The organism is Candidatus Nomurabacteria bacterium (assembly GCA_023898625.1).
In the GTDB taxonomy this organism is placed as follows: Bacteria; Patescibacteriota; Saccharimonadia; order Saccharimonadales; family JAGQNJ01; genus HK-STAS-PATE-36.
On the sequence record CP060231.1, the window covers coordinates 576,714 to 634,384 of the forward strand.

45 protein-coding genes and 1 other RNA gene (2 of these 46 cut by a window edge) are annotated in these 57,671 nt (G+C 39.9%); 38 read left to right on the forward strand and 8 right to left on the reverse strand.

From position 1 onward, the window contains the following. The 4 genes in view from H6793_02990 to H6793_03005 are tightly spaced (at most 54 nt apart) and all read left to right on the forward strand, a layout consistent with a single transcriptional unit that may run on beyond the window. Positions 1 to 3,328: the 3' portion of a hypothetical protein gene (locus H6793_02990; GenBank protein ID USN95273.1), read on the forward strand. Its footprint begins 629 nt before the window's first position; 3,328 of the gene's 3,957 nt are visible here — the last part of the coding sequence; its start codon lies beyond the left edge, outside the window; it ends in the stop codon at positions 3,326 to 3,328. Further along, the gene (locus tag H6793_02995) at positions 3,325 to 6,816 is read left to right on the forward strand and encodes an Eco57I restriction-modification methylase domain-containing protein (GenBank protein USN95274.1); all 3,492 of its coding nucleotides are present in this window, start codon (positions 3,325 to 3,327) and stop codon (positions 6,814 to 6,816) included. The genes H6793_02990 and H6793_02995 overlap by 4 nt, the downstream gene beginning before the upstream one ends. Beyond that, entirely contained in the window at positions 6,813 to 7,451 is a 639-nt protein-coding gene (locus H6793_03000) for a hypothetical protein (protein ID USN95275.1), read from the forward strand. Before H6793_02995 ends, H6793_03000 begins: the two co-directional genes overlap by 4 nt. Before the next feature lie 54 nt (positions 7,452 to 7,505). Beyond that, entirely contained in the window at positions 7,506 to 7,706 is a 201-nt protein-coding gene (locus H6793_03005; protein USN95276.1) for a helix-turn-helix transcriptional regulator, read from the forward strand. Here H6793_03005 and H6793_03010 read toward each other — a convergent pair whose 3' ends face one another. Beyond that, positions 7,707 to 7,913 (reverse strand): hypothetical protein, encoded by a 207-nt coding sequence (locus H6793_03010; protein ID USN95277.1) that lies wholly within the window; start codon positions 7,911 to 7,913, stop codon positions 7,707 to 7,709. A gap of 365 nt (positions 7,914 to 8,278) precedes the next feature. On the opposite strand from H6793_03010, the gene H6793_03015 reads away from it, so the two are divergent. From H6793_03015 to H6793_03080, 14 genes are all read left to right on the forward strand, one after another. Next, positions 8,279 to 9,730 carry a hypothetical protein gene (locus H6793_03015; GenBank protein USN95278.1) on the forward strand — a complete coding sequence of 484 codons (1,452 nt, stop codon included), beginning with the start codon at positions 8,279 to 8,281 and terminating at the stop codon, positions 9,728 to 9,730. Between the two features lie 44 nt (positions 9,731 to 9,774). Then, a complete protein-coding gene (locus tag H6793_03020; protein USN95279.1) occupies positions 9,775 to 11,601 on the forward strand; it encodes a hypothetical protein in 1,827 nt (608 codons plus the stop codon). A gap of 11 nt (positions 11,602 to 11,612) precedes the next feature. After that, positions 11,613 to 12,023 (forward strand): hypothetical protein, encoded by a 411-nt coding sequence (locus H6793_03025; protein USN95280.1) that lies wholly within the window; start codon positions 11,613 to 11,615, stop codon positions 12,021 to 12,023. 187 nt (positions 12,024 to 12,210) lie between these two features. Beyond that, positions 12,211 to 13,638: a pyruvate kinase gene (pyk, locus tag H6793_03030; protein ID USN95281.1), complete on the forward strand. Its 1,428-nt coding sequence runs from the start codon at positions 12,211 to 12,213 to the stop codon at positions 13,636 to 13,638. Positions 13,639 to 13,681: 43 nt separating this feature from the next. Further along, a complete protein-coding gene (locus H6793_03035) occupies positions 13,682 to 14,971 on the forward strand; it encodes a phosphoglycerate kinase (protein USN95282.1) in 1,290 nt (429 codons plus the stop codon). Between the two features lie 14 nt (positions 14,972 to 14,985). Then, positions 14,986 to 15,777 (forward strand): triose-phosphate isomerase, encoded by a 792-nt coding sequence (locus H6793_03040; GenBank protein ID USN95283.1) that lies wholly within the window; start codon positions 14,986 to 14,988, stop codon positions 15,775 to 15,777. Further along, entirely contained in the window at positions 15,755 to 16,225 is a 471-nt protein-coding gene (locus H6793_03045) for a hypothetical protein (GenBank protein USN95284.1), read from the forward strand. The genes H6793_03040 and H6793_03045 overlap by 23 nt, the downstream gene beginning before the upstream one ends. A gap of 30 nt (positions 16,226 to 16,255) precedes the next feature. Further along, positions 16,256 to 18,418: a UvrD-helicase domain-containing protein gene (locus tag H6793_03050; protein USN95285.1), complete on the forward strand. Its 2,163-nt coding sequence runs from the start codon at positions 16,256 to 16,258 to the stop codon at positions 18,416 to 18,418. Continuing rightward, positions 18,415 to 18,873: an NUDIX hydrolase gene (locus H6793_03055; protein ID USN95286.1), complete on the forward strand. Its 459-nt coding sequence runs from the start codon at positions 18,415 to 18,417 to the stop codon at positions 18,871 to 18,873. Before H6793_03050 ends, H6793_03055 begins: the two co-directional genes overlap by 4 nt. 156 nt (positions 18,874 to 19,029) lie before the next feature. Beyond that, positions 19,030 to 20,148 (forward strand): DUF348 domain-containing protein, encoded by a 1,119-nt coding sequence (locus tag H6793_03060; protein ID USN95287.1) that lies wholly within the window; start codon positions 19,030 to 19,032, stop codon positions 20,146 to 20,148. A gap of 72 nt (positions 20,149 to 20,220) precedes the next feature. Beyond that, complete coding sequence (gene rsmA, locus H6793_03065) at positions 20,221 to 21,015, forward strand: ribosomal RNA small subunit methyltransferase A (GenBank protein USN95288.1); 795 nt, start codon at positions 20,221 to 20,223, stop codon at positions 21,013 to 21,015. 23 nt (positions 21,016 to 21,038) lie between these two features. Next, complete coding sequence (locus tag H6793_03070) at positions 21,039 to 21,488, forward strand: MarR family transcriptional regulator (protein ID USN95289.1); 450 nt, start codon at positions 21,039 to 21,041, stop codon at positions 21,486 to 21,488. 10 nt (positions 21,489 to 21,498) lie between these two features. After that, a complete protein-coding gene (locus H6793_03075) occupies positions 21,499 to 23,211 on the forward strand; it encodes an MFS transporter (GenBank protein ID USN95290.1) in 1,713 nt (570 codons plus the stop codon). Between the two features lie 55 nt (positions 23,212 to 23,266). Next, positions 23,267 to 23,767 (forward strand): metal-dependent hydrolase, encoded by a 501-nt coding sequence (locus H6793_03080; protein USN95291.1) that lies wholly within the window; start codon positions 23,267 to 23,269, stop codon positions 23,765 to 23,767. On the opposite strand, the gene H6793_03085 is transcribed toward H6793_03080, so the two are convergent. From H6793_03085 to H6793_03100, 4 genes are all read right to left on the reverse strand, one after another. Beyond that, the gene (locus H6793_03085) at positions 23,764 to 24,393 is read right to left on the reverse strand and encodes a hypothetical protein (protein USN95292.1); all 630 of its coding nucleotides are present in this window, start codon (positions 24,391 to 24,393) and stop codon (positions 23,764 to 23,766) included. The genes H6793_03080 and H6793_03085 overlap by 4 nt on opposite strands. 98 nt (positions 24,394 to 24,491) lie before the next feature. Then, positions 24,492 to 25,628, reverse strand: coding sequence for a CAP domain-containing protein (locus H6793_03090; GenBank protein ID USN95293.1), 1,137 nt, complete (start codon positions 25,626 to 25,628; stop codon positions 24,492 to 24,494). 80 nt (positions 25,629 to 25,708) lie between these two features. Continuing rightward, positions 25,709 to 26,263: a transfer-messenger RNA gene (gene ssrA / locus H6793_03095) on the reverse strand. 125 nt (positions 26,264 to 26,388) lie between these two features. Next, positions 26,389 to 28,155, reverse strand: a complete 1,767-nt coding sequence (locus H6793_03100) for a leucine-rich repeat protein (GenBank protein USN95294.1) — start codon at positions 28,153 to 28,155, stop codon at positions 26,389 to 26,391. Positions 28,156 to 28,328: 173 nt separating this feature from the next. Between H6793_03100 and H6793_03105 the strand changes: the two genes are divergently transcribed. The 13 genes from H6793_03105 to H6793_03165 all read left to right on the forward strand — a co-directional run bounded on the left by H6793_03105 (position 28,329) and on the right by H6793_03165 (position 48,271). Continuing rightward, the gene (locus H6793_03105; GenBank protein ID USN95295.1) at positions 28,329 to 29,597 is read left to right on the forward strand and encodes an alpha,alpha-trehalase; all 1,269 of its coding nucleotides are present in this window, start codon (positions 28,329 to 28,331) and stop codon (positions 29,595 to 29,597) included. A gap of 166 nt (positions 29,598 to 29,763) precedes the next feature. Continuing rightward, on the forward strand, positions 29,764 to 30,426 hold the full coding sequence (locus H6793_03110) for a phosphoribosyltransferase (GenBank protein USN95296.1): 663 nt from the start codon (positions 29,764 to 29,766) through the stop codon (positions 30,424 to 30,426). Between the two features lie 157 nt (positions 30,427 to 30,583). After that, positions 30,584 to 32,020, forward strand: coding sequence for a methionine--tRNA ligase (locus tag H6793_03115; protein ID USN95297.1), 1,437 nt, complete (start codon positions 30,584 to 30,586; stop codon positions 32,018 to 32,020). Positions 32,021 to 32,315: 295 nt separating this feature from the next. Beyond that, positions 32,316 to 40,967, forward strand: coding sequence for a BspA family leucine-rich repeat surface protein (locus tag H6793_03120; GenBank protein ID USN95298.1), 8,652 nt, complete (start codon positions 32,316 to 32,318; stop codon positions 40,965 to 40,967). Positions 40,968 to 40,979: 12 nt separating this feature from the next. Next, positions 40,980 to 41,747, forward strand: a complete 768-nt coding sequence (locus H6793_03125) for a TatD family hydrolase (GenBank protein ID USN95299.1) — start codon at positions 40,980 to 40,982, stop codon at positions 41,745 to 41,747. Next, complete coding sequence (locus H6793_03130) at positions 41,744 to 42,079, forward strand: hypothetical protein (GenBank protein ID USN95300.1); 336 nt, start codon at positions 41,744 to 41,746, stop codon at positions 42,077 to 42,079. The genes H6793_03125 and H6793_03130 overlap by 4 nt, the downstream gene beginning before the upstream one ends. Further along, positions 42,069 to 42,452, forward strand: a complete 384-nt coding sequence (locus H6793_03135) for a hypothetical protein (GenBank protein ID USN95301.1) — start codon at positions 42,069 to 42,071, stop codon at positions 42,450 to 42,452. Before H6793_03130 ends, H6793_03135 begins: the two co-directional genes overlap by 11 nt. A gap of 22 nt (positions 42,453 to 42,474) precedes the next feature. Continuing rightward, the gene (locus H6793_03140; protein USN95302.1) at positions 42,475 to 43,617 is read left to right on the forward strand and encodes a cysteine desulfurase; all 1,143 of its coding nucleotides are present in this window, start codon (positions 42,475 to 42,477) and stop codon (positions 43,615 to 43,617) included. Positions 43,618 to 43,663: 46 nt separating this feature from the next. Further along, the gene (locus tag H6793_03145; GenBank protein ID USN95303.1) at positions 43,664 to 44,251 is read left to right on the forward strand and encodes a hypothetical protein; all 588 of its coding nucleotides are present in this window, start codon (positions 43,664 to 43,666) and stop codon (positions 44,249 to 44,251) included. After that, the gene (locus H6793_03150) at positions 44,244 to 44,780 is read left to right on the forward strand and encodes a hypothetical protein (GenBank protein USN95304.1); all 537 of its coding nucleotides are present in this window, start codon (positions 44,244 to 44,246) and stop codon (positions 44,778 to 44,780) included. Before H6793_03145 ends, H6793_03150 begins: the two co-directional genes overlap by 8 nt. Before the next feature lie 29 nt (positions 44,781 to 44,809). Further along, on the forward strand, positions 44,810 to 45,862 hold the full coding sequence (gene mnmA / locus H6793_03155; GenBank protein USN95305.1) for a tRNA 2-thiouridine(34) synthase MnmA: 1,053 nt from the start codon (positions 44,810 to 44,812) through the stop codon (positions 45,860 to 45,862). Positions 45,863 to 45,931: 69 nt separating this feature from the next. Continuing rightward, positions 45,932 to 46,351 (forward strand): hypothetical protein, encoded by a 420-nt coding sequence (locus H6793_03160; protein ID USN95306.1) that lies wholly within the window; start codon positions 45,932 to 45,934, stop codon positions 46,349 to 46,351. A 33-nt stretch (positions 46,352 to 46,384) separates the two neighbouring features. Further along, complete coding sequence (locus H6793_03165; protein USN95307.1) at positions 46,385 to 48,271, forward strand: alanine--tRNA ligase; 1,887 nt, start codon at positions 46,385 to 46,387, stop codon at positions 48,269 to 48,271. A 3-nt stretch (positions 48,272 to 48,274) separates the two neighbouring features. On the opposite strand, the gene H6793_03170 is transcribed toward H6793_03165, so the two are convergent. Next, positions 48,275 to 49,069: a hypothetical protein gene (locus H6793_03170; protein USN95308.1), complete on the reverse strand. Its 795-nt coding sequence runs from the start codon at positions 49,067 to 49,069 to the stop codon at positions 48,275 to 48,277. Between the two features lie 142 nt (positions 49,070 to 49,211). Between H6793_03170 and H6793_03175 the strand changes: the two genes are divergently transcribed. Genes H6793_03175 through mltG form a run of 5 tightly spaced genes read left to right on the forward strand, consistent with a single transcriptional unit; the run spans position 49,212 to position 53,909 of the window. Then, the gene (locus H6793_03175) at positions 49,212 to 49,436 is read left to right on the forward strand and encodes a hypothetical protein (GenBank protein USN95309.1); all 225 of its coding nucleotides are present in this window, start codon (positions 49,212 to 49,214) and stop codon (positions 49,434 to 49,436) included. Between the two features lie 51 nt (positions 49,437 to 49,487). Then, positions 49,488 to 50,786 (forward strand): ethanolamine ammonia-lyase reactivating factor EutA, encoded by a 1,299-nt coding sequence (locus H6793_03180; GenBank protein ID USN95310.1) that lies wholly within the window; start codon positions 49,488 to 49,490, stop codon positions 50,784 to 50,786. A gap of 9 nt (positions 50,787 to 50,795) precedes the next feature. Continuing rightward, positions 50,796 to 52,454, forward strand: coding sequence for a hypothetical protein (locus H6793_03185; GenBank protein ID USN95311.1), 1,659 nt, complete (start codon positions 50,796 to 50,798; stop codon positions 52,452 to 52,454). After that, on the forward strand, positions 52,454 to 52,849 hold the full coding sequence (gene ruvX, locus H6793_03190; GenBank protein USN95312.1) for a Holliday junction resolvase RuvX: 396 nt from the start codon (positions 52,454 to 52,456) through the stop codon (positions 52,847 to 52,849). Before H6793_03185 ends, ruvX begins: the two co-directional genes overlap by 1 nt. Before the next feature lie 4 nt (positions 52,850 to 52,853). After that, positions 52,854 to 53,909, forward strand: a complete 1,056-nt coding sequence (mltG, locus tag H6793_03195) for an endolytic transglycosylase MltG (protein ID USN95313.1) — start codon at positions 52,854 to 52,856, stop codon at positions 53,907 to 53,909. 34 nt (positions 53,910 to 53,943) lie between these two features. On the opposite strand, the gene H6793_03200 is transcribed toward mltG, so the two are convergent. Continuing rightward, positions 53,944 to 54,711, reverse strand: coding sequence for a methyltransferase domain-containing protein (locus tag H6793_03200; protein USN95314.1), 768 nt, complete (start codon positions 54,709 to 54,711; stop codon positions 53,944 to 53,946). A 358-nt stretch (positions 54,712 to 55,069) separates the two neighbouring features. Between H6793_03200 and H6793_03205 the strand changes: the two genes are divergently transcribed. Both H6793_03205 and obgE read left to right on the forward strand, forming a co-directional pair. Further along, entirely contained in the window at positions 55,070 to 56,125 is a 1,056-nt protein-coding gene (locus H6793_03205) for a LysM peptidoglycan-binding domain-containing protein (protein USN95315.1), read from the forward strand. 37 nt (positions 56,126 to 56,162) lie between these two features. Beyond that, positions 56,163 to 57,437, forward strand: a complete 1,275-nt coding sequence (obgE, locus tag H6793_03210; protein USN95316.1) for a GTPase ObgE — start codon at positions 56,163 to 56,165, stop codon at positions 57,435 to 57,437. 3 nt (positions 57,438 to 57,440) lie between these two features. On the opposite strand, the gene H6793_03215 is transcribed toward obgE, so the two are convergent. After that, on the reverse strand, positions 57,441 to 57,671 hold the 3' portion of the coding sequence (locus H6793_03215) for an EamA family transporter (GenBank protein ID USN95317.1). The gene runs 708 nt beyond the window's last position; only the last 231 of its 939 coding nucleotides appear in the window; its start codon lies beyond the right edge, outside the window — the gene reads right to left on this strand; the stop codon is at positions 57,441 to 57,443.

Sequence of the window (57,671 nt, forward strand, 5' to 3'; positions counted from 1 at the left end):
TGCTAAAGCGGTACAGGTTGTCGATAAACAGCCAGTATCTCGTTCATCTGCGCCTACTATAATTACTAACAATCCAGACACTATGGAGCAGGCGCTTCAGAATGATCTTAAGCAAGCTAAAAGTATAGATATTGCAACCGCATATTTTTATTTTTCTGGCTTTCGTAGGCTAGCCAAGGAGTTGAAAGACGTCAAAATTCGTATACTTGTTGGCAAGGCTATAGATCCAAGGCGGATTGATGAAATCGCTGCCTGGCTCAAGCAGGATCCAAATGTGTCGCTAGATACATTTCAGCTACCTCCCGGTAAGTCGAAGACTGGGCGCAAGCAAGACTATGTTGATGGTTTTATTGAGCTTTATAATAAATCAGCTTTGTCAGATCAATTCGATGACACCGAGGCGCAAGAGATGCAGCGCATTTTTGAGGATAAATTAAAAGACGGATCTCTTGAAATACGCATGACAGAGAAACAGAATCCTCAGCACGGTAAAATCTATGTCCTGGATAATGGCGCCACCTACATGGGCTCATCGAATTTTACATATTCAGGACTACTAGGTCAGGGCGAAATCAATGAGCGCCACAATGACTCCGAACACCACACCAAGTACAAGGGCCTGTTCGAAAAATTATGGGATGACGGCGAAAACATAGATATCCAAACATCTACCAGCAACTCTGACTTCTTAAAGCAAATCGAAGATCGTCTGTGGCTACATTCTACACCTGATCCGTATAAAGTGTTTGTGCGTATTCTCCACGAGATGTATGCAGAGAACGAAGAGCTAGAAGAAGTTAAAAGTCCATCGGTTATAACCGAAGGTAGATTCTCTAATCTCAAGTATCAATTGGATGCTATTAAGGGCGGAATAGATAGGATCAGTAAGTACAATGGTGTAATTGTGGCAGATGTGGTTGGTCTAGGTAAGTCAATTATCGCCTCTGCAATTGCCCATAATCTTGGCATGCGTACTATTATAATTACCCCTCCTCACCTAATGAGCCAGTGGCAAGATTATGTAAGTGAGTTTAATATTCCGGGCGCAATTGTCGAGAGTGGCGGAAAAATAGAAAAACTTCACAGCGATCACGCTACATCGGAAACACCATATCTTTACATCATAGATGAGGCGCATCGTTACAGAAATGAGACTACCCAAGATTATGTTTGGCTTCATCAACTTACGAGATCACACGTTGAAAACAAAGTTGTGTTACTAACTGCAACACCGTATAACAATCGACCACAAGATTTATTTGCCATGATTAAATTATTCCAGACCCCAAGCAAGTCTACGTTAAATACCGTAGACAACTTAAGTGTACGATTTAGAGGGCTGATAACTGAATATCAACGGCTAGAACGTATTGGCAAAAAGCATATGACTATAGACATCAAGAATCAGCTAAGTGATTTGGGGTCTGAGTTGCGTCGCATAATCGAACCGGTTGTTATACGTCGTTCCCGTATTGATCTAAGGCAAATCAAGGAATATGCCGACGATCTAAAAGCGCAAAATATCGAGTTCCCTGAAGTAGTCGGTCCGGAACTCATAGAATACGAACTCGGTGACCTAAAGCAGAAGTATATCGATACACTGGTTAGTATAGTTCGTGAAAAAGAAGAACATGGTTTTATAGGCGCTCGTTATATGCCGTCAACCTACATGAAATCTGATATGGAAGACGCCTTTAAAGAAAAATACGGACATTTCTTCGATGTTAGTGATCTAGCAACTCCTCAACGTAACTTGGCTTCATTTATGAAAAGTCTGCTTGTGCAACGATTTGAAAGTTCTAAATACGCCTTCAAATCTACACTCACAAAGATACATCACTCAAACGAAATGATCGTTAAGTGGTGGGAAGCCAAGGGTATGGTGCCTATTCTTAAAAAAGGTGAATTAGTCGATCCTGAGGACGAAAGTATTGAAGAAATTATGGCACAGATTGACGCTGGCATTGACGATTTATCTGAAGAAGCTATAAATCGCATTAAAAAGATCGCCGTGCCGATTCCAAAGAGTTACTTTCAGCCAAGTTTTATTGAAGACGTGAAACAAGATATAAAACTGTTGGAACAAATTTATGGTGACTGGTTTATCGATGATGACATTGGCCATGATCCAAAGTTAGAAGAGGTTCGCGAAAAGATACAGCAGATGCTCGCAGAAAATCCTAACCGAAAAATCGTTATATTCTCTATGTATTCAGACACCGCACAGTATGTATATAAATCTTTAATCAATAGTGGTTTCGAGAGAACACTCTTCTACTATGGTGGATCTAGCGCAAAAGATAAACAAACAGTATCAGCTAACTTTGACGCATCGTACCCAGCGGAACGTCAGGAAAACGATTACGACATAATTGTAGCGACAGATGCATTAAGTGAAGGCTTCAACTTGCACCGGGCCGGAATTGTTATCAACTACGATATCCCGTATAACCCAACGCGAGTGGTTCAGCGTATTGGTCGTATTAATCGCATCAACAAAAAGGTCTTTGATCAAATTTATATCTACAATTGCTTCCCAACTGCTATTGGTGATGAAGTTGTCAATGTTCGTGGTATAGCCACCCTTAAAATGCTTCTTATTAATACTATCGTTGGTAGTGATACAAAAACATTAACCGACGACGAAGATCTAAGAAGTTACTTCAAACGGCAATACAAAGAAGCTGACGATGAGCAAAATGAAGAGTCTTGGGATAATAAATATCGCAACATCTACGATAGCGTCAAACACAATCAAGCCCTTATAGACGAAGTAATGAAAATCCCGGAGCGTACACGGATTGTGCGCAACAACCAAAAAGAAAACAGCGCTGTATCCTTTGCTAAAAGAGGTAATGGCTTATTATTTGCTACGGCTAATGTATACGACATCGAAGCCAGTATTGTGCCTCCTGAAGTTGCCCTACCGATCTTTAGCGCAGATCCAAGCGAAACATCTAGCGAAGGAGACGCAAGTCTAGATAAAAAGTTCAAGTTACTGCATGACCAAATAATGACTACTAAACCCGCTCCAGTTGTCAAAGGGACACGCGCTGAGGCACTCACCAAGGTTCGCTTCTTGCGAGATAACTATATCCCCGAAAAAGACTTTTTGAGTGATCTGCACGACATTATTAAGAACTACGACGACCTATCAGACGGTGAAATGAAGTTTATACGTCAGCTTAACCTAACCGACCAAACTGAAGCGGTGGAAGCTCTAAAAGATAAATTCAGCATTCATTACCTAGATAACATCAGAGACAGAGCAGATGGAATCGATAGGGCCACCGAAATAATTATGTTCACCGAGGATCTACGCAAATGATGAACCAAAAAATCTTTTTAGAAAATGCATACAACCATACAGATTTTATAAACTTTGTTAATGAGTTTCTACCTAGCTTTATATATGATGAGGCATCAATTTCTTTGGCTGAAAACTCACTTTTTGAATCAGCCAGAATCCTGGGCACCTCAATAGATGGCGAGTTGGCAACGATTGAAATTAATTTGAGTCCGGAGAGCCAGGGCAAGCGTATTGCAATTACCAAAGAAGCTTTCAAAATTTTGCGCGACCATGCAATCGCCAATGCGTTAATAGTATTTACTGACGGTACAGATAACTGGAGGCTATCGTTACTGACAACCACGATAAAGTTGGATGAAAAAGGCAAAGTCATTACAGAATCTAGCAATCCACGAAGATATTCGTTTTTCCTAGGCCTCAATGCCAAGACTCGCACGCCTTATGAATCTTTAATCAAAAAAGGTTCAGTAAAAAATCTGAATGAGCTACAAGAACGCTTCTCTGTAGAGGTAGTCAATAAGCAGTTCTACGAACTCATTGCCGATCTATTCACAAAGCTTGTTGGTGGAGAGCGTAGCAAAACCAAAAAATATCCTGGTCTTCTAAAAATCAATGGCATAATAAGCCAAAATGTAGAACACCAAGAATTTGCTGTTCGCCTCATCGGGCGTATCATCTTCAGTTGGTTTTTAAAGGAGAAGAAGAGCGATGCAGGTGTGCCAATCATTCCAAATGAATTGCTATCATCGGATGCTTTGGCCCAAAATGAAGACTACTATCACAGCATATTAGAGCCACTATTCTTTGAGCTTTTAAATAAACGTGTTGAACATCGTCACGAGAGTCTGCGCGAGGAGCCGTTTAGTACCGTACCGTACTTAAACGGTGGTCTATTTAGCCCTCAGTACAGCGATTTTTATAATCAGAAATCATTCAACGGCGCCGGCACACCTGGCCTCACTCACATACCCGACGCTTGGTTCAAGGAACTATTCGAAGTCCTTGAGCAATATAACTTCACAGTAGATGAAAACACCAGTTACGATGTAGACTTGTCTATCGATCCAGAAATGCTCGGGCGTATATTTGAGAACTTACTTGCTGAGATAAATCCAGAAACCGGTGAGTCAGCCCGCAAAAGCACTGGTAGCTTCTACACTCCGCGCGAAATTGTGGATTATATGGTAGATAGTTCTCTGCTTGAATTTCTGAAGAACAAAACGAGCATCGAAGAGGCAAAGCTCAAAGCTCTTATTACTTGGGAACAGGACGATGACTTGTTGCAACCATTAGAGGACACCGAAAGAGAAAGGGTTGTGGATGCGTTAGCGGATCTCACTATTCTTGACCCTGCCTGTGGGTCCGGCGCATTCCCGATAGGAATACTACAGAAGGTAGTATATGTGTTGCAACAGGCAGATCCAGATGCAAAGATTTGGCTCCGGCATCAAATTGGGGTAGATGCAACACCCGAATTCCGACAATTTATTGAAAGCCAAAACTATGACTACATTCGCAAGCTTGGAGTAATACGTAAGTCTATTTTTGGCGTAGATATACAGCCTATTGCTACAGAAATATCGAGATTACGTTGCTTCTTAACTTTAGTCATCGAAGAAAACGTCACTGACGATATTTCCACAAATCGTGGCATAGAACCACTTCCGAATCTTGAGTTTAAATTTGTTGCAGCCAATTCACTTATCGGCCTCAAAGATACCGAGAAAAATTTACTCTTGCAAGAAGATGACAATCTAAAAGAACTAGAGGCAAGATTGTTCGAACTCAGAACCTCGCGATACTTCAGGACGAAGTCTTACCAAGAAAAAAGGAGCTTACAGCAGGAAGACAAGCAACTCTGTGATGAAATAATTCTTGCAACGGCTGGTGTGGAGGGAGTAAACCAAGCAAATCTTGCGAAATGGCAAGCTGAGCTTAATGAAGTAAAGTCTAAATTGAATTCAATGGAATCTATATTCTCCGAACATTCACAGAGTCGGCTTTTTGGAGAAGACGAAGCAACACAACTTAAGATCATAACGCTCGAAGAAACATCTTTGCGTAATCAAGCCAAGATGTTGCGAAGCAAGATCAAAAATGAACTGAACAAATCTACTTCTCCAGATCTCGCTAAAAATCTTCAAACTATCGTCGGGTGGAACCCGTACCAGTCTGGAATTGTAGCCAATTATTTTGATTCAGAGTGGATGTTTGGTATTACAAAATTCGATATTGTAATCGGCAATCCACCTTACATCCAGCTACAGAAAAATGGTGGTGAGCTAGCTAATCTATATAAGGATGAAGATTACAAGACTTTTGCACGCACTGGCGATATCTATAGCCTTTTCTACGAAAGAGGGCTAGAGCTGACAAAAGCTGGTTCTGGCCTTCTATGCTACATCACCAGCAACAAATGGATGCGCGCCGGCTACGGCGACAAAACCCGTGACTACTTCGCTAGCAAAAACCCAATAAGCCTGATAGATTTCGGTGGCTTCAAAGTGTTTGAGAGTGCCACGGTGGATACCAATATCTTACTGATTCAAAACACCATCAACCAGCATCAGCTCACAGCCTCTCACTTCAAAAACGATTACCAAAAGGGTAGTTCTGTTAAAGAGTATTTTGACACCCACAGCACCCTACTGCCTAACCTCACAAGTGACACTTGGTTCATCGGCGATAGCGCTGAGCTGGCTCTCAAGACTAAGATAGAATCCGTCGGCACGCCACTCAAAAACTGGGATATCAAGATATATCGTGGTGTATTAACTGGATGCAACGAAGCCTTCATCATCGACGAACAAACCAAAGCAAGGCTCATCGCCGAAGACCCAAATAGCGCTGACATCATCAAGCCATTACTGCGCGGCCGCGATATCAAACGCTATTCATATGACTTTCAGAATCTATATATACTCGCGACAGGCTACGATACCGACATCCAGTCAAAATACCCTGCGATATACAATTATTTAAAGTCAGTTGGCGACAAAATAGAATCAGGCGAATTAAAGGTAAAAGGCAAAGGTGTATTTACTCGTGATGACCAGGGCAAGAACTGGTGGAATCTACGCGCCTGTGATTATTACGATGAATTCGAAAAAGAGAAAATAGCTTGGTCCGACATATCTACAGAGTCAAGTTTTACATGGGCTAGTCAAAAACTATACGTAAATAATACAGGCTACATACTTACTGGTGCTAACATGGCTTATCTATTAGCAATTCTAAACTCTAAACTTACTAATTGGTATTATCCTAAAATAGCCTCTGATTTAGGTACAGGACTAAGATATATTTATCAATTTATTATCCGAATACCAGTTCCTAAACAAAGCGAGTCCAATCTAGCTATAGTTTCTGAAATAGAAAAAATAGTAGAAGATATCACCACCGCTGGCCACTCCACTCCAGAGCAAGACACCCAGTTAGACCAACTAGTCTACCAACTCTACAACCTCACCCCCGAAGAAATCGCCATAATCAAAGACACAAAATGATAGACCCGGGCCGTCTGGACTTGTCGTATTACCCATCGCAACCAGAGTCTAAGCTAGACAAAAAATGGCGTTTAGCTGATGAGAATGAGGCGCTATATCTTCGGCTTAAATCGAGCATTGTTAAGTCTAATTTGGATGACCTGACTAAGAATATATCGTTATTGCACATAGAAACTCAATGGTTTGAATGGGCACTCAACGATCTTTATGACAGACTGGCTATAACAAGCAGTAAGCAGAATCCAATAGTACGGATGGCTGACATATCAAATACTACAGCCAAAAAATTTAATAAAAACGGTAAAACTCAAGGTTTTGCCGACCTTACCCTAGGCGGTAAACATTATTGGCTTAGTCAATTTAGATACAAGGAAGTCGGTGAGAATAAAAAGTATACAATATATCTAAATTACTTAGATTTGTTTATCAAAAATCGAAACAATATCATACATCATTTCTTCTCACCTAAGACCACTACGACAACAAAGCTTAAGCAAATTTCTGCAGCGTTAGTAATTGTTGAGGCTCTGATTGCAGAAACGGGTCAGCGCGATAGTTTTTTGGCAGAATATCTTTTCAATAATTTGGCCAAATATTGGGACTTGAATACCTCGATCAACAAGCTAAAGACCTGAAGTTTGTTATTTCAAAATGTCCCCCAATGATAATCTGTTCTATAATATAACTCAATGAATAAATCTATTGGTAAAAAACTTCAACAAGCGCGTCAGCGTAAGGGGTTGACTCAGGCTGAAGTTGCCAAGCGTGCCGGCACCAATACAAACTATTACGCCAAGCTGGAGCGTGGTGAGGCAGTTCCGTCGCTCAAAATGCTTGAGAAGATTGTCAAGGCGCTTGGCGTGAAGTCGTCTGACGTTCTACCGTTCTAGTCAGTTATCGGCCTTCAGGGACTGTTCGTAAGCTTCAAATATAGCCTCGATGTCGTCGGGGTTGTCTTGAGCTATTTCGTGGAGTGCTGATTTCGTATATTCCAACAACGCTCGGGCATAATCGCGATTTGCTCGATCTGGATGGTACACCTCAAGGTAGCGCATCATTCCGTCGATATCTGTTTCGGTAATCTGATAGTCACTCATAATTTACTATCATTATAACACCTAGTCATCCTGGCAAATTTTATCAATCCCCAGTTCAACTAGTTGCGCATCAATGTCCTCAAAAGTTTTCCAGGTTTCTCCCCAAGAGTTCACCAATCTAAGCGCCCCAGTATAGCTGGGGTTTTTATATTGGTTATTTCGCATTAGTGAAACGAGCTACTGAGTTCGGCCATAGCTAGTATTTATAAGATGCTTGTTTCAAGTATGCTGTGATATGTTATTTTATTCTGAGATGTCACCAAAGTTCTGTATCTCATTCTAACATGGTTTCTACTTTGTGGTGCTAGTTCTGCAAAAGTGCAGGCATTTAACAAGTAAGTTTACTGATATGTTATTATTCACGAGTGAAGCATAAGAAAAAACACTTTCTAGGTACAATAGATAACGTATCACATTCAACAAAAGTGCGGATCATTTTTTATGTTTGCTCTGTTCTTATAGGGCTTAGTTTCATTGTTTTTGGCCTAGAGTGGCTGACCTTTTTGAGTTTTATTGGGTGGCTATATTATGCAGATAACCTAAAATTGTTTACAAAAAAACAAATCCTCATAGATTTTTACCTCGGTACTTTTATAGTATCTGGGTTTGCTTACTGTTGGTTAATGCAGGCCGAAGCACAGAACTGGAACGTTAGTTTGCACGGTTGGTTTAAAGTGGTTGCCCAAATTATCAGTTGGCTATTAGTTTGCACATTTACATCCATAGGTGGGTTGTTGCTGGGTTGGTTTATGGCAAAATATTCAAAACACAAAAACAGGCTACTCATATTTGTCCTCTTAGTGCCGTTAGCGGAGATAGTGAAGAGTTACTTATTTGCAGTTATTAGTTATGGAAATGGCGGAAGTTTGGCGCCAAACTTTTTTGCAGGTTCCTTGGCTGTCTCGGCAAGTGGTACGCCACTAGTATTTGCGTCACGATTTGTTGGACTTATTGGGTTAAGTTTGTTGAGCTCGTTGTTATGCTTGGCAATTTACTCGGCATTCACCAGGAGATATAAGTATTCGATAGTCTTGATTCTTATTATTGGTGTGAGCGTTTACTTGGGATATAAAATACCAGGGAATAAACCACATTCATCTAAGAAAATGAAGGTAGCCATAGTACACCTGAATGAGGCAGATACCATGGCTAATTGGCAAGATTATTCTAAAATCCCGGAAGATATTGATTTGTTGGTACTACCTGAGTATTCAGAAGCTTTAGAGAGTCACAAAGTCAGCGAATTAACAACGAAACTTAGCAAAAATGGTATTGCTGTTACTACTATTGATGTTGGTCGTTCGCCTGATGCAGTAAATCGCTTGATCGCGTTTGACTCAAACAAACAAATCATCAGCCAACAAGACAAAACTTTTTTAATACCAGCGGGAGAATACTTGCCATATAGCCTAATTGGCGCATTTAAATTACTTGGTCAGAATAAAAATATCGAAAACTTCAAGTATGTTCAACAAATAAAGCCCGGCAAAAAGCAAATCATGCCAATTAACGGAGGCAACATAACAGTCGGAGCATTAGCCTGTAGTGGAGTAATCTCATCAACCGAATATAAGCGATTAGTTCTAGGAGGTGCAGAGATACTAACCAATTCCGCTTCACTATCCTTTCTAAAACAGAATAGTCGTTTTGATGTTTTTGGCAGGAACATGGCACGCTACCAAGCAGTAGCAAATAATAGATATTTTACTCAAGCAAGCCGAAGCGGAGAAAGCTATATAATTTCACCAGAAGGACAATTTATTGCCCACAACAGAGGGGGCGAAACACAAGTGATGTACAAAGATCTCAAATTGTAAAAAAAGTTGACAAACAGTAAGCGCTAATGTTTACTGAGAGTAATATGAAAAATAAAAAAATCAATAAAAGTAAGCCTAAATCACAAAAGAATTTCAAAATACTCAAAAAAACTAACTTGAAATCTCGAAAAATACAGTTTGGAGTAATAGCAGTATTGATTGCTCTAGTAGGGGCAGGATATTTGGTGTTTGCTAAAGCACATACATTAAATTGCCAAAAACAAGATAATGTGGACATTTGTGACGTAAATCAAACTGCCGGTGGTACCGATACAATTTTAAGTGTTGGACCGGAAGCAGAGACGTTAGGCAATAGTGGTTGGGGTTGGTATTTAGGTGCATCATTTAGGGCTCCAAGTTCGGCCTACAACGGTGCTGTTCCAGTGCATAGGGTTGTAAATACTCAATATGGGTGGCACGAGTGGGTTACAGATGCTCAAAAGAGAGACAAAGAAGCAAAGTATGGAGCCTTGCAATATGAAGGAGTAGCCTTTTATGCATGGGAGAATAAAGTATCAGGGACTGTTCCAGTCTATCGTTTAACGGCTGGTGGTTCGGGCACTAAATCATTCTTTACGACCGACAAAGCTCAAGCTGACAAATTTGTAGCAGATGGCGCCAATGATCCAAATGGTTGGAAAATGGATGGAACCATGCCATCGATTGCCTTTTACGCTTATCCTCCTGGATATTCTGTCCCAAATCAAACAAATCCAGGTGATTGTTCAAAGCCAGAAAACTTTACAAAAGATATTTGCAAGAAAGCCGCAGAAAATCTAGAACAAGCCATAAAAGAAGATGTAATACCTGCCACAAAAGACTGCCCGAAAGATATTGAAACATACAGAAAAGCACCATTCCCTGGCCAGTTTTCTGAAGAGTGCCAGAAGAAGTGGAATGATGCATTGAAGGCGCGAGCAAGTTCGTCAACTACAACACCTTCTGTTGGAGGAGGCTCATCAAGTGTCGGTAGTGGTTCTTCGGCTACTACGACACCGGGCGCTCCTGGTGCGGTAGCGCCAATAGTTACAATCGCAGGCCAAGTTGCGCCAACAGTAACAGGAGATAAGCCAATTGACCCTTGCCCAGAAAGCCCGAACATGGATGATGGACTAACTGCATATATCAATGGAGTTAATAAAGAAAAAAAGAACTACAGTATGGATTGTCACAAAAAATACATGACCTTTGCCCAGAATAAGAATATATCTCCTTGCCCAACCGCAGATAGTTTAGACAAAGGACTAATGTTTTACCTTAATGGAGTTAATAACGAGAAGAAAAATTATGATATAAATTGTCATACATGGTATTTAACATATGCACGGAACAAGTCTCGGGCTGAGCAAATTGCCAAGTATAGTGATGCTGATCTTGACAGAGAGTGTGCCAAAAGCAATAAACCTAAAGAACTTCAGGATAGGTGTAACGATCTCTTTTATAGAAAGGTAGTGATGAATAATGCTGTTGCTGAGATGGTGAAGAAACAAGAGCGAGAGCGAGAGGGTGCAAACGCACTTTTGCAAGCGGGTCGTTATACAGATGAAAAGCAATTTGTTGAAATTGGATTTTGCGGAATAATGGCTTATAATGATTTCCAAAATCCGCACGATGGTGGTTATCCATACGTATGGGTGACCCCTGATCACAAAGAGTATTATCTTACTAAGTCAGATTGCATAAAACAAGCTCAAGCCATAAGGGCTGAATTCAAGGAATATCATAAGATGAATAATACTAATAGTATAAAATCAATGTGGGATCCCGAGAAGTATGAAACATTAAAGCGTTATCAAGACAAGAATATCTACGGGGGCGTATTTTCAAAAGAAGATATTCGCGACTACTTTCATAATTTAATAAGAAGATAGGAGAATAATTTATGAAAAAAACAATAATAATATCAATAATAGTCGGAATTCTAGCATTAGCTGGTGGGTTTGCTGGTGGTTGGTACGCAAATAACAAATCAGAGCAAAAAGAACAAAACAAGGTGTCTACGTTAGGTAACGAATTTATGTATAAGTTATTTTCACAAAAGAACGATCAAGCCTATAAAATGACATCAGACAACTACCAGAAAATAAACACACAAGAAGAATTCAATAAACAGGTTGTAATCTTAAACGATAGGAATCTTGAACCCGGCATAACTAGCATTTATAAAAATGGAGCTTCTTATATGATTACTCAAGAGTACATCGATAAGGACGGAAAAACCACCAAAGTCGCAGTTCTTAACATTACAAAATCTGGTAAAGAATTCAAAATCACAAGCGTTAGTGCCAACTAGTTAATGAATAATAATTAAACTTTTTGCTTTAAAATACGATAACAACCAAGTTTTAGTTATTAGTAAAATTAAGAGTTTCTATTTGAAATAATAGGCAAGCATAAGGATTTTCATATATAATATGGTTATTAAGTTTGGCACAACTGCTAATTATTAATTTGTGGTTTTTCTAAACTTTTAATGATCTATGACAACAACAAAAGCACCACTAGTAACATTAGAACAGTTCAAGAGTACGAAGATTATTGCTACCGTAGGGCCAGCATGCAACGACTACCAATCTGTTTACGAAATGGTTGTTGCTGGAGCAAACGGACTGAGATTAAATTTTAGTCACGGTACTCCAGAAGAAAGAATTCAACAGATTGAGTGGATTCGTAAAGCCAGTAAGGCATATGGCAAACCAGTTGCAATCATTCAAGACCTGCAGGGTCCAAAAATACGCCTTGGTGATTTTGAGGGGATTATTAATGTTAGATCTGGGCAAAGCCTGCAGTTTAAGTACAAAGCAGATTATGCCAGGTCAGGAATGATCCCTACGCAGTATGACTTGAGTAAAAAAGTAAAGCGTGGAGAACGACTTTATTTGTATGACGGAAAAGTTCAAGCAAAAGTTGTGAGTATTACTGATGGGGTAGTGCATGCTAGGGTTTTAAATGATGGTATTCTTATTAAGCGGAAGGGCATAAATTTACCAGACACAGACTTTGCTGGAGATATCATTACGGCAAAAGACAAGAAGGATATTGCTTTTGGCTCTACTCAAGATTTTGATTATGTTGCGCTGAGTTTTGTGCAATCTGCCAACGATGTTGCCACTTTGCGAAAAATGCTCAAAAATCTCGGGAGTCGGGCAAAAATTATTGCCAAGATTGAAACCAGGGCATCGATTGAAAATATCGAATCAATTATTGAAGAAGCGGATGCTGTGATGATCGCGAGAGGCGATTTGGCAATTGAAACCTTGCCTGAATCTGTTCCGATTGATCAACGCAATATCATTGGGCTAGGTTTGCGTCACCGCAAGCCTACGATAGTAGCTACTCAAATGCTGGCCAGTATGACAGAAACCCCAGAGCCAACACGTGCTGAAGTATCAGATGTTGCTACAGCGGTTATTGTTGGAGCGGATGCGGTTATGTTGAGTGATGAAACAGCTAGTGGAAAGTACCCGGTTGAAGCTGTTAAAGTAATGAAGAGGGTTATTATATACACACAGCAAAATTCTGTTGTTCGCGCACAATTTCCAGCATACGAAGAACACACAAGACAAAGTGCAATCAGCAACGCAATTATTAAATTAGCAGGTGATGTTGGAGCAAGAGCTATTATTGCTGAAACAAAATCAGGCGAAACAGCAATTCAAATTGCGTCATTGCGCCCGGAGATTCCTATTATTGCCGTAACCTCTGATATTCATACTTCAAGGCAACTCTCAATCGTTTACGGAGTAAAGAGTTATCTGCGTCCAGTTGATCAATTTGCAGCTACCAAAATCACCAGATGGTTACATAAAAATAAGGTATTGAGTAGTGGGGATATTGTTGTTTCGGCATCAGGAAAACATCCTGGAGTTGTAGGCACTACAGATACAATAAAAGTTCGTGTAGTATAAGCATAATTCTGCTACAATAATTACAGTTAAGGTGGGTAATCTTTTGAGTTTTACTAAAAAGACAATAAAAGACATAAAACTATCGGGTAAAACTATATTACTCCGGGCAGATTATAATGTTCCGTTATCTAAGGACGGCAAAATTACTGACGATTATAGGATTCAGCAGTCACTACCTACCATTAAGTATCTTATTGATAAAAAATGTAGGGTTGTAATATGTGCTCATTTGGGTCGTCCAGACGGACGAAGAGATCTTAAATATTCACTACAACCCGTAGCTAAAAGACTAGAAAAATTACTTGGCAAAAAAGTGTACTTTACTCCAATAACAGTTGGAGATGTTGCTAAAAAGGCGGTCAATAAGCTTAAAGATGGACAGGTACTGATACTGGAAAACCTTAGGTTTAATCCTGAAGAAGAAGAAAACGACAAGAAGTTTGCCAAAGAGCTGGCAAGCTTAGCTGATATTTTTGTTGAAGATGGTTTTGGTATAGTGCATCGTGCTCATGCATCAACAGAAGGGGTGACAAAATACTTGCCTAGTGTTGCTGGCTTGTTGCTAGAAAAAGAGGTATCAACAATTAGAGATATTATCGACAATCCACGACATCCATTAATGGCAATTGTGGGTGGCGCGAAGATTTCCGATAAGATAGAAATCCTCAAAAAGTTCATAAAACTTGCCGATGTTTTAGTGATTGGTGGAGCAATGGCTAATACCTTTATGAAGGCTAAAGGGATTGATATTGCCAAAAGCTTATCTGATACTGATGATGTCCCGATGGCCAAAGAGATTATGCGTTTAGCAGAACTCGAAGCCAAAAAGCGAAAATTTATTTTCTATCTTCCTCAAGATAGTGTTGTTGTAAGTAAAGTAGATAAATTTGCTAAAACAAGAATTGTGGATTGGGATGCTCACTTGATTGCAACACTAGAAAATTATCCAAAGCGACCTCCACGTTCAGCTTTTCAACTAAATAAGGAAGATATTATTGTAGATATAGGTCCATTTTCTGGGGCATTTATAGCAGGTTGTATGCAACTGGTAAATACCGTAGTTTGGAATGGTACCATGGGTATCACCGAAACTCCCAGTGTCGATGGGCCGGTTGGGCCTTTTGCACATGGAACGGAGTTGATGATTGAGGCTTTAGTTGGAGAATTTGGGCACCGTCCCTACAGTTTGATTGGGGGTGGTGATACAGCTGGATATATACAAGAGCGTGGAATGGTGAAGTATTTTAATCATGTTTCGACGGGTGGTGGAGCAAGCCTGGATTTGCTTGCCGGGAAAAAGTTGCCAGGCGTCGAGGCTCTGAAAGATAAGTGAGGTACAATAAACCTATGTCGCGTCGTAAATTAATTGTTGGAAACTGGAAGATGCACCTTAATACTGCTCAAGCTAGCTTGTTGGCACATCGGTTACACGAGAGGATAAGAATATATCGCAACCTAGAGGTCGTATTGGCACCGAATGTATTGGTGCTTCAACCGCTTAGCCTACAAATTGATCGACGCAAGTTTAGGCTATGTGCTCAAAATGCCTATTACAAAGACGAGGGAGCGTACACAGGTGAGGTTTCGTTCACAATGTTACGTGATCTTGTTCACTATGCGATTATTGGGCACTCTGAAAGACGACAGTACTTTAACGAATCTGACGCTATTGTGCGTGATAAAGTATCGGCATGTGTTAGGAATGAGATTACGCCGATACTTTGTGTTGGAGAAACAAAAACTCAGCGACGAGCAGGCGAAACACAAAGAGTGCTTCATGACCAGGTCGCAACTGCTGTGAGTGGTTTAACTGCGCATGAGGTAGGTAATATGGTTATTGCATATGAACCAGTTTGGGCGATTAGTACTTTTGGGGGTGAGCTTGCTAAACCAACTCAAGTAAAAGAGGCGATGGACGGCATTCGTAATCAAATAAATAATCTGTACGGAAAACGAGCCTCACAGAATGTCAGGGTGTTGTATGGCGGTAGTGTTGATGATCAAATAGCACGTGGATATTTAGAGATTACTGGGTGTGATGGTGTTCTTGTTGGCGGAGCAAGCATAAATTATCATAAGTTTTCTGGGATTGTTGAGTCAGCCTATAAAATGCAACATGAAAGAGGCGAAGATGTCTGATGATGACCAAAAACATCTAGACGCTACAAAACCTGGGCTGTTGCCAGTGAGCCATACGTCAAAACCTGCACTAGTCAATAATCAACAACTCTCTAAAGATCCAATGATGCGTGATGAAGATAAGAAGGATGATAAGCCAGAATTATCAAAAAAAAGTCTAGTATTAGAACCTACAATAACCAAAGAGTCTTTGAAAAAAGACGAAACTCAACTTAAAGACGAATCTCAACCCAAGGAAGTCAAAGAAGAAGAATTACCTGATGGTGTAATAGAAAATCAGCAACCAGTAGTTGATGAACGGTCTGAAGAGATCGAACGTTTAATAAACGAAAAAAAATACTATTTGCCGATCAAGTCAAAATCTTCAACTCCTATGATTATAGGTGTGATTATTGGTGGTGTTGTATTAGTAGGAATCTTAGCGTTACTTTTTATTATTGTTCTATAAAGTTGCCTTCCAGATGATAAAATAATCTAAGTGACTAAAAATTTACTTGAGGGATTAAATGATGAACAAAAAAGAGCTGTCGAAACAATCGACGGTCCATTATTGATTTTGGCGGGTGCCGGTTCTGGAAAAACTAAGACCTTAACTCATCGAATAGCATATCTAATCGCCAATAATTATGCGACGCCGTATAACATTTTGGCAGTTACATTTACAAACAAAGCATCTCGTGAAATGCGCGAACGAACAGCAACTTTGCTTGGTCAGAATCCAGATGACCGTTCATTTATGCCATATTGTGGTACGTTCCATTCGATTTGTGTCCGCATTTTGCGTGTCAGCGGTGAACACATTGGTGTGCCACATAATTTTGTTATTTTTGACGAAGCAGACAGAATTAATTCTATAAAGAAGATCCTAAAAGAACTGCACATTGATGAAAAATCGAACTCACCAAAAATAATCGCAAGCATCATTAGTAATGCAAAAAATGAACTAGTCACTCCGAGCGATTTCCAGGCTGTGGCCTCTGGTCAGCTACAGCTTGCAAGTGCAAAGGTTTATCCTTTGTATCAAAGAGCACTAAAAGAAGCTAATGGGTTAGATTTCGACGATTTGATTTCACGAACCGTCGAAATGCTTGATAAAAGTGAAGTGGCTAGAAAAAAATGGCAAGAGCAGTTTAATTACATTATGATCGATGAATACCAAGACACAAACTCTGCTCAGTATAAGTTAATAAAATTGCTGACTGGACAACATAATAATGTCGCTGTAGTCGGAGATGACTGGCAGTCAATATACAGCTGGAGAGGTGCAGATTATAAAAATATCCTGAACTTTGAAAGGGATAATCCGAACGCTACCATAATAAAGCTCGAACAGAACTATAGAAGTACCAAAAAAATCTTAGATGGTGCACACGCCGTAATCACCAAAAATAAACATCGTTCAGACAAAAAGCTTTGGACTGCATCAGGCGATGGATCGCCGATCCAGATTATTCAAGTAGCAAATGAGAGGGCTGAAGGAGAAGCAATAGTCCGACGTATAAAAACAGCTTTTGATATTAAGGCTAGATCTTATAAAGACTTTGCCGTTTTATACAGAACGAATGCCCAGAGTAGATCTTTAGAAGAAATTTTTGTGCAGTACGGGGTTCCTTACAAGATTGTTGGAGGAGTGAGATTTTATGACCGAAAAGAGATCAAAGACCTGTTAGCCTATTTGAGGTTAATTTATCAACCCGAGGATATTGCTAGTTTTGAGCGTATTGTTAATATTCCGACAAGAGGAATAGGTGCTAAATCTTTGCAGAGTTTTTTGATGTGGAAACAAGATAACGGATATTTGTTGTTTGAAGCTCTAACAAATGTAGACAATTGCAAATTAATTACCCCAAAAGCGAGAGCGGGTTTTAACGAACTATCCTCAATAATTGTCGACTTTAGATCACAGATTGAAAATAACTCAGTAGCTACGATTATCGATAGTTTTATTCGACGCATAGGATACGTGGATTATCTTGATGATGGCACCGCTCAAGGTGACTCACGAAAGGAAAATGTTAAAGAGCTGTTGTCGGTGGCGGAACAATATCAAGATCTTGGCCTAGATGGATTTTTAGAAGAAGTTGGCTTAGTTAGTGATATTGACCAGTCTGATGTTGGTGGCGATGCGGTCACGTTGATGACATTACATAGCGCTAAGGGGCTAGAGTTCCCAGTTGTTTTTATGGCAGGCATGGAAGAGACGATTTTTCCGCACTCTAGATCGTTATTTGATCAACACGAAATGGAAGAAGAACGAAGATTGTGCTATGTCGGAATGACGAGGGCCCGCGAAGAGCTGTATTTACTTCATGCCAGCGCTAGAATGCTTTATGGAGGGTTTCAACATAATCCAGCTTCACGATTTTTGTCAGAAATTGAAGCTGAGTCAACAATCGAAAATAGCTTTTTGCAAGATATCCAGCAAAAATCAACTTATGATTTTGACGAAGTGCAACATGATGATTTAAAGAATGAAGAGCTTAGATATGTGCCGGAGTTAAACGAGGGTGATGGCATTAAGCATCAAATATTTGGAATCGGAACAGTGGTAGAAATTAACGGTGATGAAGCTGTTATTTATTTCAAGAATAAAGGAACCAAGAAGATAAATATTTCATACGCCAGAATAGAGAAACTATGACAAAAATGTTCATGATTTTTGGAAGAATTTGCTATTGGGTTGGTTGGCCAATATTTAAAGTTATTTTAGGGAAGTCAAAAAGATCGCGTGGAGTGGTTGTTTGCGAAGATAAAATACTGGTCGTAAAATCTTGGTTGGGTAATGGAAAATGGAATCTTCCTGGGGGTGGCATAAAGTCTGGAGAAAATGCAAAATTAGCATTTATTCGTGAGTTGTCAGAAGAAACTGGCATTATAGTCAACCAGTCAATGGTCGGCAAGATTGGTGACTTTGAATACGATAACGACGGGTTAGTTTTCCGCTATTCATTATTTAGAGTAATTTGTGATAAACCTACCAAAATTTTGCGGCAAAAGAACGAGATATATCAGGCAAATTGGATTAATATTAGGAATCTTTCTGCCAAAAATTCAAATAGCGATGTATGTATCGCATTAAGTAAAGTAGATATTTGATACAATAGAATAGTCACGCATTTGTGACTTTGATATTTTATGGTAAAAAAACAATCTGATAAATCGCAACCCAGAAAATTTATAATGCCCAAAGGTCATCCCTTTGTGGTGCCGGTGGTAACTTTTTTGTTACTTTTTATCTTTACAATGATAGGTATGGTCATTTTTGGTGGCGGAACAACGGTTGGTCCTAATGACTCCAGAATAGTAACAGTCTATGCGGATGGCAATAAACAAACATTACCTACACGTGCAAAGACAGTACAGGATTTACTCGATAGGCTGGATATTAAAATACATGAAGGGGATGTTGTGGAGCCAGCTCTGGATTCACCGATTATTAACGATAATTTCGATATTAATATCTATCGATCAAGACCAGTAATGATTGTAGATAAAGGAAAGCAGATAGTTGTTAATTCTGCTGATCAATCACCTGCTGTAGTGGCACGCAATGCGGGTATTGTAGTATATCCAGAGGATAAAATGGTTCCAGATGTGCCAGAGAATTTAATACAAGAAGGGGTTGTTGGTGATAGATATGTTATAGATAGAGCGACTCCAGTAACTTTGATACTTTACGGTAATGTAAGCGGGGTGCGTACTCAAGCAAAGACCGTTGGCGACTTAATGAAGGAAAAGAATATCAAGTTTTCAGAAAGTGATACCGTGGCACCGTCTTCAGATACACAGCTTCACCCCGACATGAAGATAACGATTACCCGTGAAGGTCAGCAAATTGCTACTGTTGAGGAAGAAATACCTGCACCTATTGAGTATGTTGATGACGCAAATATGACGCGAGGCAGTACGGCAGTTAAGGAGCCAGGAGCTCCCGGTAAAAAGGTTGTTACATATGAAATAAAGACTGAAAATGGGATTGAGGTTAGCAGGAATAAATTACAAGAAATCGTTACAATTCAACCCCAGAGGAAGTTAGTTACAAGGGGGACAAAAATTATCATAAGTAATCCATCGGAAAACGTTAGAATTGGTGAAAGTATGGCTGCGAGTCGAGGCTGGACTGGAGAGCAATGGTACTGTTTGTATCAGCTTTGGCAAAAAGAATCACACTGGAGTACCACAGCAGGAAATCCAAGTAGTGGTGCTTACGGTATCCCCCAGGCATTACCAGGTAACAAAATGTCTAGTGCTGGGTCGGATTGGGCATCCAACCCTTCAACGCAAATTGCTTGGGGCTTAGGGTATGTCGCTGGACATTACGGTACGCCATGTGGAGCCTGGTCTACGTCACAAGCTCGGGGATGGTATTAGATGACCCAAATTGAGTGTACGGATTGTTGCATGCATGACAATTTGTATAAATCAGGTCAGTAGTATAGGTATATGAGTAATTTTCCGGAGGCTAAAAAAGCATTAGGTCAACACTGGCTTGAAGATGAAGAAAGTTTAGTAGCTATGGTTCACGCAGGTGAAATTTGCGCATCTGATACAATACTTGAGATTGGCCCAGGCACAGGCACGCTCACAGAAAAACTTACAGAAACAAATGCAAACATTATTGCCCTAGAGTTTGACAGCGCAAGATACAAAGATTTAATTAGGACTTACAAAGAATCTACTAATGTAGTGATTCAAGAAGGGGATATTAGGGTATTTAATCTCAATGACTTGCCACCAGATTACAAAATAATCGCAAATATTCCGTATTATTTGACAGCAAATTTGCTTAGAATTTTGTCGGAGTCTGAAAATATGCCAAAAATAGCCGTACTTCTAGTTCAAAAAGAAGTGGCTCAGAGGGTTGGGGCTAATCCGGGGGAGTTGAGTATGCTTTCAGTCTTTACTCAAATTCACTATGATGTGTCTCTTGGTCGAATTGTTCCAGCTCAGTTATTTTCTCCACCTCCTAAAGTAGATTCACAAATACTTATACTGCACCGTAAGTCAGAAAGTCGGTCTTCTCAAATATTGCCTCAATTAAGCAGGGTAATTAAAGCAGGGTTTAGCCAAAAACGAAAAAAATTAGTTAATAATTTAGCGACCGAGTTAGGACTAGGCAAAGAAGAGATTTCAAAAATTCTTCAAGACTGTAACCTAAGGTCTGATATTAGAGCTCAACAATTAACTTTAGGTCAATGGGAAAAGATCTCTAACGAAATATCACAGTTGACACGTTAATAATTAACTAGTAAAGTTATAAGGTGATTTCAAATATAAAACCAACGGACAATGTCAGCTATCTTATTCAAAAGATCGCCATGCTTCTTAGCCGGCAAAATGACTTTATCTTAACGCAAAATCTTGGTATTGGTTTTTCACAGTTTAAGTTACTGATGATTTTAAGATGGCAACCGAATATTAAGCAAAAACAAATTGCGCAACAGCTCGGACAAACCGAAGCAAGTATTAGTCGTCAGATTAAACTGATGTTTAATGATGGTTTGTTGCAAAGCACATTAAACCCTTCAAATCGACGCGAGCACATTACTACATTAACAACTCGTGGACAACGGATTTGTGATGAATCAATTGAACTTATGAAAACTTCGTATCAACCAATGATTTCGCAACTGTCAAAGCATCAAGAGGTTGATTTATTAAAATCACTAACAGTTCTCAATGAATACTTACAATCAAACGTCAATAAATAAAAGGATAACTATGCATAAAAACAATCAACCAAAATCAAATAAAGCTTTGCCCCCAAACAAAAAGAAGGCAAAACACGGATTACTAAAGTGGCTTCCGATGGCGGTATTGAGCTTGGCCTTGATGATAATTATTATCGATACAACAGTATTAAATGTTTCGCTCAAGACAATTGTTAATGATTTGAATACTGATATTCAAGGAATCCAGTGGGTGATTACTGCATACTCATTAACCTTGGCGGCGTTTACTATTACCGGTGGTCGTTTAGGTGACATTTTTGGGCGCAAAAAGATGTTTATGATCGGGGCAGTAATATTTGCTGTTGGATCGTTCATTACTTCAATTAGTCACAGTGTAGGGGTTATGATTGTGGGCGAATCAATTATTGAAGGAATAGGCGCAGCCTTAATGATGCCAGCTACGGCTTCACTACTCGTTTCAACATACAGGGGTAGAGATAGGGCCATTGCTTTTGGGATATGGGGTGGCGTAGCAGGTGCGGCTTCTGCTCTCGGCCCGATCTTGGGTGGATATTTAACAACAAATTATAGCTGGCGGTGGGCGTTCCGAATAAATATCTTTGTAGTGATATTGCTATTGCTAGGCTCTATGGCTATAGCTGAAGCTCGCGAAAAAAATGTCAGTCGCAAACTTGATATCATGGGTATTTTATTATCCTCAGTTGGACTCTTTGCGTTTGTGTACGGAATTATTGAGTCATCAAATTACGGTTGGTTAAAAGCAACACAAGCCTATAAACTTCTAGGTCACGAAGTTAATGTTGTTGGCTTATCGATAACTCCAATCGCGATTATTATCGGTATTATTTTATTGGCTTTATTTGCGTTGTGGGAAAATTTTGTCGAGAGCCAGGGACGTACTCCTTTGGTTTCCATGGGCATATTCAAGAATAGGCAGTTCATTTCAGGAGCCTCAGTAACCGCTCTTTTATCATTAGGTATGGTTGGCTTAATATTTGCCCTTCCGGTATTTTTACAGTCGGTGCAGGGCCTTGACGCACTACATACCGGTATTGCCTTGTTACCACTTTCATTGATGGTTCTAATTTCTGCCCCACTATCTTCTATTTTAAATAAGAAATTTACAACCAAGCGTATAATTCAAGCAGGATTGAGCTTAGCAATAATTGCTTCATGGGTATTAAGTCGTTCGATTACGCCAACTGCAACTCCATTAACGTTAATGCCTGGATTGTTGTTGTTCGGAATTGGCATGGGCTTTGTAATGGCACAAGCTAGTAACCTAACATTATCGGCTGTATCTGTTGAAGAATCTGGTGAAGCATCTGGAGTTAGCAATACCTTAAGACAGATTGGTTCTTCTCTTGGTTCTGCAATTATCGGCGCCGTGTTATTAACCTCGCTGGCAACAAATTTATCAAACGGAATTTCTGAAAGCAAGGTTATCCCCGATCATGCCAAAAGTTCGATATCAAAAGTTGTGGAATCACAGGCATCAAGTGTTGAATTAGGTGGCCAAAGTGCTCAACAACAGAAGATGGCTAGTATACCTGCAAATATTAAAGAAGAACTGCGCAAAATCGCCGACGAGGCGTCTGCTAAAAGTTCAAGCCAATCTATGCAAATCGCCGGATTATTCATTATTGTTGCTCTTGGAGCCTCATCGTTCTTGCCAAATACTCATGACTTAGAGGCTACTACTAGTAATAGCAGTAAACGAACTCATGCCACCCAGCATTAATAAAACTGACTAAAATTCTAGCCTATGAGTATTATTATGTTGCATAATAGTAGTTATGGCTAATTACAAAGGTCACATATCAGGTGCAGTAATATGTTTGGCGTTGGTATTAGTTGTGCTGACCTTGTTGCCATTTACATGGCTAACAGGTGTGCAAGATATGCTTGCAAACTGGCAGTGGGTGTCGGGATTGTTTGTAACGGCAATCTTATTTGGATTGTGGCCGGATATTGATACAAATTCAAAAGCACAAGATATATTTTTTGGTTTTGCCTTTATTTTGAACGTTATACTTATTATATATGGAAGATTCGAGGTCTCGGCTTATCTTGGGTTAATAGCCATGACGCCAATTCTCGCAAAACACAGAGGTTGGACACACAAGAAGTGGGCTATGATTGTGGTGCCATTGCCAATTTTGATAGTTCCTTATTTGTATCAGCCAAATAAATTATTGATCGGCATAGCTTTTTATCTATCGGCGGTAGTTGGCTATTTTAGTCATTTGTTGCTAGATGGATTAATTACAAAGCGTGTTCGCATAAAAGGTAATTAATAGCAAAATGTTGCCTTTGCCGACTTATAGTCAAGCCTAGCTTCTGTAGTTACGTAATCTAGTAAATTATTAGCAGGATGATCTAATCCTTTTGGTTCAAAAGCTGATCCGGTGGATGCAATAACATCACAATGTTTGCTCATACAGAACATTCCAAGTGGAATAGATAAATCTCTACCAAAAGTCCCACATTGTCGCTGAACAAAATCCCCTGTTTTAAGATGATCTGTAAAGGTTGAAAGATCAAACCAATCTAGTGCAAGATCAGTACCAGAATCATCATTAATTATGAGAGTGCTCAAATTGCCATGCCCAATAGTTACTATATCGCTAAAGTGTTCATCTCGTAGCACGGTACTAAAATCAATATCGTTAGCATTCAGAATAACTTCAGATTGCTTTCCAACTTCATGAAGTCTATCGGCTATCGCAAAGGCTTCTTTGCGAAAGTTAGTGACATCCTTATGTCCGCGCTTGTAGGTACGCTCCCCAATAAGGTCAATAACTGCATAGGAGCAGAATATAGCCACTTTGCCGATATGCTCAGGTACGCTCAATAGATCTTCTTCTTGAAGCAGATCCCACTTTTGTAGGCATTTTTTATACTTTTCTTTATCACTTGCCATAACAACCTGAATGAATAGTTTGGTTATATTAATATATCAGACAGGCTAAAATGTGTATATATCAGTAGTACGAATTAGTTGTAATTAGAGGTCTTGAGCTATTTGTTAGCGCACGAACCCATGCACCGAGCAAATAACTGAGTTGTCCAAACAAATGTATTTGGTTTGGTTGGGTGTTTATATGTGTATGCCCCAACTCCAACTCTTTGGAAGGCTGGATCAAGGATATTGTCTTTGTGGTGTGGACTATTCATGTAGGCATTAAATATTGTCATAGAGTCTCCACCGAATCCAACGTTTTCACCGAGTTTTGCCCACCAATTTGCGCCACATTCTTTTTCGACTGTTTGGGCTAATGGGCTGTGATATAGTCTGTCGACAGTCGCCATATTTAAAGACCAGGTACGTGCAGCTTTTGTTAAACATTCTGATTTGCTTAAAAGAGGTCGAGAGTTTTGCTGTCTGACATAATTTATTCTACTGAGTTGGTCATTTTCTGCATTAGTGTTTAGTGCCGGAGGTGGTGTCGTCAATGGTGCAGGGGTATCTGCAGCATATGTTTTAGGTGTGATTATTGACGAGAACACGTTATTAAACAATGATGATCGTTTTTTTCGTTTTGGTAATGTTGCGGTATCGGGGATAAAAGCCGGTAAATCTTGACTTGGTATAGTTGTATTTGCTTTTTGACAAATTGAGTCAAGTAGTTGCTCTGTCCTGACCATGCTTTTTGAAGGATTTACGGCGTTTGTTTCTACGGGAGCTACAGTTGAGCTACTTGATAGTTGTAATTGTTTAGAATTTCCAATACTAGATTTAATATCATCTTGTTTTGTGGTATCACTTGCTGGCTGTATTGCTTCTATTTGCTTTTCAGTGCTAAGTAGTTGGTCTTGAGTTAGTGTAATCATTTTGACTGGTCCATCATTCTCGGGGGTACAATAAACGGTGCCACTAACTGCCACGTCAATAGATTTACCTCTTGATTCGTATGATATTTTACCATTAGGATTTTTCGAAATAATTAATGGCTTTTCCTTAGTTAAGCTGATGGTTGTTTGCTCTACTGGCGTCTTTAAGGTGTAGTCACTCTTTTTAGAGTTTGCATATGAGCTAGTTACGGCCAGTAGACCAGCAATTGCAACAAAAACGATGACTAATAATTTAGATTGTTTTGATACCTTATTAACTAGAGTACTTTTTTTATTTTGTTTGTTTTTTATTTTTGACATCATTGTATCCTTTTAATATTTGTATATTAGCATAGCCTTCAGATAAATCAAAAAAACCACATTATTTGTGGTTTGGTCTTGATTGGTGGAGCTGGCGGGTACTGCCCCCGCGTCCGTTGGTTTATCTTGATTAGTCATCTACAGGCTTAGTCTGTTTAGTGATTATCTTTGTGGATCTGCCTGTAAACAGACAAAATAACAAATTCACGCAACCCATGAATATCTTAGCCTTTAGCTAGGGTAGAGCCAAAAACCCAGCCAGAAATATGACGTACATTGGTTTTATCTGACGTCAAACGATGTACGGCTGTAGAAATTAAGCTACAGCTGGTGCAAAGCTACGTGCAAACAAGTTTGCAACAGCAACCTTTGCTTCAGATACTTTATTTGCATCTAAAAAAATGTACCTATTAGAGACCGGCCACACAGTAAATTCTTATCTGTGATCCGATTTTTATTGGTTGTAAATTATCCTTAAGTACTCAACGTAGCCTGGGTTACATTTTGTATTTTTCGATAACTTTCGCTTAATAATATCGAATCTTGATACAAGCTTTACTGTGCGACAGGCCTCACGCTGATAAGCGACCTGCTAATCTAACCGATAAAGTCCGACGTCGAGCTTAAAATTCAGCCCCGTAAACTATATTATACTAATAAAGTATCAAATTTACAAGACGCTTGAGCTTTATTTGCTTACTACACCATATTTTCCCACTTTAGGAGGACAGTCCTCCTAAATATAGTTTGTCTTTATCTTATTTTACCTCACCCCCGTATTCGGACTCCCCACAGCTAACGTAGCTAAGCCTACAGGGTCTTTGATGATGCCAGTTGTTTTATCTAAGTCTAAGTCACCATTGTCAGTAATGGTATAGGTTAGTAGTAGAGCATGCTGGTTATTATGAGTAGTTTCAGTAATAGTAGCATTGTCTAATGTAGTATAGCCCTTAGTGCTAGGATCATACTTTTTAGCTATTACCTGATTTGGTTTTAAGTCGGTAACAAATAGTAACGACACTGTGTTGTCTGTAGTAGATGTACTAAAGCTAAAGTCTATTAAGCCTAATGGATAATTATAGCCAGAGTCTTGAACTGCTAGTGATGATTCTTTAACAGCCACAAAGTTAGATAGTGTAGTACTAGTCGGAAGATCTAGAACTACAGTCTTACTATCTTCTGCATTAGGTATAGAGTTACTACCCCCTGTTTTATAGGTATAGATAATCTCATTAGCTCCAGTAGTAGATAAGGCTAGAGTAGTAGGAGGAGTAGATACTAGACTATAGCCAGAGATATTAGGAGCAGAAGGCAAATCTACTGTATCTCCTACCTTGTAGTAAGCATTAATATCTTTAGAAGGATTATCCTTGAGTAGATAGTTAGTTAGTGTAGTACTAGAACCAGTGTCATAACCAGTGATAGTAGATGATGGCAATAAATCATTACCAGACCCATCCTGATACTTAACTACAGCACGGGAGGGGTTGATGAGAGTCATAAGAAGAATATCGCTAGTATCACCATTGCCATTAGAATCTGGCATGCCAAAGTCTGCCTCTGTCATTGCTAGATCAGCCAGTCCTAAAGTTGTAGCCTGGCTAGGGTTGATATAAACGCTACAAGTCTTAGTCCCATCTAACATAGCTTGAAAAACTGATGGGTAATACCCAGAATCCACAAAATCTTTATATGAAGGAGTTCCAGGGATGGTTTGGCCACCGATAGCCAAGATATTAATGGACACAACTGAGTTAGGTATATTGATTTCACTCAGATGATTATCATTAAAAGCGTAAATACCTATGGATGTTACTGAATTAGGGATAGTTATATTCGTAAGCTGATTGGTCATGAACGCATAATCGCCGATAGTAGTAACCGAGCTAGGAATAGTTACGCTAGTTAGTTGGTTCTCAGAAAAAGCAGAGTCGCCGATAGTAGTAACCGAGCTAGGAATAGTTACACTGCTAAGTTGATTGTTCTGGAATACATGGTTGCTAATCACCGATACAGTACTCGGTATAACAACATTAGTGAGCTCATTGTCATAAAAAGCACTTTCGCCAATATTGGTAACACTGCCTAAATCTAGTGTGGATATCTTGTTGTCACGAAACGCTCCATTTCCAATGTTTGTAACACTTCCTGGTATAGTCACATTGGTGAGGTCTTTGTGTTCAAAAGCAGAATCTCCTATCACATTCACCGCTACACCACCAATAGCACTAGGTATATCTACAGCCTTAGGGCAAGCTGGGTCGCCTGGATTGTTGTTTTCGTGCTCGTAGTAACCTGTAATAGTATTAGTGCCGGCATTAAAGTCAAAACAACTATCCGGAGGAGTTATAGCATAGGCTTTATTAGCAGGTATTAAGGCTAATGTAGTAGATAAAGCTAACACTAAACCAATAGCTATTAATGATGCAGAAACAGAAGCAGGCTTTAGATAAGCCATAAACTTATTAATACCCTCAATTGTTTTGTTATCTTTATAACAACCAAACATAAAAACACTAAACTTTTGCATTAACGACTTCAATTCCCATTCCTTCTTAAGTTACTACTATTTACAAGCATAAGAATAACATAAGATGTTAACCTTGTGCAATGGCGACAGAGCTTTTGGTATTGTTAAGCAACAGTCGCAGAAAATCATTTAAACTTGAAACACCGAATAATAGAGAATAAACTTGAACTAGTATGATTCAAAAATCAAAACTGGTTGTAAGGTCTTTATTTGGGTCAACACCCGTTGAGCTTAATGCTGGTGATGTTGATGAAGCCCGGCAGTATATAAAAAACTACTGGAAGAAGTTGGAACGATTTCACCCTAAAGATGATGAAACATTGTTGGGTCTGCCAAGGCCATACTTAGTGCCAGCTTACGAAGAGGGTCATGCTTTTGACTTTAACGAGATGTATTATTGGGATAGCTACTTTATGGTGCAGGGGATGCTAAACTTAGAAAATCAAGCTTTGGTTGAAGGAATACTCGAGAATCTACTAAGCATGCAAAAAAGATTTAAGATAATTCCTAACGCCTCAAGAACTTATCTAATGGGGCGTTCGCAACCACCTTTTTTAACAAGTTATATTTTAGATGTATATAATGCTTATAACCATAATCTCCGTTGGTTGAATGAACGTATGGATTGCGCAAAGCAAGAATACGAAGTGGTTTGGATGGGCACAACCAAACCCAACGAACGTTTAGTTTACGGTGGCTTGAGCAGGTACTACGATATTAATTATCTAAATGATCTAGCTGAAGCTGAAAGTGGCTGGGATATGACTCCTCGTTTTGGGCGCAAGGCGCTACATTATTTGCCGGTAGACCTCAATAGTTTGTTGTATAAGTACGAAACAGACTTTGCAATGGTGGCAAGACTAAATGGTGATAATCATGAGGCAAAAACCTGGGAAAAACGAGCACAGATCAGAAAAAATACTATGGATAGCTTGATGTGGAGTGATCTTAAGGGGCTTTATTTTGACTATGATTTCAAGAAAGAAAAACGAGGTAGTGTGAGTTCGTTGGCTAGTTATTTCCCGTTGTGGGCAGGTATGGTAGACGATAAAAAAGCACTCAAGCTAGTAAGGTCGCTAAAGAAGTTTGAAGAAAAAGGCGGACTTGCAACAACAGATTCTCAAGTCGTACCAATTAACCAAATTATTCCAGGCACAATTCCAACACAATGGGCTCACCCAAATGGTTGGGCTCCATTGCAGTTAATTGTGATTCGTGGGCTTGAAAAATATGGATTTCATGATGAAGCAAAGCGAATTGCACTAAAATGGCTTAAAACTAATCTTGACTGGTTTAATAAGCATGGCGTTTTCCTTGAAAAATACAATGTGGTTGATCCATCAAAGCCTCCAGCTAAAGGCGTCTATCCTAGTCAAACAGGATTTGGCTGGACAAATGCAGTTTTTGAACGATTATGCCAGGATTATATTGATGAAAAGTAAGCTATCTTGTAAAGAAAAAGCAGTTTACATAACCCAATCAGAGGCAAATGCCTCGATTCTTTTAGCTGAGAAGAAGCATGGTGTGAAGCTAAAAAGTTACCAATGTTTGCAATGTAATTTATGGCATCTTGCAAGTAAGTGGAATTAAGATATAATACATCTTTCGATGATTGAGCGTGCACGAATATTGGAACAGATGATAATTAATGAACCCGGAGTGATGGACGGTGAGGATGTTCATCATGAGCTGGCGGGTGGCGGACATGGACGCAAGCTAGCTTTGAAAGAGATACCGCAAGAGAGCGATACTTATAGATATTTAATCGAAACTGAAGCACAGACTATTAGTGAGTTATATGACCCACTACCAGATGTAATTATCGGTATGGCAAATAGCGCAAATCGAATAGCCAGAGATACAGTAGGGGTACTAGAAGCAGATGTCGAGCTTATCGATACTGAAAAGAACCGTTTTGGTCACGTTGTTCCAACATATGCCGGCAGGGTGTTGCTTCGAAGGCTAGGGCCAGAGTTCGCTTTAGTTATTGAAGATGTTGGAACTACCGGCAGAACAGTCGCGAAATTTATTGAAAAGCTAGAAATTAAATACTCGATTCCAAGGATAGAAGCCTTATTTACGTGGCAAAGACAACCAGAGCTGACCGTTTTAGACAGGAGAGGCATCGCACACAATTCTATTATTAACACCGAGCTTAAGACATATCGTAGCGAGAAAGAATGCAAGAATGACCCAGATGGATACTGCTATAATAATATACAGTTACTTAAACGGAAAGCTAAGCATAAGCGTAATGAAGAGCCTAAATAAAAGTCGGTTACAGTATTTAATCATGCCCTAATGGGCGTAGAATACTCAATTAATGATAAGATTAGTATAATTATTAATAACTTGCGGTGTGCAAATATCAAGAAATATAAAATGATGTTTTTGCGCATCGAATCAAGAATAATATTTCGAGGTAAAAATGAACTACTACGTAACAACATCAATACCATACGTTAATGGTGAACCACATTTAGGCCATGCTCTAGAGTTTTTGTATGCAGATGTTTTGGCCAGGCACGCAAGACTCCAAAAAACTCCAACACTATTTGTCACTGGCACAGATGAACACGGGAGTAAAATAGCAGAGAAGGCTAACGATCTGGGCATTACTCCACAGCAGTTGGTAGACGAAAATAGCGCCAAGTTTCGTGAACTACAAAAAATGCTCAATATTAGCAATGATAGGTTTATTCGCACAACTGATGAAGGTCATATTCAACGCGCACAGATAATTTGGAATGAACTAAAAGATGATATTTACAAAGGGAGCTACGAGGGGTGGTACTGTATCGGATGTGAAACATTTGTGCCAGATGCTAAGGTCAAAGAAAACAACAATATTTGTCCTGACCATAATCGACCTTACGAGCGACTTAAGGAGGATAATTATTTCTTTAATTTATCAAAATATGCTAATCAAATTCGTGAAGCAATTGTTTCTAAGGAGTTTCGTGTTACGCCTAAAACGAGGCGAAACGAAATATTGCATGTAATTAGCTCGGGGTTAGAAGATATAAGTATTTCAAGACCAAAAGATAAGATTTCTTGGGGTATTCCTGTGCCAGGTGATGATAGTCAAGTTATGTATGTATGGTTTGAGGCACTCCTTAACTACATTACGGCTTTGGGGTATCCTGAAAGCAAAGATTTTAAAGAATATTGGCCAGCGAACGTGCAAGTTATTGGTAAAGATATTATTCGGCATCACGGGGCCATGTGGCCTGGGATGTTGCTAGCGCTTGGTCTGCCCTTACCAAAGACTTTGTATGTACATGGTTTTATTAATGCAGAGGGTGGCGTCAAGATGAGCAAATCTCTTGGTAATGTCGTTTCCCCAGCTGATATTTTGTCTAAATATGATCCAGATGTGTTTAGGTATTTCTTTATGAGACATATCCCAAGTTACGATGACGGTGACTTTTCATGGACACGGCTTGACGAGGTTTATAATAGTGAGCTTGCCAACGAGCTTGGTAACGCCGTGCAACGCACTGCGTCTATGATAAATCGTTACGAAGACGGAGTTCTTGGAGATATCCCAGAGACAGAACACGATATCGGCCAGTATCAGCAGTTCTTGAATGATTGTCGCTTCGACAAGGCATTAGAAGATGTTTGGGAGCGTGTAAGGAGCTTGAATCAATATATTGAAGAACAAAAGCCTTGGGAAATAGCAAAAACTAAAGACAAACAGCAATTACGTAGTGTGTTAGCATACCAAGTTGCGTATCTATTACAAATCGCAGATTTGCTTGAGCCTTTTATGCCATCAACTGCAGTGAAGATTAGGCATGTTTTTGCTGAAGGTGTAATAAGGCCAATCGAAGGTACTTTGTTCCCAAGAACCACGCAGTAATATTTATTTCCCCCTTCCATTCCCCAACCATAACCAGTACAATATTACTCAGTACATTAAGTAGTTGAGTGGTACCAACAAGTCATAGTTAGTAACAGACTTATATCAAATCCTGTATTTACCTATTCTACCTAAGTAAGGGTAGTATTAGTCACATAGTATAGGCTAAGTATCAATAAGCTATACGACCACAAGTCTAAGATCTAAGTCACAAAACACCCTATCTCAACAACCAACAAATTAGTAATACCTAAAGTAACAACTAATTTAGATAAATACCAAATCATTCATTAATATGAAACTAAACCCCAAAGCCCTACTATCCAAACTACCACTACCTTTCTGGGCTTCCTTCTATCTATTTCTCATCATACTTACCATACCAGTACTAGCTTATATAGGCACACTCAGTAAAGCAGATCCCGGAACCCTCACAGTAACCATCAATCAAAAAACAGGTACAACAGACCCTAATCCTTCTTATACATCAGTATTCACTGTAGTATTCAATGAAGCCATAGACAGTAGCACTTTCACCAACACAGACATTACTCTAGGTGGTACCGCACCAGGACAACAAATCCAATCCATTACCGAAGCTGGAACCTTCAACAAAACCACCTATGAAGTCAGAATCCAAGCGACATCAGCTGGCACTATCCAGCCTACCATCGCTCAAGAACTCGTCACTGCCCAAAACGGAGCCTCTGGCACTAATCAAGCTAGTACCAGCACCGACAATAGCGTAACCTACGACGTTACATGGGCGCCGAATGAGTTTGTAACAACCTGGGATACGACGAAGCCAGATGATACAAGTTCGATAACTTTTCAGACAATGGGGGGAGGCTATAACTATAGTGTTGATTGGGGTGATGGCAATACTAGTGTTGGGCAGGTTACTGATTCGTCACATACTTATGCAGTAGATGGAACATACACGGTTAAGATAACGGGTTCATTTCCACAATTTAACGTGTGGGGAGAGAAGAAGATAGTTGACGTCAAACAATGGGGTACAAACCAATGGACATCTATGTATCAGACATTTGCTAGTGCCGAAAATATACAAATTTCTGCTATTGATGCGCCAGATATGAGTAACGTAAATAACATGGGGTCAATGTTTAATTTTGCATGGAACTTCAATTCCAATATTAATCATTGGGATGTTAGTCATGTAACAGATATGTACAATACTTTCTTAAACGCTAACAAATTTAATCAACCTTTAGGGAGCTGGGATGTCGGTAATGTGACGAATATGGGCTATATGTTTGCAAATGCAAGTTCGTTCAATCAGCCTTTGGGCAACTGGAACGTCGGCAATGTAACAAACATGGAGCGTTTGTTACTGAGCGCAACCTCGTTTAATCAGCCTCTAAGTAGTTGGAATACTAGTAATGTTACAAATATGACAAGGCTTTTTGCAAATGCAGGTTCGTTCAATCAGCCTCTAAATAGTTGGAACGTTAATAATGTAACAGACATGAGCTATATGTTTACAAATACAGCGACCTATAATCAGCCTCTAAATAGTTGGAACGTTAGTAATGTGACAAACATGACAAGTATGTTTTTTTTATCGGCAAGCTTCGATCATTCATTAGCCAACTGGAATGTTAGTAATGTCACCGATATGTCACAGATGTTTGCCTCTGCGTTAGGTTTATCGGTAACAAATTATGATGCAACTTTAGCCTCTTGGAGCTCTCAAGCTCTACAAAATAATGTAACTTTTGATGCCGGCACCAGTAAATATTGTAATTCTGAGGCTCAGCGTCAGAGTATCATCACTAATTTTTCATGGACAATTAATGATGCTGGCAAGGATTGCGGATCACCCCCACGTCCATTTATCATTCAGGTTAAGACCGATAATCCAGGCACTACTAGTAATAATCAATTCCTTATTCCAACCGATAGTAACTATATCTACAATTACAATGTTGACTGCAATAACGATGGTACGCCTGAATATACTAACCAAACAGGTGATGTAACCTGTACTTATGGCTCAACTGGCCAATATGATGTTGCTATATCTGGAATATTCCCTTATTGGAATGGAGGTATGGGGCTTGAACAATTAAAGATTATCGATGTTAAGCAATGGGGTGATATAGATTGGCAAGATATGGCATATATGTTTTATGAAGCTTCGAATATGACTATGTCGGCAACAGACGCCCCGGGCTTATCTAGCGTAACTGACATGAGTTGGATGTTTAATGGTGCGGCATCGTTCAATTCAAATATTAATAGCTGGGATGTTAGTAATGTTGAAAATATGGCTGGATTATTTAGTGGTGCTACATCATTTAACCAACCGCTAAATAGTTGGAATGTGGGTAACGTTTATGATCTGCACTCCATATTTCTTGATGCAATATCATTTAACCAGTCATTGGACAGCTGGAATGTAGGTAGTCTATTGGATGCACGATTTATGTTTTTTGGTGCCATATCCTTCAACCAGCCATTGAATAGCTGGGATGTTAGTAATGTTACAACTATGGAAAGTATGTTCCAGGATGCCATTGCTTTCAATCAGACATTAAATAGCTGGGATGTTAGTAGTGTAGTGAATATGAGTAGAATGTTTCAGCACGCCACTTCCTTTAATCAACCCCTGAATGGCTGGGATGTTAGTAATACCAACAATATGATGCTAATGTTTTTTGATGCGACATTATTTAATCAACCATTAAATAGCTGGGATGTAGGCAGTGTCACTAATCTTCAGGGCATGTTTGGCTATGCTACTTCCTTCAATCAACCACTTAATAATTGGAGTATAAGTAGTGGTGCAAATATAGATGCACTTTTCATAAATGCCACTTCATTCGACCAGTCTTTAGCTGATTGGGATGTGAGTGATACGTTAAGCCTGAAAGGCTTATTCGGCGATTTCATTGAAACAAGGAAGGCATTTTTTGAACAAATATATAGCCTATCTTATGAACAGTGGGATCAGCCAACTAAAGATAATTTTTGGAATATGATGTCATCAATTTTTGGCTACGCCATTGATGAATCTTCCTATACCCCAGACCCCTCAGGTCTCTCTACCGCCAACTACGACGCCACCCTAATATCTTGGTCAGCACAGAACCTAGAGAGTAGTGTTGTCTTTGACGCTGGCACCAGTAAGTACTGTACTAGCGAGGCTCAGCGTCAGAGTATCATCACTAACTTTTCATGGACAATTAACGATGGTGGAAAGTATTGTGGACCACCACAACGCCCATTCATCATACGGGTTAAGACTGATAACCCCGGCTATACTAGCAACAATCAGTTTCTAATCTTAGCTGATGGTAATACACTTAACTACGATGTAGATTGTAACAATGATGGCACGCCTGAATATACCAATCAGACAGATGATGTAACTTGCACATATGGTTCACCCGGTGAATATGATATTGCTATTACTGGGACTTTCCCTCATTGGTACGGCAATGTCGATAACAATGATCAAGCAAAGATTATTGATGTCAAGCAGTGGGGTGATATTGAATGGCTGGATATGAGTGACATGTTTAATAGCGCTATTAATATTACTGTTTTTACCGCAACAGATATCCCTGATTTAAGTCAAGTTACGAGCATAAGAGGTATGTTCAGTAGAGCAACGGGATTCAACACCAACATAAATAATTGGGATGTTAGTAATGTAACAAATATGGATGACACCTTCTCTCTAGCTACTAGCTTTAATCAGCCACTGAATAGCTGGGATGTCAGTAACGTAACTATCATGAAAGCTACATTTGCAGGTGCTTCTTCATTTAATCAACCACTTTATAGCTGGGATACCAGTAATGTTATGTATATGAATGTTATGTTTGCAAATACAGACTCCTTCAATCAGCCACTTGACAGCTGGGATGTAAGTAATGTAACCGATATGACAGCGATGTTTGCAAATACAGACTCCTTCAATCAGCCACTTGACAGCTGGGATGTCAGTAACGTAACTGATATGTCAGCTATGTTCGCAAATGCAGTGGTTTTTGATCAGCCACTGAATAGTTGGGATGTAAGTAATGTTATGGATATGACGGGTATGTTTAGTAATACAGGTTTATTCAACCAGTCATTAGCAAACTGGAATGTTAGCAATGTTTCAGTAATGGACGGTATGTTTTCTAGTGCTACAGACTTTAATCAGCCACTGAATAGTTGGGATGTAAGTAACGTGGCTAGTATGTTTGGTATGTTTGGAGATTATGTTGCTTCAGCTCGGTCTGACCATGAACAGGGCTATGGCTTACCTTATGATCAATGGGATCAACCAACCAAAGACGCTTTCTGGGGTCAGATGTCAATTATTCTTGGCTACCCCGTTGACGAACAATCTTACGTACCCAACCCATCTGGTCTCTCCACCGCCAACTACGACGCCACTCTAATATCTTGGTCGGCACAGAACTTAGAGAGTAGTGTTGTCTTTGATGCTGGTACCAGCAAATACTGTAACTCAGAAACCCAAAGACAAAGTATTATAGATAACTATACCTGGACAATAAACGATGCAGGGAAGGATTGTTCTATCCAACCCCCTCAAAATCTAGTAGGCACTCCTCATACTAAATCAATAGAAGTAGACTGGGATGACGTAACAGGAGCAAATCACTACAAACTAGAGTACAAGCTAACAAGTTCTTCTACCTGGACAGAATACACTAACAACACCATCTCTGGCTCATTTCTAGAAATAACTGGCCTAGAAGCATCAACCTCCTACGACATTAGAGTAAAAGCTGTAGACTCATCAAACGACGAAAGCGATTGGTCAGACACCCTAACAATATCTACCTTAGCTCAACAAACCTATCATATTACAGATTGTCAGGAGTTGCAGAGTTTGTATGTAAATCCCATTACCTATGTTACAGGAGATCCCTACGGAAGATACTTACTAGATAACGATATAGATTGTACAGAGACATCAAACTGGTACTGGGAGGGAATAGACCCAGAAGCAAATATTCCATCAGGCTTTTTGGCTATGGTATTTAGTGGTGATTTCGACGGACAAGGCCATACGATAAATAACATATATCAAGATACTGAGTACTTGACGGTTGGAGGTATGTTTGCGCAAATAAATGGCGCATCAATCAGTAATGTCACCTTGAATAACTTCAATAGGAAAATCGGAGCCAAAGAGGCTTTCACTATAACTCTACCCACAGGGGGTGTAGTGGTGACATATGCCCTATCGTCGACAATATCGAATGTAGAGGTCAAGAATTTGCAAGCCACAGGAGAATCAGTAGGCAAATTAGGAGGTATAGTTGGGACAGCGGATTCCTCGACACAAATAACAAAATCATCCGTTACAGGATCGGTAAACTTGTCTGGATATACTCTAGATGGACGATTTGATCAGCCACTAGATATCACAAATGATAACAGCGGTAATGTATATATTTTGGATGTTGGAAACAAGCGAGTTCAGAAATTTGACTCAAACGGTAATTACATTATGCAGTTTAAAGCTCAGGATAACTCAGCTACCTATACACCTAGTAGTATAGCTATAGACAGCAGCGGATTTATCTATATAACAGATCAGACTAATAGATTCGTAAGAAAATATGATAATAATGGTATTTTTCAATCCCAATTCGGATCATCAGGATCCGGAGATGGGCAGTTCTATGAACTTAACGATATTGCAGTCGACTCCATGAATAATATTTTAGTTGCAGACAGAGTTAACAGTCGTGTTCAAAAGTTCGATACGAATGGTAGTTATATTTCCCAATTCGGATCATCAGGATCCGGAGATGGGCAGTTCTATGATTTGTCGAAACTAGTCTTAGATAGCACCGGAAACATCTATACGTTAGAATCTAATAATCATCGTGTTCAAAAATTCGATACGAATGGTAATTTTTTGCAGAAATTTAATACCGATACATTTGCAGACGAATCATTCAATACCCCAGTAAGTCTATCTATAGATAATCTAGGAGATATATACATTACTGATAGTGGTAACCTAAAGATACGCAAATTCACAAATTCTGGCACATACATTTCTGATATTGGAACAGAAACAGAAGTATTTGCACCATATGGAATTTTAGTTAATACATCTGGTGATATTGTTGTTTCTGATATAATGCGAAATTCCATAACACGCTACTCAAATACGGGAGTAAAGCAGAACTCATGGGGTAGGTATGGCTCAAACACAGGAGCTGATCTATTTGTTGGAGGTGTAGCGGGACTTTTAGTTAATAGCTCTATTAGAGAGTCGTTTACCAACATTAGTATTACTGTTGATATTAATAGTGGCATGAACTATGACGATGGATCTGCTGTTGCTCCATTAGTGGCTCTAGGTTACTACAGCAATATAAATGATAGTTATTCATTAGGGAGTATCGCTACAAACGGGGGTCCAGTAATTACTGCTGGAATCGCAGGTTGGATGTACACGAATGTTAATATAAATAACTCATACAGTGCTACTGACATTATCGAGACAAATAATATTCTTCCTGAGTCGTTTGGCTCGCCATGGCCATCTGATTTTTCTGCAAGTAGTGCTTTAGTAGGTATGTATGTCATGCCAGACGTGGTTATTAATAATTCCTTTTTCGCTGGATCTTTGCAGTCTAACATACCAATTCGTAGCCTTGTTTCAATGGCAATGACTGGTAATCCTACTGGGCCGTTGCCTAATACGATTAATGTCTATTACGACCAAACTAAATCCGGAGTTAATAAATGTATTGGACTGCCAATTGACATGAACACAGCTAGCTTTTTACCTACTATAGATTCCGACTGTCACCCCATCAACACCGATGGTTCTCAACCTAACTACTTCAAGAACAATTCTACCAATCCCCCATTGAATCAATGGAACTTCTCTACTATATGGAAAACTAACTGCACTAACTATCCAGACTTTGTAGGCTCAACCAACTGTAATCCATCCAACCCTCCAGAAAACCCAGGTAACGGCAATCCTCCAACCACCCCTACAACTCCCACAACCCCAACCACCCCTACAACCCCAACCAATCCTCCAAAGACTCCTAGTACCACCAAACCACCTACTCCCTCAACTCCCACCACTCCCACAGAATCAGACACCCCTCCATCTTCATCCAACAATCAGTACTACTCCAACCCTCAGTCTACGGCACTACCAGCTCCCCTATCTAAAGTAGTCAAAGGCTCCTTCATGCAATCTCTAGTGAACTATACTGCTAACAATATACCTAAACCCGTAGCTAAAGCCATTCCATACAGCCTACTCATACTTCTACTAGCTCTCTCAGCCCTCTATGGCTACTCTAGCTATCTAGAAAACAAAAGAAGACAAGCTCTCCAAGCTCTCATCACTCGCTTCAAATCTCTACTATCGGCTAGAGCTACCTTCCTACGTATTACCTCCCACTACATCAATACACCGATCACTAAGATCCAAGGAACCATAGAACTACTAGCTATGGGTACTACTTCAACCACAACTGCTAATACCACAACAGCAAGTACCAACACCACAAACAATAACTCAAGTACTAACAATAACTCTACAGGCTCTAATACCAACCCTCCTACTAATACCAGCGCTACTCCTCCAAGTAACACTACTAGCTCTACCAGTAATCCAGGCACTACCTACACCCCTAACTCTAGCTCCCAGACTAGTTCAGCTTCCGTAAACAGCTCTAGCAATCAGGCTAGTACCACCAGCTCCATCAGTTCTACTCCTAGCTCCCCTAATAGCATTAGTATACCTATTAATACTAACTCTAGCTCTCAGTCTGGTTCAGCTTCCGTGTTCACCTCAACCCTAGCCACTACAGCTACCACTCTAACTATCCCAGAAGCCTCTATCGTAGCCTCCAAGTCAGCCATCAAGAGTCTCACTAACCATGCCAATGAACTACTAGATGAAGGACAATCCCTCACCGGAAGACAACAAGCTAACATCAGAAACCTAGAACAAAGAAAAGGACTTAGCTTCCTAACCCATCCTTTCTTCTGGCTCCCAGTAGTAGTTATCTCTACCTTAGTAGTACTACTCAACATCATCTTCATTCAAGCTGAACGCTATACCCCTACAGCTATTACTATTGCTTCTCAACTTATCCTAGGCTTCGTTGGTGTTATAGCTTTAGGTGTCAGCTACTACTTCTACCGTTCCTTCCAGTCCCAAAGACAAGCTCTACTAACCGAACAAGAAATAGAACAAGAGTTCAATGCTCGCCAAGCTAACTTCATAGCTGATGCCTACAACAAGCTCAACGATGACATCATAATCCTAGAAGGTGTCAGCCAAGACCTAGCTAAGTATCCTAAAGTCCGTAACTTCAACCAAGGCCTCAATGAACTAAAAGACATAGTCTCCCAACTAGAAAAACTCAGCAACCTATCTAAGCATGTCCCAGGACTGCAATACCACACCAACCTAAGCAGTACTATATCTACTACCCTAACTAACCTCAGATCCCTAGCTGACCAACAGAACATCACTATAACTACCAACAACATCAAACCCAACCAAAACGTCAACATAGAAGCTAATGCCCTAACCCATCTACTGTCAGCTCCACTCAAGAACGCCATCTCAGCTAGTACTGCTGGCTCTAATATAGAACTATCCCAATCTATCCACAAAGCTAACAAATCTAGCCAGATAAATAAACCTAACACAGTAACCACTAACCCTAACAATACCAACCTACCTATCCAAATAACTATTACCGATCATGGCAAAGGCATACCCCCAGAACAACTAAACAATATCTTTACCCCATTCAACTCAGCCCATAGCCTAGAACACTTCACTGATACCGGACTAGGACTAGACCTCTACCTATGCAAAGTAATTACCGAACAATACAACGCCAACCTAACCATCACCAGCCAACCAGGAGAAGGCACAACAGTGATAGTGGGGATGGGGTGAGAAAAGAAACAGATGGAGTTTGTTGATACACATTGTCATGTGCATTTTCCGGATTATGGACTTGATGCTGATGAGGTTGTCACAACAGCAATTGATCAGGGTGTGACCAGAATGTTGGCCGTAGGTTGCACATTGCATGATAGTAAGCTGGGTGTAGAATTTGCTTCAAGGCATAAAAGTATATGGGCAAGTGTTGGTGTTCATCCGCACGAGGCAAAATTTTATACCGAAAACCCAAAATCACTACAAGAACTAAGGAATTTATCAAGAGAGCAGAAGGTTGTGGCGATAGGTGAAATTGGTCTAGACTACTATTATCAACACTCATCAAAGGAAGATCAAAATTCAATGTTGCGCTACCAGGTAGAGCTTGGGTTAGAGAAGAACTTACCCTTCATCTTTCATGTTCGTGAAGCATTTAGTGATTTTTTTGAGATAATTGATGAATATAAAGGGATAAGAGGAGTAATTCATAGTTTTACAGCAGATCCTGAGGTGTTAGAAGAATGTTTGTCTAGGGGGCTATATATCGGCCTTAACGGAATAATGACATTTACAAAAGATAATAAACAGCTAGAATCAGCAAAATTAGTACCAAAAGATAAATTATTGCTTGAAACTGACTCTCCCTACTTGACCCCTGTTCCATTTCGTGGTACAATCTGTCAGCCTGTGCATGTTGTGAGTACGGCTCAGTTTTTGGCGAAATTACGCCAAGAAGATCTAAAGAGTCTAGCAGATTACTCTACACACAACGCCATAGAGCTATTTAAGTTATGATGAATATAGATAACAAGCATGAGTTACAGCCAACTATCGGTGAAAATATTCCTGGGCCAATGATGGAACGGATTGCTCAAGTTCAAAGAGCACTGAGCCGTATTGAAAATGCCCTTTCGTCACTTGAACAAGCATCCTTACTAAGGGAAACGCCGATTACTAAACCAGAACAAGCGCCTAAAGTAGACGGTCCTTATGCTGAACCTGCAAGCATACTTGATAAAAAGCAAGATATTTCTGAAGTGTCAGCAAGTGAAAATGGTGTAGCCGATGAAGATAGGGCGCGTAGGCTAGTTGATGAAGCGTTAAGAGGATTTGCCGATGCCGCTTAGAAATTTAGTAAATACCATTTCAAATGCTATTTCTACCAATAAACAACCTATTCGTGAAGCAAAGCTTTATAGAGGCCTAATGCGTCATGAGGCAAGCATTGGCGGAACAGTCTTCGGACCAGTACCAGAAGGTCGTAGGCGAGAATTCTTTTGCTTAGATGAGCATACTTGGGTTTGGCATGAGGAGTGGACCGATAAAAACGGTAGCCGTAACGTTATGACAACCAGATATGATATTCGGCCGACAGGTGTACTGAAATCACAAAACGGAAACCATTATCAGCCAGTAAGCGATCAAGAATCCTTGCGTTTATTGAACGCTGCACGATTGTACTACCAAAAGATTCGACAAGAAATCTACACCTTCGCATAGAAAATTACGGTATATTAGAGAAGTGACTGTTTATTTAGATTACGCATCCACTACTCCAGTTGATGAGCGAGTAGTACAAGCAATGCAACCATATTTAGCCGATAAGTTTTATAATCCTTCGGCACAATATTTAGTTGCAAAGGATGTTAGGCGTGATATTAATCAAGCTCGTGAAGATGTTGCTAAAGTTATCGGTTCCAAACAGAGTGAGATAGTTTTTACTACAGGAGCAACAGAAGCGAATAATTTGGCTATCAGTGGTGTGATGGAGTGCTTTCCAGGCAAAAACTTGGTAGTAAGTTCAATAGAACACGATTCTGTTATTGAGCCAGCTAAAAAATATAAACACAGTTTAGTAACGGTTGATGAATCTGGTATTGTTGACCCAGAATCGCTAAGGTCAGCTATTACTGATGATACGGTTCTGGTTAGCATAATGCAGGCTAATAATGAGATAGGCGTTGTTCAGCCCATAAAATTGATAGCCGAATTAATAGCAGAAATTAAGGTTAAGCGCCGTAAAAACAACAATGAGCTACCTCTTTATTTACATACTGATTCTGCGCAAGCTACAAACTATCTAGATATCCATGTTAGTAGATTGGGTATTGACCTGATGAGCGTTAATGGTGGAAAGATTTATGGCCCTAAACAGACTGGTTTTTTGTTTATCAAGACGGGAGTTAAAATAATCGGTCAAATACAGGGGGGTGGTCAAGAAAGAGGTTTGAGGAGTGGTACAGAAAATGTACCAGGAATAGTTGGCTTAGCTACGGCACTAAAAATTACCACTGAGATGCGTAGCCAGGAGTCTCGCAGAATGGCTGAGCTACAACATTATTTCTACAGAAAGCTCGATGAAATTCTACCAAATTTACACGTTAATGGTAGTAAAAAATTACGGCTTCCAAATAATATTCATGTTACTATTCCGGGCATTGACAACGAGCGTGCAATGATGGAACTCGATGAGCGTGGGGTTATGTGTGCGGTTGGATCAGCCTGTAGTGCAAGTAAAGACGAACCATCACATGTTCTAAAGGCAATTGGCTTAAGTGATGAGCTAGCGCGAAGCAGTCTGCGGTTTACTATGGGTCGTGCAACAACAAAAAATGATATAGATTTTGCCATATCAGCACTGAAAGATAGTTGCCAACAAGCATAACAAGCATTATTATATAGATATACGTAAACAGGTGGATTGATACAGGGTGGAACTTTGGCAGTTATTACTGATTATCGGAACTTTACTTGCAACCATGGTTGCCTTTGTTTGGACCGCCATAAAACTAAGTTCAATTAACCAGCCTAACACAGGAACGCATCGTACTAACGCTACCGAAGCTGTAAATTTGGCTGTGAATCAAGCCTTTACAGATGATTTTCGTGAAGAGTTACGACAACGTGCTCGTCAACAATTTGAAAAGTTGATACACGAAAATGCTATGTTTTTGCAACAAGATATTAGAATGAGCGCTTCACAACTCGAAGATTTTATGAAGCGTGAGATATTTGCGACTCTCCAGCAAGAATTAGCCAAACATCATGAAGCAGTTTCACAGACCAGGCAAATGTTATCTGATTCGGTTGCAAAAAGCCAGGCAGAATTAAACAGTCAAATAAATTCCGAAAAGGAAAGGCGAATCAAAGAATTAGATACTCAAATCTCTGAAATTGTAAAGAAATATGTTGTAACTGCTGTTGGCGACATAATGACCACAGAACAACAAGTTGCATTAATCGTGGATGGCTTAAATGCCCAAAAAGCAAATATTATGGAGGACATTCGGCGTGTCTAATGACCAGCCTCCAAAGCTATTAGTATTGCCAAGTTTTATTGTGTCAAAATCAGAAGTTCATCGATTGTTGTCCGAGCTACTTCAGATAGAAGACTTTTTATATAAAGCAGGTAATCGACAACCAGGCAGTAAATTATCTCTGCCTAAAACTACCGATGATTTAGATAAGTTTGCCGAAGCAAACAAAAGAAATGTCTTAAATCATGGACAAAGGATTGAAATGGCTAGATTTTTACGAGCAGTTTATAAATACGCTCCTGAGATAGGTGTAATTTTGCCATCTGGTTCAAACTCGAAGATACTAGACGGTATTACAAAATGGTTTAGGCAAAATATACATGCTCAGACTTTATTGGTAAGGTCAACGCAAAATAGACTCTCTGGAGGAGCAATTATCAGAATAAAACATAAAAGCTACGATTTTAGTTTGAATAATAGATTTACGTCAAATGATAATTTGTTGATTCGAGAATTATCTAATCACCCAAAACAAACTCAGAAATCAGACTCAAGAGCGAACTATTCATAGATAATACCACCTCTGTTATAATATAATTCGTGAATCAGAACAACACTACCGTATATGTTGGCTTGAGTGGTGGAGTAGACTCGAGCGTATCGGCTATGCTTTTGAAAGAGCAGGGGTTTAATGTCGTTGGTGTATATATGAAAAATTGGACAAAAAATCTACCAGGCTTTGAATGTCCATGGAAGGAAGATTTTCAAGACGCCAAGCGAATCGCAGTGCAACTTGGTATAGATTTCAAGGTATTCGACTTCGAGTCTCAGTATAAACAAAAGGTTGTCGATTATATGATAGCGGAATACCAGGCTGGTAGGACACCAAACCCAGACATTATGTGCAACCAAGAAGTTAAGTTTAAGCTTTTCCTAGAAACTGCGCTAGCCGATGGCGCAGACATGATTGCAACCGGGCACTACGCAAAAACTGAAAATGGCAAGTTGATGATCGCAAAGGATGATAATAAAGACCAGACATATTTTCTATACAGAGTTAACACCGACGCATTACAAAAAACCATCTTTCCATTAGGTGACCTTACAAAAAATGAAGTTAGGCAATTGGCTAAGAATCATAAATTAGTAACCGCTAAAAAAAAGGAAAGTATGGGGATTTGTTTTGTTGGTAAAGTTGGCATTAAGGAATTTCTCGGTCAGTATGTAAAATCTGAGAGAGGTAATATAATCAATGAGGAAGGTAAGATTGTTGGTGAACATGATGGGGCGATTTATTACACCATAGGCCAGAGGCATGGATTAGATATCGGAGGCGGGCTACCCTATTATGTTGTTGGTAAAGATATGAACAAGAATGAGGTTTATGTTACTACCGACTTAAACGATCGACGTCTATGGAAAGATAAGCTAAAGTTAACGAATGTTCACTGGATCAACGGTATCCCAGACAAGCTTAATGTATTGGTTCGCACTCGTCATCGCGCACCACTAGTCTCTGGATTAATAGATTATGATAGTTCGAATAATTCACTCTCGGTGGCCTTAAATAAGGAAGTTCGTGCCGTAACTCCTGGACAGTCAGCAGTAATTTATCAGGATGGTATCGTTCTGGGTGGTGGAATAATATATTAATGCTAATGTAGTATTTATTTTGAGAGTAGTATATCATAGACTCATTAAGTAAATATTTCTGGAGGGAAAATGGGTATCATAGATTCAATAAAAGGCTTATTCGGTGGAGCAAAAAATACAGCTGATACGGTTGTTGGTCAGGCACAAGACGTAGCGGGTGATGCTATCGATAGCGGAAAGAACATAGCAAACAATGCTGGTAATGTAGCAAAAGATGTTGCTGGTGGTGTTGTTGATACGGCAAAGAATGTTGGCTCGACTACGGCAGGAGTTGTTGGGGATGTCGCAAGCACAACTGGAGATGTTGCCGGTAAAGTAGCTGGTGGTGTTGGCGATGTTGCTAACACAGTTGGTGATGTAGCGGGCAGTGTGGCTAGTGGGGCTGGTGATGTTGCAAAAGATGTTGCTTCAGGTGCAGGTCAGGCAGTTAGTGGCGTTGCTGATGGTGTTCAGAATATTGCCGAAGATATCCAAGAAAAACTGAAGTAGATAGCCTCTGTTTACTGGTATAATAGGCAGGTTATGAATGCACAACAAATCCGAAAAGCTTATTTAGAATTTTTCAAAAATCGTGAACATGCTCAGATCCCTAGGGCGCTATTGGTTCCGTATAATGACCCAACCACCCTTTTTACTGGTAGCGGAATGCAACCACTCATACCATATCTATTGGGAGAATCTCACCAGAGCGGTACTAGGTTAGTTAATAGTCAGACTTGTCTGCGAGCTCAAGACATCGATGATGTTGGCGATAATCGTCATACCACCTTTTTTGAAATGCTTGGCAACTGGAGCTTGGGTGATTACTTCAAGGAGCAACAAATTCGTTGGTTCTTTGAGTTTTTGGTTGACGTTGTTGGCCTGGATCCTACCAAGATATATGTAACTTGCTTTATTGGTAGCGAAAAAGATGGAATCCCAAGGGACGATGAAGCGGCAAAGATCTGGCAGGAGCTTTTTCAGGGCAAGGGCGTAAAGGCACAGATTGTCGAAATTGGCAGTCAGGCGGATGGTGACAAGCGTGGCATTAAACCAGGCGAGCGCATCTTTTTCTACGATGATGGAGAAAACTGGTGGAGTCGTGGTGGCGGTTTGGCGAAGACGCCGATCGGTGACCCATGCGGTCCGGACAGTGAAGTGTTTTATGATTTTGGTGAGCAAAATCATGCAGATGGGTATGGATTGGCTCATCCTGCGAGTGATTCTGGCCGGTTTATGGAAATAGGCAATCAGGTGTTTATGCAGTATCGTCGTACAGAAGTTGGGTTTGAACCACTTGCTAAGCCAAATGTCGACTTTGGCGGTGGACTAGAGCGAATCGGAGCTGCAGCTATTGATAGTCCAGATGTTTTTAAGATAAGCATAATGTGGCCAATCATCGAAAAGTTACAAGAAATTAGTGGCAAGACATACGAGAGCCATACCGCAAGCATGCGAGTGATTGCCGATCATTTGCGCGCATCGACATTCTTGGCGGTTGATGGTGTAAAGCCTAGCAACAAAGAGCAGGGTTATGTGATGCGACGCTTGGTGCGCAGAGCGGTTCGTTTTGCCTTTGAGCTGGGGATTGAGCAGAATTTTTTGCAAGAAATTGTGCCAGTTATAACAAGTTTATACCAGGATGACTATCCAGAAGTGGCCGAGAAACGACAAGAAGTTGTTGATGTACTGGTGCGCGAAGAAAAGGCGTTTCGTCAGACTTTGCGCAAGGGCATTCGAGAATTTGATAAGCTGACTGAAGGTGGATTGACCGGCAAAGAAATATTTACCCTATATGACACTTACGGCTTCCCAGTAGAACTTAGTGTAGAAGAAGCGTTCAAACAAGACATTCGTGTTTCGGATAATTGGCGAGAAGTGTTTGATAAACTAATGAAAGAACAACGTGAACGTTCACAGACTGCTTCAAAGGGGACTTTCAGGGGTGGCTTAGGTGGTCAGACTTTGCAACATAAGAAGTACCACACCGCTACGCACCTGATGTATCAAGCACTGCGAGATGTGCTCGGCGACCACGTTATTCAGAGGGGTAGCAACATCACCGAAGAGCGTCTACGATTCGACTTTAGTCACCCAGAAAAGGTAACCAGAGAACAGTTGGACGCTGTGGAGCAAATTGTCAATGACCAGATAGCCAAAGACTTAAAAGTATCCTGGGCAGAGTATCCAACAGCCGAAGCGACGGGCAAACTGGGAGCTCTGGGTCAGTTTGGTGATCGTTATGGCGATACGGTGAAGGTCTATAAAATGATTGCCGACGGCGCAGAAAAGCCATTTAGTTTTGAGATTTGTGGTGGCCCACATGTTGATCATACCTTGCAATTGTTCGAGGGAAACAAGCGATTTAAGATTACTAAAGAAGAGTCTTCATCGGCTGGCGTACGTCGTATCAAAGCTGTGCTCCAGTAGCAACTATTCATTTACGGTAACTTTGAGAGATTTGATCATCGAGATAAATTCGGGGTCATCACTTATGTCAGAATATCTAGTAACTCTCTGATTCGCTTTTTTGCTTATTATAGATACATCAAGTTCGTTTTCTGAGTCACCTAACTTGCCAACCATAGTATAGTACCCGATTTTGCTTGAACAAACATCCGTACCACTTGAACCAACATCTTTGTTTTCAATATTAAAGTCGGTAGTATCTATTCCAATACCGGATTCCGGATAATCAGGTGCCGTTGTTGTGTATTCCGAAAAATATAGTCCTGGCGTAGAGGTTGCGATTTTCTGAGTTAAAGTAAAAGTATAATTATCCGGAGTACAATCACCACCATAACCAAGATTGCCCTTAATTGATAAATTGTTGCCTTTAGGTGAAGTTATGGTGGTATCAGGGAGATTAAATTCGTTGGGTTTTTCTAGAACCGTCCATGTCGAAGGATGGGTAACCTCAACAGTTGTAACTCCTTGATTAACCTTTGTTATTTTTGTTGAGGATACCTCACTGGAGTGGGGCGATTCTTTACTACCCCCGATATGGGATACTTGATTCGAAGCAATAATCAGGGCAATTAAAACAATAGAACCTAAAATTATTGTCATCACAACAGCAACCACAATCGCAATTATCAGCTTTTTATTTGAATGTTTATTTGAGGTTTGCGCCTCTTGTATTAAGCCAGGGGTATCTGGTGTTGGCATCGGTTGTTGAGGTTCAGGAGTTCGGCTATTAATGTCTTCTTGATGTTGTTGTAGATCCATTTGTTTATTTTAGCATAAACACGAAGCCTTAAAATTGATACCCTAACTTGAAAAAATGAACGATCGTGTATTATTGTCGAAATAGAGTGTATAATGAACAAAAGATGTTAATAAAAAAAGATAAGTAGTAGGTCTGAACATAATGCATTTAGGTACTATTTATGTTGGCAAAAATAATAGCTCATGTGAGATAGTTGTTTTTCCTGAAACCACAGATACCATAGAGCGTACAACAGAAGCTATTAGGGATGCGGGTTTTCTAGTGGAAGCAGAAGCACCATATATTGGTAATATTGCAATTCGTTTTAATGAGGATAAAACTCTCCAGGATCTACAGGGTATGATTACCGGAGAAATTATCTCTTAAGGGAAAAGTTGTTTTAGAGTACGACAGGACAGTGTTATACTGGTTATACTTATGCTTGATAAGTTCAAGAAGATAAAGGTTCCCAAAATACCAAAGTCTAATAAAAACGTGCCTAAACGTAAACCAGAACGTTATGTTGTTGGGCTTGATATAGGTACAGAGTATGTAAAGGCTCTTATAGCTAAGGTAGAAAACAATCAAGCTGAGATAATTGGCATGGGAAGAGCACATCAACAACTTGGTGATATGCAGGCCGGGGCAATTGCAGATATATCTGCTGTTGTTGGCAATTGCGATACGGCACTTGCTCAAGCAGAACAGCAAGCAGGGCTAAGCGCCAGGACTGTTGTTATTGGTATTGCTGGTGAGCTAGTAAAGGGGACAACCACGACTGTCAGATATAGACGAAATCAGTCAAGTAGAGAGCTAACAATAGATGAAGTTGAACGAATAATAAAAAAAGTTCAAGAACGTGCCGAGCAAAAAGCTCGCGATAGTTTGGCCTGGGAATTAGGTGGCAAGCAAGTGGATATCCGTTTAGTAAATAGCGCTCTGGTGAGTATAGAAATTGATGGCTATAAAGTAACTAATCCTGTTGGATTTCAAGGTAGGGATGTCGTAGTTCAGTTATATACCGCATTTGCTCCGTTAGTCCACATTGGCGCACTTGAACGAACAGCACAAGAATTAGATCTTGATTTGCTGGCGGTTGCCGCTGAACCTTTTGCAGTTGCTAGGTCGGTGATTGGTGATGATACCGGCTCCAATAAAAGTGCCATCTTGATGGATGTGGGTGGTGGCACAACAGACATTGCTGTAATAAACGACGGAGGAGTTCAAGGAACAAAGATGTTTGGAATTGGCGGTCGGGCCTTTACGAGGTCTGTCGAGCGTGAACTTGGTGTAGAGTTTGGGGAGGCTGAGGAATTAAAAACAGGCCTAACAACACACCAAACTTCTGGAGATAAGGCCAAAGAAGTTCAACAAGCGCTCGTAAAAACACTTGGAGTCTGGACTCACGGAGTTGAGCTGGCACTAAGTGAATTTGATAACGTGGACAATCTACCTCAACGTGTATTGCTTTGTGGTGGTGGTTCATCTTTATCGTTGATTCCAGCACGGCTCAGCAAAACCAAGTGGTATAAAGACCTACCTTTCACCAAACAGCCAATTATTCAGCATATCAATCCTGATCAGGTAGTTGGTATTACAGATAGTACCGGCAAGGTCAATGATCATACCTATATTACTGCATTGGGTTTAGTAAGAGTTGGCATTGACTCACTTCAGCAAGGAAATAATGATCAAGATTCAATTAAAGCAAGAATTGATAGGATGCTTAAGGTATAATAATTGACGATGAGTTCTGCAAATCAAAAAGATACGATATATATTGACGTAGACGAAGAGATAACTTCTATTGTTGACAAGGTTGCCAACAGTAAATCAAAAATCGTGGCTCTTGTTTTGCCAAAAAGAGCTGTTGTGTTGCAGAGTATTGTAAACATGAAGTTACTAAAACGAGCGTCTGACGATGCTGGCAAGAGGATTGTTTTGATTACTTCTGAACAAGGTGTGGTGCCATTAGCTGGTGCAGTCGGTGTTTATGTTGCAAAGAACCTGCAATCTAAGCCAGAAATACCACCAGCACCAGAAGGACCAACCAGTGATGATGAACTGCTTGAATCAGAAGATGTTCAGCCAGAAGTCATCGATCAATCAAAGACGGTTGGTGAGTTGTCGGGTGACGAGGAAGCCGTTTTTGAGTCGGAATCTCCTCTAGAGTCGTCTGAGTCAAAAAAATCTAAAAACAAGTCAAGTACTTCAAAAAAATCTAAAAAAGACAAAAAAAACAAAGTTCCAAATTTTGACTCATTTAGAAAAAGGGTGATAATTGGTGCGATAGTTGTTTGCGGATTGTTAGCCTTAGCATATTTTGCATTCTTTATTGCCCCCAAGGCTACCCTAACTATTGTTACCGAAACATCAACAACAAATAGTTCTATAGATTTTACAGCCTCACCTTCAGCTCAAGCTAGCGATATAGATAAAGCAATTTTATCCGCAAAAGAAGTAGAAGAGTCCAAAAATGATACCCAAAAGGCGCCGGCAACCGGCCAAAAAGATCTAGGCGCAAAGGCAACGGGTAGCGTTGCTTTATCGATATCTTGTGGTTCAGTTTCTGGTTTACCTCCAACTATTCCAGCTGGTACCGGCGTAAGTACAGGTAGCCTAACCTATATTACAAACAGCTCAACATCTCTAACCACACCTAGTTTTAGTGGAGGCTGTAAGTTTGTTTCTACGGTAGTGGTGACTGCTCAAGCAAATGGTGAGCAATATAACATTGATAGCGGAAAGACATTTACAGTTGCAGGATTCTCTTCTGTTACTGGTTCAAATTCATCAGCCTTTACTGGAGGGTCATCAAAAGTAGCCAAAGTTGTCAGTCAGCAGGATGTAGATTCAGCCAAACAAAAATTAACGGATAACTCTCAAGAAGTCAAAGAAAACTTAAAAAAACAACTCGAGTCATCTGGCTATTATGCATTGGTTGATACCTTTACCACCAAGTCTGATAAGGTTACCGTGAGTCCTGAGGTTGGCCAAGAAGCGTCAGAAGTGACAGTAACAGCCGAAAGAACTTATACGATGCTCGGAGTGAAAAATGATGACCTAAAGGCGCTTGTAGAGCATAGCGTTCAAGATGAACTAAATAGTAAAAGTATGCAAATTCAAGAAGATGGAGTTGACCAGGCTGTGTTCAGGGTTGGGACCCGCCAAAGCAATGGTGACATGACAGTTACTATGCAAACACAGGTGGTTATGGGGCCAAAGATAAATGAGGAACAAGTCAAGAAGGACATTGCCGGTAAAAAACGAGGTGATGCACAAGATGCAGTAAAACAGATTGATGGCGTTAAGGATGCCAGAGTAGAGTTTAGTCCATTTTGGGTTAACGTTGTTCCAAAAGATACTAATAAGATAACCATCAAGTATGAAGAGGCAAATAATTAGTGAGTACAACAATTCTGGCGTTGGATATCGGTGAACGTAAAATTGGTATCGCACGGGCAAATAACATCGCAAAGATTGCAGAGCCGTTAACTACGCTCATAAATGATGAGACCTTTCCAGAGAAGCTTGAGGATATAATTAGCAAGGAAAATGCTGGTTTGATAGTCGTTGGGCTTCCAAGGGGGCTAGAAGGACAAGATACTCAACAGACAAAGTATGTTAAGGATTTTATGGACGGGATTGACCTAGCTATCCCATTTAGATTTCAAGACGAGGCCCTAACTTCAGTTAAGGCAGAAGAAAGATTATCGAAAAATAGTAAAAGTTATACAAAACATGATATTGATTCAAATGCCGCATCGATAATACTCGAAGACTATTTGTTGGAGAACTAGATTAATGTACAGAAAATCACATCGATACCGTTGGCTAAGAATAATAGTTATCCTTGCGGTCGCAGGAGCTATATTATTGGTAGGTGGTATAATTGTAGCTAGAAAATACTACGATACAAACCTCAAACCTGTTAGTTCTCAACAGTCTTTAGTTGAAGTTACAATCGAAGAAGGATCAACACTACCAGAGATTAGTAAACTGCTTAAAGATCGCAAACTTATTAGAAATAAGCAAGTTTTTGAGCAATATGTTCGAAACAATGGCGCCGATGAAGCAATTAAGGCCGGCACTTATGAGATTAGTCCAAGCTATGGAGTTCCAGAAATTGTCTCAATACTAACCAAAGGTAAAATAGTGAGTAAATTAGTCACAATTTTACCTGGTGCGAGAATCGACCAAGTCAAGACAATGTTAATCAATGCTGGATTCTCAAAAGATGATGCAGAGTCAGCCTTGAATCCTTCGAATTACACTGACCATCCTGCATTGGTGGATAAACCCAAAAACGCGAGCCTAGAAGGTTACTTGTATCCAGAATCTTTTGAAAGAACCTCTAACACATCAGCAAAACAGATAATCAATGCTTCGTTAGATGAAATGCAAAAGAGGTTAACTCCAGAATTAAGGCAGGCATTTAATCAACAAGGTTTGACAACTCACCAAGCGGTCATTTTAGCCTCAATAGTTGAAAGAGAGGTTTCAAAACCAGAGGATAGAGCACAGGTGGCGCAGGTTTTTCTTAAGAGAATAAAGATGGGCATGAAATTACAGTCTGACGCTACAGCTAGCTATGGGGCGGTACTAAACGGCGAAGACATTAATAATATGACTAGCTCGCAAATACTGAATTACAACTCGGCATATAATACATATTTGAATACCGGATTACCTCCTGGTCCAATTAGCAATGTATCTGAGGCATCATTAAAGGCTGTCGCCAATCCTGCACAGACTGATTGGTTGTATTTTGTATCGGGTGATGATAAGGTGACTTATTTCTCAAAAACACTAGAAGAGCACGAGGCGCTGGTTCAGCAACACTGCAAAACAAACTGCTGAAACTAGTAAATCATTGGTCAATCTCTACAAACTATTAGTTTTCATTGTAATTTTTTGTACCAATAATGGTAAAACTTTCTGATGCTTGAGATCGCAATAATCCGTATGAAATTAATTGGTAAAAACGCCATGCTACATGAGCCGGTAAGAAAAAACTAAAGTAAGTACACTGGTAATAGGGTATAACTTTTTGAACTGTAACATTGTTAGATTCTAATAGGCGAGTTATTTTATCTGGAGTACATTGATTGTAATATGCCGGGAACCCTTGAGCATGTTCCGTCCCGGGGAAAATACTAAAAAGGAGTTTTCGTTTAATCGATTCTGGGAGCCATCTGTTGATTATTGCAAATAATGCGTATCGTGATGGAATAAATAATGCGATTGTTCCTTGATTTGCAGTAAGTTCTGAGATATTTTTGATGGCCTGGGCATTGTTTTTTACATGCTCAAGTACTGCTTCGCAAATAACCACAGTTGCGTTAATTCCTTTTGTTTTTGTATCACTACTTCCAATGTCTGCAACCATAGTTTTGTCATAAATATTTGGTGGAGCTTGTTCGAGTTCGTGCTTATCAATATCTATTCCGATTATATACTGTGATTGTTTTGGGATCTCAGTTCCGATAAACGGACGCTTGCCAGCGCCTACATCACAAACGCGACTGTTTTTTCGAATCAAGTCAGGAACTACGTTGTGCGTAAAGTCTAGTAATCCATCTATTCTCCAAGACTTGGGTACGAATAAATTATCGAATTTCTGGCAAGCAACTTGATTCCAGTGCACAAACTTTTGAAACATAGTCTGTATTATACCTTGAAAAAGTACTGTACTAATAGTTCAATAAACTAAACTTGCGCCAATTATACATACGAGCACACTGCTTGAATTACTAGCACAAAATATGATAAAATGTTACACGATAATGCTTGTAATTGTTATGCAACAAGAACAATCATCATCCATCCAACAGGATAATTATCAATAACTTGAGTGGTCGAACTCTCAAGAATCGTTACAAATCAACCTGTTGTATGTTTAGGCCATAGCCTAAGGAGTAAGTATTAGTACGCAATCTCAAACTATTGAACGCGACACAAACTCACGTTTAAATGGTTTGCAATCAGATATCAAGAATCAAAAGCTATACAAGCGATTGATGAACAAAAAAAACAAGCGTAAGACTATAGGATTCTCTTTGTTATTTGCTAATGTTTTATTAATTGCTCTAGTATCGTTTTTTGTTCTCCAAAAACCTTCTGCCTCTGGAACTACTATATCTAATGCGATATTGACCACTAAATCAGACGCTGTTGCCAACCCTCTAGACACATTATCTTCAGCAGACATTGCGCTAAGTGTCGCGCGTGTAACTGATTTGCCTGAGCAAACTGCAGTGGCTAACTTGGCGGATAGTATGAATGACCAGCTTACTGTAACACCGGCGAATGATATTGTGGTTGCTCAGCCACAAATCATCGCAAGTGGACTTAAATCTAGGGCGGATATTCATGAATATACCGTACAGCAAGGTGATACGGTGGCTAGTATTGCTCAAAAATTTGGCATAACTTCTGACACAATAAAATGGACAAATAATCTTACGGGTGACAATGTTCAGGCGGGCACAAAACTTACTATTTCGCCAGTTAATGGCCTGGTTTATACTATTCAGTCAGGTGATACCATAGATGGGTTAGTAAGTAAGTTTAGGGTAGATAAGGCAAAGTTTGTTGCATTTAATGACTTAGAATCAGGTAGTTTACCGGGTGCTGGACAAAAAGTAGTTTTACCAGATGGCAAACCGGCTCCGGTATCAGCTCGAAGTGGTGGTCAATCCTCGTCAGCATTCGGTAGGGCATCTGGATTTACTGCTGTTTATGGTGCCGCAAACGGATATGATTTTGGGTATTGTACTTGGCACGCCGCTAATCGTCGAGCACAAGCTGGACACCCACTTCCTACTAACCTAGGGCATGCACGGACATGGTATTCTAGGGCACAAGGTGCTGGCATGGCGGTGGGCAATACTCCACAAGCTGGTGCTGTTTTATGGCATGCCAACATAGGTGGACTGGGACACGTTGCCTATGTAGAGGCAGTTAACGGTGATGGCTCTATGTTGGTTTCTGACATGAACTATCCGACATGGGGTAGGGTTACCTATCGAACGGTTCCACCTAGTGAATTCGGGAACTACAGGTTTATATACTAGCAATAACGTAAAGATATTGTATAATTAGTATAATATTATGTTTGTAGATAAGGTTAAAGTATTGGTTAAGGCGGGCGATGGCGGTAATGGTGTGGTTAGTTTTCGTCATGAAAAGTACGTTGACAAAGGCGGTCCTGACGGTGGAGACGGAGGAAATGGTGGTAGTGTAGTGGTAGTGGGGAGTAAAAATCAAGACACCCTAGCTACTTACCGTTTCAAAAAGAAGATTACTGCAGAAAATGGTCATCCTGGGTCTGAGAGAAAAAAACACGGCAAGAGTGGTCGAGATTTGGTAGTTCAACTACCTGTTGGAACTGTAATCACAAAAAACGACGGAACAATACTGGCAGATTTGGTTGATGAAGAGCAGAAAGTAATAATCGCCAAAGGTGGTAAGGGTGGTTTTGGTAATGCTCATTTCTCCTCATCTGTTCGGCAAGTTCCTAGAGTTGCAGAAAAGGGCGAACCAGGTGAAGACCTAGAGTTGACCTTTGAACTTAAACTAATCGCTGATGTTGGCCTTGTTGGATTGCCAAATGCTGGAAAATCAACATTATTATCACGAATAAGCCATGCCAAGCCAGAAATAGCAAATTATCCGTTTACAACCCTAACACCGAATCTTGGGGTGGTTGACGTAGATGGCGAGTCAAGTTTCTTGGTAGCAGACATACCTGGATTGATAGAGGGTGCTAGTGATGGCAAGGGTTTGGGTGACGAGTTTTTGCGTCACATCGAAAGAACTAGCGTTATTTTACATTTAGTGGAGGCTTACAGTGATGATATTACAAAAAATTATAAGACTATTCAAAATGAACTAAAGAATTATGGACACAACTTAAGTAGTAAGCCACAGATTGTTCTTATCACTAAGGTTGATGGGCTGGACGAAGATATCATAAAGGATATTCACGGACAATTAAAAAAGATAGCGCCACCAAGAACTAAAATAATGACAATATCATCATTAAGTGGAGTCGGATTAGTGGAGATGCTTAGGGAAGTGTTAAGACTTGTAAAAAAAGAAAAACTGCGTATCGACAAACAAAAAGAATCTACTCTGCCTATCCTAACATTCGAAGAACCAGCAGACAGGTGGCATATTCAAAAACAAAAAAATGAATATGTTGTAACTGGGAAAAAAATTGAGAGTTTTGCAAGACGAACTGACTTTTCAGACTACCATGGAATACAGCGTTTGAGGGATATCTTAAAAAAGATGGGAATTATTAACGCACTAGTTAAGCAAGGCATTGACCCCGGACAGCAGATAATAATTGGCGATCCAGCAATCGGTAAAGTTGATTACTAATTTTTAGTGATAGATATGAATTTTAGAGTATATCTTATGTTTAATAGACAATCCGTATTCTGCGATTACCACCCCAACTAGTATCAGAACACCACCTAGCGTAGCGATAATAGAAAGAGGTTCTTTTAAAAATATAATTGAAATAAGAAGAGTTATAAATACCCCACAATAGTAAAGAATGCCGTTTACGGCTGATCCAGTCTTCTCATAACTAGCAACGTTAAGAACTCTACT

Excerpts from the sequence above, each read along its gene's own strand:
- H6793_03110 (USN95296.1), top strand. The coding sequence starts at position 29,764 with ATGATTGAGCGTGCACGAATATTGGAACAGATGATAATTAATGAACCC.
- H6793_03175 (USN95309.1), top strand. The coding sequence starts at position 49,212 with ATGCATTTAGGTACTATTTATGTTGGCAAAAATAATAGCTCATGTGAG.
- H6793_03090 (USN95293.1), bottom strand. The coding sequence starts at position 25,628 with ATGATGTCAAAAATAAAAAACAAACAAAATAAAAAAAGTACTCTAGTT.
- H6793_03085 (USN95292.1), bottom strand. The coding sequence starts at position 24,393 with ATGGCAAGTGATAAAGAAAAGTATAAAAAATGCCTACAAAAGTGGGAT.
- H6793_03120 (USN95298.1), top strand. The coding sequence starts at position 32,316 with ATGAAACTAAACCCCAAAGCCCTACTATCCAAACTACCACTACCTTTC.
- H6793_03025 (USN95280.1), top strand. The coding sequence starts at position 11,613 with ATGAAAAAAACAATAATAATATCAATAATAGTCGGAATTCTAGCATTA.
- H6793_03115 (USN95297.1), top strand. The coding sequence starts at position 30,584 with ATGAACTACTACGTAACAACATCAATACCATACGTTAATGGTGAACCA.
- H6793_03000 (USN95275.1), top strand. The coding sequence starts at position 6,813 with ATGATAGACCCGGGCCGTCTGGACTTGTCGTATTACCCATCGCAACCA.
- H6793_03135 (USN95301.1), top strand. The coding sequence starts at position 42,069 with ATGCCGCTTAGAAATTTAGTAAATACCATTTCAAATGCTATTTCTACC.
- rsmA (USN95288.1), top strand. The coding sequence starts at position 20,221 with ATGAGTAATTTTCCGGAGGCTAAAAAAGCATTAGGTCAACACTGGCTT.
- H6793_03160 (USN95306.1), top strand. The coding sequence starts at position 45,932 with ATGGGTATCATAGATTCAATAAAAGGCTTATTCGGTGGAGCAAAAAAT.
- pyk (USN95281.1), top strand. The coding sequence starts at position 12,211 with ATGACAACAACAAAAGCACCACTAGTAACATTAGAACAGTTCAAGAGT.
- H6793_03020 (USN95279.1), top strand. The coding sequence starts at position 9,775 with ATGAAAAATAAAAAAATCAATAAAAGTAAGCCTAAATCACAAAAGAAT.
- H6793_03180 (USN95310.1), top strand. The coding sequence starts at position 49,488 with ATGCTTGATAAGTTCAAGAAGATAAAGGTTCCCAAAATACCAAAGTCT.
- obgE (USN95316.1), top strand. The coding sequence starts at position 56,163 with ATGTTTGTAGATAAGGTTAAAGTATTGGTTAAGGCGGGCGATGGCGGT.
- H6793_03200 (USN95314.1), bottom strand. The coding sequence starts at position 54,711 with ATGTTTCAAAAGTTTGTGCACTGGAATCAAGTTGCTTGCCAGAAATTC.
- H6793_03005 (USN95276.1), top strand. The coding sequence starts at position 7,506 with ATGAATAAATCTATTGGTAAAAAACTTCAACAAGCGCGTCAGCGTAAG.
- H6793_03080 (USN95291.1), top strand. The coding sequence starts at position 23,267 with ATGGCTAATTACAAAGGTCACATATCAGGTGCAGTAATATGTTTGGCG.
- H6793_03100 (USN95294.1), bottom strand. The coding sequence starts at position 28,155 with ATGCAAAAGTTTAGTGTTTTTATGTTTGGTTGTTATAAAGATAACAAA.
- H6793_03130 (USN95300.1), top strand. The coding sequence starts at position 41,744 with ATGATGAATATAGATAACAAGCATGAGTTACAGCCAACTATCGGTGAA.
- H6793_03170 (USN95308.1), bottom strand. The coding sequence starts at position 49,069 with ATGGATCTACAACAACATCAAGAAGACATTAATAGCCGAACTCCTGAA.
- mltG (USN95313.1), top strand. The coding sequence starts at position 52,854 with ATGTACAGAAAATCACATCGATACCGTTGGCTAAGAATAATAGTTATC.
- H6793_03040 (USN95283.1), top strand. The coding sequence starts at position 14,986 with ATGTCGCGTCGTAAATTAATTGTTGGAAACTGGAAGATGCACCTTAAT.
- H6793_03165 (USN95307.1), top strand. The coding sequence starts at position 46,385 with ATGAATGCACAACAAATCCGAAAAGCTTATTTAGAATTTTTCAAAAAT.
- H6793_03055 (USN95286.1), top strand. The coding sequence starts at position 18,415 with ATGACAAAAATGTTCATGATTTTTGGAAGAATTTGCTATTGGGTTGGT.
- H6793_03075 (USN95290.1), top strand. The coding sequence starts at position 21,499 with ATGCATAAAAACAATCAACCAAAATCAAATAAAGCTTTGCCCCCAAAC.
- H6793_02995 (USN95274.1), top strand. The coding sequence starts at position 3,325 with ATGATGAACCAAAAAATCTTTTTAGAAAATGCATACAACCATACAGAT.
- H6793_03060 (USN95287.1), top strand. The coding sequence starts at position 19,030 with ATGGTCATTTTTGGTGGCGGAACAACGGTTGGTCCTAATGACTCCAGA.
- H6793_03205 (USN95315.1), top strand. The coding sequence starts at position 55,070 with ATGAACAAAAAAAACAAGCGTAAGACTATAGGATTCTCTTTGTTATTT.
- H6793_03125 (USN95299.1), top strand. The coding sequence starts at position 40,980 with ATGGAGTTTGTTGATACACATTGTCATGTGCATTTTCCGGATTATGGA.
- H6793_03045 (USN95284.1), top strand. The coding sequence starts at position 15,755 with ATGAAAGAGGCGAAGATGTCTGATGATGACCAAAAACATCTAGACGCT.
- H6793_03105 (USN95295.1), top strand. The coding sequence starts at position 28,329 with ATGATTCAAAAATCAAAACTGGTTGTAAGGTCTTTATTTGGGTCAACA.
- H6793_03010 (USN95277.1), bottom strand. The coding sequence starts at position 7,913 with ATGAGTGACTATCAGATTACCGAAACAGATATCGACGGAATGATGCGC.
- H6793_03185 (USN95311.1), top strand. The coding sequence starts at position 50,796 with ATGAGTTCTGCAAATCAAAAAGATACGATATATATTGACGTAGACGAA.